The organism is Dendronalium sp. ChiSLP03b, assembly GCF_034531165.2.
Lineage (GTDB): Bacteria > Cyanobacteriota > Cyanobacteriia > Cyanobacteriales > Nostocaceae > Dendronalium > Dendronalium minutum.
In genome coordinates, this window is the sequence record NZ_JAVRBR020000151.1 from 54,297 (window position 1) to 110,529 (window position 56,233).

A 56,233-nucleotide genomic window follows, 5' to 3' on the forward strand; every position below is an offset into this window, starting at 1 on the left:
GGTACTTATACCGTCAGGAGCTTGGTTAAATTGGTGGCAGAATGTCTCGACCTGAATCTCAGCGTCCAAGCAAGATATTTTAGCGAACATCAGCATTGGGTAATCAGTTTTCGCTGGCCCAATGGGGATGGATGGACAGGATACGATCGCGAAATAGACTTACAACATCTCGAACGCGCTAGCAGATGCAAACTGCTTGACGAAATGGCCTCTGAAATCAGCGATCGCATCAAAAAACTTACCACCCCTGAAGAAAATCAAAGCTGGTTTATCGACATCCGCAGGGAGCGGATTCACGTCAGAGTTTATCAACGAACAAAAAGGATCTGGCTTAGGGCAAACACAGTCACGCACAACATGGAATTTGGTGGCAGAGAAAGCCTGGAAATTGAAGTGCAGACGCGATCGCAATATGTGGAGATGAGAGGCAGCAGTATAGAGATTGATGGAATGCTGCTGCAAGCCGAATTATTAGAAATGCTGACAATAGGCGACGATTGTCGTATCCGTTTTTCTGTCAAACCCCTTCAATGCCAGAGGATAGTACGCTCTCCAAACGAAGTTGATATCCGCTTTTACACTAGTCCAAGAACCGCGAGACTAGCATCTATAGAGCGAATTCGACAGATGCTTGAGACTGGACAGATAGAAATACCTAGAAGCGGATATTTTGATCGACTGATGGATTATCCCGAACGCCCAGAAAGGGCAAGAATAGAGATGCCGCGCTTGTGCCAAGAATTGCCAGCAGAGGGACACGTAATAATTGGCATGGATTTTGCAAGGACTGAAATTCACGCTGACGACGGACACGACTTACTAGAAGCCGCGTTCGGCCCTAACACCATAGGCGACACCACCTGCAAATATAATGCTCAATCAAGGTATTTGCGTTGCACTACTAACCCGTCCGGCCCGTGCGAGGAATGTACGCATTATGAAAAAATTTGACTTGTTTTCAGTACTAGCAGCGATCGCCATTACCGAAAACACCATCTTCATGATTGCTCAAGGTGGCTGGTGGATCGCTCTTGGGCTGATGTTTGGCGGTTTCTGGTTGTGGCTAGCAATTGAAGACTACAACAAGCACAAAAGGGCCAAGGCGCTGGATGCTATGAGTCGCCAGCAAGATGATTTGTCTGGGCTAGAGATTCTTGGGGTCAATTTAACAGCAGAGCAGCTTGCCGAAGCAATGAACAGAGTACACCCCCAAGCAATTGGCGATGTAACGTGCAAATTCAATGCGCGATCGCCATTCCTCCGATGTGCTATAAATCCGAGTGGAAACTGCCAAGGATGCAAGGATTGTCAGCAAATTTAATTTATGAACTATCAGCAATATCTAGAACTCAAAGGCGAACCGCCTATCAAGCTTGCCGATGGGAGATTTGGTTTACTCATTCGAGGCGATGAGCAAGAAGCCGGAATTCAAGTCCCTGGAGAGGAGCAAATTAGATGGATACCGCTAGCATCTATTGAGATTGTTGGCGATGGTGCGTTGATTGAAATGTCAAACACAAATGAGAGAATTTAACACATATCATCACAAAGAAGCATTCTGCCTGATGAAATATGCCGCCGAAGACGGCAGTGAAGTTGAGTGGATTTGGAACTCACGCGACGGCGTGACACCATTTTGCGTGAGCAACCGCGCTGGCGATAAAATGCTTCAGCATGTTAACTGGCATCTAGATCGCCGCATCTTGGACTATCAGCCAATGCCATGCGAACGTATATTTGTTGGTTTATCTCTAGAGAAAGCGAAGCAGAGGGCGCAGCGTCGGATAGAACATTTTTGGGACAGAGACGATTGCGCTCATATACGCGAAATGTATGGCACTAAGGAAAATGCAGTTGAAGGGTTAATCGATAGCTATAGAGTTGGTGAAGCTCCCGATTTGGTTGAGTTTGGAAGCTTAACGCCTACCGACGATAATTCAGTTTAGCTTCCTTGCAAATCGAAAACAGGCGCACAGCTTCATCCTCAGCAACCTTGACACCATAATTCGCTACTACCTCTAATCCTTGGTTGATGTCACCTTTGTAGGCGGCCCAGTCATCAACATTTCCGATTCGTGCTACATAAAGACTGTTGTCACGATATAAATAGAGCCTTGCTTTGGGCTGAAGGTCGGCGAAGGTTGCTCTTGAAGCTTCGATATAGTTCATAAACCGAGGTAGTTGCTGCTGGAATCTGTGGGGTTAGCGTGGAGGTAGCGATCAGTTGTGGCAATAGAACTATGTCCTAGGCTATCGCGCACTAGTGCTAGGGGAGCGCCTTTGGCTATGGCGTGTGTAGCGTGTGAATGTCGCAGAAAATGGCAACTCACCTTCGGATTTACGCCTGATGCCGCAGCTGCATTTTTAATTATCCGGTGCGCTACGGTTCTGTCAATAAAATCACCTTTGCTATTTTTAAAGACTGGCTCATCATCGCCACTGTTACCCCTCAACTCCTCTACCTCAATCCACACCATTGGAGGTACTAAAACCGTCCGCAATTTAGATCCCTTGCCCAGCACAGTTACCTGCATCTCTCCACTGTCTTGCTCATAAAAATCGCACCATTTAAGGCGACACGCTTCGCTCACCCGCATCCCAGTAGCATACATGAGCTTGAATAAAGCGCGATCGCGCCCTGGTTTTGTCCCTTTTTCAATTAGCCTCAGTACTTCGGCTTGCTTGAGTATCCGTCCAGCCAGAGAGCTATTAGCCTTGGGAATACGCAACGCCGCCGCCACATTGAAGCAAACATAATTTAGCTTGGCGGCAAAAGTAAACAGCGATTTGATGATGTTTAGCTTGGTGCGGATTGAGGAGTCTTTGATGCCACCGGCTTCTAGGTGCGTGGCATAGGACTGTAAATCTTCCAAGGCAACACCAGCTAGGGGTTTGCCCACAAAATTCAAAAAATAATCTGCATTGTGGCGATAAGCTCCTGTAGTCGTGTCAGTTCTACCGTGCAGCCACATATTAATCAGCGTTTGGTCGCTGGAGACACGGTGAGACAGCGCTGCGGGAGGGTTTCCCTCCGCAGGTGACTGCGAACCCGAAGGGGATAATTCAGACAAGATTTCGCTTCTAGCTACACCTTGGAATTCCCTTTAGATGAGGGTTTTGGGATTAGGCCACATTACCAGAATTATGTGGCCAACCTCAGATCCATAACCTAAGCTGCAAAAGAATCTTCTGAACCAGCAACTTTTTCCTTAAACAACTTGCCAGCGGAAAATCCAGGCACTCTGGTAGCTGGAATCTCCATCTTTTCACTAGTTTTCGGGTTACGTCCTTCACGGGCTGCCCTGTCGCGCCGCTCAAAACTCCCAAACCCCACCAGAGTGATTTTCTCTCCGTTGGATACCGTCTCAATAATCGCTTCCAATGTAGCTGTTAAAACTGCATCTGCTTGTTTTTTGGTAACACCAGCCTTGTCGGCGATCGCATCTACCAATTCACCCTTGTTCATAAAAGCACCATCAAACACTACTAAATAGGAAATCTAGCACCGACACCTCTTTGCAGGAAAGGGGGGAAAGGAAGAAATATCAAGGGTTTTATGAAAATCGACAATGCAGAAGCTCTCGCAATCTTGTTAGGCAATGAGCCAGAAGCAATCAATGTATTGAGCTGGACTATACCTTATGTATCAGTGGAAGATGGGCGCTCAAAGCTCACCTTGAGATGTTCGGGGCTTCGTGCCATGAGCAATCTGTTAAAGCTCTCCGACCTTTTGTCTAACAAATTGGGCAGGTTTTTGGGCTTTGAAATATGCTTAGAATGTATCGAGAAAGCGATAGGAGAAGTCCATATGGTTGCCGTTGCAGAAGAAAGAGCGATCGCTCCAAATAACAGCACTCTAGAAACAAAATTCCTAAGTCTAGAAACACTCTCCCGTGCCACAAATAAGTCACTGCCAGAAGTGAAAGCATTACTCGGCAAAGCCAGAGAGGTAATTCACCCAACCGAGGACGGGCGAGAAATGATTACCGAGTCTGCTTTTGATGCTGTAGTTTTGCAGTGGGCTAAATCTTTCAAGGAAGAACCGCCAGCACAAACACCAAGCAACGTCCAAGCGGACGCGACTGAAGAAGCGAAAGCCAAGCGCAAAGCTTCCCCCAAAGTTTTAACTTCTGAGCTAACCGCCGACGACATCATCACGGTTAAATCAGGTGCAAACGCTGGCACTCCTAGCTTGACTAGCAAGAGTATCCAGCAAGTTCTTGAAAACTTTTTCAACAAGGTCAAACTTGAAGACACTACCAAAGTTGATGCTGTCTCAGCATTTATCGAAGGTACAAGCGAATTTGGTCAGGCGCTACGCAAGAAAATTTTGGGAGCTTATAAGAAATTTTCCAAAGGTGGCAATCCGACTGAAATTCAAGAAAGGCTGATTGATGGCGCTAAAACCTATCTGGAAAGCATGGCAGCAACAGCAGCCCAAGAGTAATATATAGATGCAACGGCAAAGCAGCGCATTGACGAGCGCATGGCAGCCACAAAACAGGAAACTGAGGCGTGGACTTGGGGACGAAGAACAATAAGCCCTTGCAGGTTTGACTCCTGCCTTTGCCCTTGAAAGGAATGACAGCAGATTTGAGGATTGCTAGACTCTTTTGGTGAGACGAAGCTGGGGTTTTACAATGCTCAAATTTACTGCCGAACTACAAAATGGTGGGAACCTGTACGGATTTGGACTAACAGAAACTAACCTTAATAGATTGCAGTTCAACGATGAACCCATATTTTTCGATTTCGGATATGCAGGTTATCCCAAATTATTCGGATTAATCTTATATTTTGGTGAGTTTGAAACACCAGAGCAAATTGCCGCAAATATTGATGCGGTAAAGCAACGGTGCATTCCTTTTATTAATCAAAAGTATGGGGTCACAGGGCAAACGTTGAGGGTGTTTCCTCTTGCCAAAAACGTCATGGATAAACTAAGAAATACTCCGCTTTGGGCTTTTGATACTCAAATTGAGATCGCTAATCCCAACGATAAACAATTAATTTTTGCTGGCAGAACTGAACAAGAGCTTGAAGAGTTTTTTGTGCAAAGCGGATTCGCAAAACCTCAGACAAAGCGAACATACAAGGGCTTTAGAAAGCGCGATCTGTGAAATACGAATATAATCTACTTTGGCGTGAAACTCCGTTCAGTTTAATACTGGCAAGCGTAGCGTCTCATGGGCGATGGTACGAAATCAAGAGTACATCTTTTAGGTGCTTGACTACCTAGCCCCTTCTGGCAAGGTGGCGTAAAGGTAAACGCGGCCAGGGGTTCGCAAGACGACCACTGGTATTATGTAGGTTCGATTCCTGCCTTTGCCATTGATATAATTATTGGTTGGCGGAAACTTGGAGTGGTTGAGGTTCGATTCCTCGCTAGCCCCTTTTGGGTTAGGCATGGCTGCGTTCAGAGTTCGATTCTCTGCTTCCGCCCACAAGGAACAGTCGGGGCAGATGGGCAAAACTAGACCCGCCCACGGTACACAAACACAGGATGCACTGTACTAGGGCCTGTATGGGTGACGCTGGAAAATCGCGGTGGTTGTTCAAGCAGTTCAACTCTGCTCTGTTCCCTTATCGGGAATCTTGGCTACGTACACCCCACAACAATTACGTAGCTTGCCTCCCACCAATTCCAACAACCTGCCATCAACTCTCTCTCGTGCGGCGGCTGCTTACTCTAGCAACCTGCTGCTATTGCTTGATTGCTGGAATGATCTGGAAGGACGAGAAAGAGCATACCTTCCCAAAGAAGCCAAGGAACCCTCCCAAGCGTGGAGCGATCGCATTCGCCGTACCACCTTTGACAATCGCTTTGAACCTGCAATCAAAGACTACGCAGGGCTTTTGAGCGTTTTTAGCCTCAATGACGACGTTGCTAAAAGCATCGTAAAAAATAAAGACAACATCGACCAGTGCGGCAATGATATCTGGACATTTTTCCACGAAGCTGACCAGTGGTGTCTGCGCGACGGGTGGTGTGGAATTATGGTGGAATTCCCCATTGAAGATCCAAGCATCACATCTCAAGGGGAAATGCTCGCAAGCGATCGCCGCCCATACCTCGTATTAATAGATCGCCGCGACATCCTCAACTGGCGAGCAACCAAAATCAATAGCAAACCAACTCTAAGCAGAGTCACCATCCGTGAAATTCGACTAGAACCGGATGGCGACTATGGGGAGAAGGAAGTAACTTACTACCGAGTATTGCTCCCAGGCGAGTATTTCGTTTTTCAGATTGTTGAGGGCAAGGGAAACGAGGCGCAACTGCTACTGGTGGAAAGCGGGACAACTAGCCTCAATGAAATTCCCCTTGTCTACTACTCCGTCACCGAATCTCAACTATTTTCTGCCAAAGCCCCGTTCCTGAATTTAGCCAAGCTCAACATTGAGCATTTCCAGAAGCGCAGCCAGTTAAATGAGGTACTTCGCAAGTGTAACTTGCCAGTACCTGTAAGAAAAGGCTTAATCAGAACGGTAGATGACCTCAAAAAAGTTCCCCCGCTAGTGATTGGCCCCAACTCGGTGCTAGATATACCTAGTGATGGGGATTTTTTCTTTGCCGAACCAACTGGGGTTGCCATAGCCGCCTCCAAGGAAGACATCAAAGACTTAGAAGCGGCGATGGACAGGATGACTTTGGACTTTTTGACCAGTGGCGATCGCCAAAAAACCGCCACTGAGGTAGTACTTGACTCCACCAAAACCAGTGCCAATCTCAAAGGCGTGGCCCGTCGCAAAGAGTCGGCGATGCAACAAGTCTTTAAATTTTGGGTTAGCTACACCGGGGAGAGTCAAGGCGGTGGTATTGCTCAGGACGAGGATTTACTTTCTCTTCCCCTGACCCCCAAACAAGTAGATAAGCTAGAATCCCTTACCGCACAAGGATTTATCAGCCAGCGCACGCTACTGTTGCTATTGCAGCGGGGTAAAACACTGCCCAGACAGCTCGACATCGATGCTGAGGTGGCAGCAACCGAACAAGTTCAAATTACAGATGAGGTATTAAGTCCATGATTCTAGAAAATCCCCAGCAGTCTTGTCAGGAATGGCAGCAAAGATTAAAGCTTCAGGATTGGGATATATCAGTCAAAGTAGTTCCGCACAGAGAATCAGAAGGTGCTTGGGGGAATGTGCGCTGGAATCTTCAGGAAAAATTTGCTGACATCAAGCTGCTAGACCCCAATGACCAATCAGACGGTATGCGTCCCTACTGCATGGAGGAGACGCTAGTACACGAGTTACTACACCTACACTTTGCGCTATTCGACGCAGACGCAAACACCCCAGAACAATTAGCTCAAGAACAAGCAATAAATGCTCTAGCCCGCGCACTGGTAAATCTCAAAAATGCCAACCTTCTGCCCCAAGGGGACACCCTTAACCCTAGCCCAGCTGCTTGAACTCTCTATCATCCGCCAGTCTGATATGGATGAGATGGTAAAGCGGTCAAAACCTCCTGCAAAATTTTTCATAAATGCCGTACCAATTCGATCCACAAAGCCATAGGTACAGAGACGCAGAAACTGGGCGATTCGTGAAGTATGCCCAAGTATTAGAGGTGGTTGACCAGGAAGTGAACCGCCTTGAGGTGCGATTGAAGGGGCACGCACGACTTTTGACTCAAGGCAAAATTCACATTGCCGAATTTCAAACCCGAATGGCGCAAAACTTGAAGGAATCCCACCTGCGGAACGCGTCAATAGGAGCAGGTGGTATCAAGCAATTGACACCCACAGACTACGGCAAAGTGGGGGCGGAACTCAAAAAACAATACAAATTTCTTAATGGTTTTGGGCAGGATTTAGCAGAAGGGAAGCTGACCAAAGAAGGGGCGATCCGCCGTGCTGGAAGTTATGCAAAATCTGCCAAGACTTCATTCTTTGAAGCTGAATTCACTTCACGGGGCAAAGTCGGGTTTTATGCAAAGCGATTGCTGGATGCTCAATCAAGACACTGCCAATCATGCATCAGCTATCAGCGCCTACAATGGACGCTGATTCAATTAGTTACCCCACCTGGGATTGACTGTGAGTGTGGAGGGCGTTGTCGGTGTCGGTTGGTGTTTCGCAAGCTTTGACAAGCTCAACTACTGCTTGATGACCTGCCACAGCATCATCCCAGGTTGAGTATCTTGTTTGCAGCATGTCTGTTTCTCCCCCAAATACCATTGTTTCAAAAAATAAGGGAGGCCCATCAAGCCAGTGTTGATGATTTAAGCCTAAAAACACCGTGGAAACCCTAATTTTAGAATCAAACAAGTAATCTTCAGCAACTCGTCTATGCTCAATATTTTCAAACCATTGTGACCATTCGTAAGCACTAACAGCAATAGGGTCGTGTCCGTCATCAAGAATATAGTAATTAATCATAAACTAATGCTTTTCGCTTTAGAACAACGCTACCAAATATTAACCGCTCTCAACGAAGCACTACTGCGAACTGACCAAATGAGGGGACAGTACGCCGATTGTTCGGGGGAGTTCTATCGCTTCGATGCCAGCCTCAACCCTACCGAATATCAAGCTAATCGCCCTACACCATTGTTATTTCAAAAAGATGATATTTGGCAGAGGTTAGATAATATCGAGGCTGAATCTGAGTTTTTAGTCACTCAAGTAGTGCAAATATTGACTAATTTGCAAACAATTGAAAGAGCAATTGTCAGCGAGCGTAGTTCTGTGAATTCGGCACTAATCAGGGCCGATGTGTTGGAGTGGGACACGCGATCGCGTACTACTGGGATGTTAACCGGAAGGGATGACTTGATTGAGAAATTGCGCTATCAATTAGGCTTGCCACCAAGCCCAGATCTAATGGGTGGAGGTGGAGGGATGCTGTTAAGGAGTTAAAAATTATTGTGGCAATAAATTTTCATAAATTCGCGCCTTCAAATGCGAAGAATGCCTTGATATTGGCCATCATCGAATTATTTAAGTGTTTTCGTGTTAATCCTAATCAGGCAATTGAAATCCTGGAACAAGTTAGAAATAGTCTGCCGGCTCCAAGCCAAGAAGATATAGACGATACTGCTAATGCCGCAGAAAAGGAAGTTATCTTAACAATATCGCTAAGTCCTATGAGCTTAATAGGAGTGCGAAGTCAAGCAACGACCACGGTCAAACCAGTAATTCAGGACTCAATTAAATTATGATGCTTCACTTTTCTACAGCCAGATACTTGAGCCTGATTTCGTGGAAACTTATATCAATCCTGGGCAAGGGATACCAGGTGATGGCAATCCTCCATCTGAATCTATTAGAAATTGGCTGAACAATTTTGAAAACCAGTTGAGCAATTACGAATCTGGAGAAATTAGCCTAGCAAAATTTTGCGAGAACTTAGACATTTCTTTAAGCGAAGGTAAGCAAATACTTCAGGCTGAAAATATAGTGATTAAATTGGAATTTTCAAGCGAAGTAGAGCTAGAAGAAGATATTAAAAACGCTTGATGCATGAAAATTTTTACAAAAGGAATTCTAATCAATAAAGTTTATTGCAATAAATTAACTCATGTCAGACTCTCAAGATACAGTCACTAACAACCGAGTAACACCAGAACAAATTGCTTCACTTTTAGACAGTGCAGAAACACAAGAACACGTATTCTGGGGCAAAGAGCTAGTAGTCAGTTTCAAATTACCTTCAGGCTTTACGATTTGCGGTCGTGGCGCATGTGTCGATCCCGCAAACTTCAATATTGAAATTGGCAGAAAAGTTGCTAGAGAAGACGCAGAAAACCAACTGTGGCAACTAGAAGGATACTTGCTACAAAACAGGCTGCACGAGCAAGGTGTGCTGTGACCTCGCCCTTCTCTGGCTTTGAAAACAGCGTTTTGACCTTTCAAGTTGCTGACGGCACTTACACCACCAACGCTGTCGGCAACCGTTCTCTTAACTACGAAGCTCTCACAATTAAAGCAGTCCTTAAGCCGACAACAGACACCGGCACAGTCAACCGCTACGCACAAGAAATTCAGCAATTCGCTGGGGCTGATGGTCATGCTGTGTTGCTAGAGGGGTACTTGGTTGAGCCGCAAACTTATCCCCAAGGCGTTGAGTTTTTGGCAGAAGCAGACATTGAAATAACTGTGGCCATCAGCAAGCCGGAAACCGGGAGATTGAAGCTGCTACCTGTAGTTCAATCCCCTTATGTGGTGGCGATGGGGATTGACTTGATTACGCCAATCCGAGGAATATTTCGGAGGAACTAATGAGCAAAATCAATATTAACAAGTCAAAACTCGACTCCATCATCAACAAAGCTTTTGACGTGGTAGTTGAAGCGCAAGGAGAGGCGTTTCAAAATGCGATCGCCTCTGACATCTGGGACTGGCCCAGAGAAACAGTGCGAAGCAACGGTGAGACGGTAGGAAGTCCACGCGATCGCGTTGATAGCGAAGAATTAATTGATTCTCTTGTAGTCAGCCGCACTGCCAACGCCGCAGAATATGAATGGGAAGCCCCTCACGCCACAGCCGTTCATGATGGCGCAACGCTGCAAGATGGCACTGAACTACCAGGAACGCCTTGGACAGAAGTCGGGCTTCAAGAGTGTGACGCAGCAGGGATTATGCAACGACAACTGAACAAACTGTTATGAATTCAGAAGATTTTATCAATGCAGGCTATAGAAGATATAAAGAAGTTGGTTCTCGCCTTGCTGACTTCATACTACAGAAACGAATTTATGACGTAATTGGCACAAAATACTTTCTTAATATCTATGCCTACACCCTAGAGGGCAAAGAGGTACTTGATTCTGAAGTTAGGTTTACCAAAAACCTCAAGCTTTTTACAATCAGTGTTTCGATGTTTCAATCAGTAGAAGAAATTGAGAGCATATTTGAAGAATTGTGGGAGCGGATGTGCTTTGATTACTGCGATCGCCAAAGTTAACTACAAACTCTAGTTCTTGAAAGATTTTTCATATACCTAACTTTCTCTTGATGGTCTAGCTGCTGAATAATTTCATATGAAATCGCGCTGTCCATTTTCTGTGCAGCTTTCAATAATCGCTGATTGTGGCAGACATCTTCTTTAAACCGCCTCACCTGCCAAAGCAATTGAATTAGATGGGGAACCTCTCCCTGTAAAACGTGAAATTCCTCAGTGAGATCGCTTAACTTTTCATCGCTTAACAATTGGCACATCAAACACTCTCAGCACTTTCACTGAAAGTCTAGCGTGCAAGCGAGCCTTTGCTATTGTGACTCAGATCACAGATAACAAGATTTTTTAACACCGCGTGACACCAAGCCTACCAGCTTGCACTCGATAGTGTTGCTCGATTAACGGAACCAGAGATATCGTATCAAGCACATAACCTTGCGTTGTCAAATCACCGACAGTTCCAGCTATTTCAATGCGGCGATCGCTGTTCCACAGGCTAGGAAAGTGAAACTCATATGTCACATCAAATTCATGCTTAGAGAGCGATTCCAGGCATGATATTCCAGTCCTCGTGCCAGGAAATAACTTGAGACACCTTTTTCATGTATTTTTGGGCATCTTGGGGATAGTAATTTTATAAATACTACCGTGATAGAAGCTCTAACTTTAAGAAACGATATTCTCGCAATCTTAACCAACAAGATCGGAACTTATACATTTCCTAATGGTGGCGGCAGTGAGATCGCGATCGCCTGTCTCCCAGATCCAGATAAAGGCTGGAATTACCCCGAACACGGTACAAAAGTTTCAGGATTAGAAGTAGTAATCAAGCAACCAATACCTGACGTGAGTGCAAATATTGGAGGCGATCGCACCTTCACAAACACATGGGAAATCCATCTCAAACAGTGGGATTCTAATAAAAGTTTGGTAGAGGTAATTGGTTTATTAGCTGGCGATTTACCAGATGATTACTTGATAGAAAGAGTCAGTACAATGCCGGCTTCTGAAAAACTTTTGACCGTTGAACAGTGCAAAATTTTCTTGAAAGATTGGCAGGTAATTAGTCAGTAGTCAGTTGTCAGTAGCAAAAAGTGCTGAGTGCTGAGTATAGTTTTCTCCTCTGCCCCTTCTCCCCCTGCCCTTTCAAAACAGGGGAACTCTGGAGCCGACTAATCTCCGGAGATTCAAACAAATGCCAAAATCTTTCCAGGTTGGCGGTGGCAATAAAGTCAAGGTGTATGTAGCCTTGCTGCCGCTTGGCGATCGCATCGAACCAGACGACGTTTCAATTACCGCAGGTAGTGGAATTACTTCAGCCGCGACCAGCGTCACAGTGACAGCGCTGTCCGGGCCAATTGCGGCCGGCACGCCACTAACTTTCGATAACGGCACCAGTAAGCTAACTGTGTATTTGGCAGCTGATGCCAAAACAGGCGATACCAGCTTGACAATTGAAGCGGCAAGCGCGGCATTAACAGGCAGTTCTACAGCTGAATATTTAGCGAAATTGAGGTTACTTGGCGGTACTCAATTAAGCGTGAATCTCGGCGCAGATAGAACCGAATCCTTGGTATTTGAAGACCCACTTGGCTACGCGGATGGGGTGATCACCAAGCAAAATTGGGAACTACCTTGGACGGCTAATTTGCTCTCTGATGACGACGCATTTCGTAGAGTTTACTACGCGGCATCTCAGGCGGTGTCAGGACGAGAAATTTTCGTTTGGCAAGAAGATCCCCCACCAAAAGGTAAAACTGTCGGTGATGGGTTGAAAGGTACTGCGGTGATCACCAACTTTTCCAAACAATTGCAATCGGATGCGATCTGTACGATTAGCTTCAGCTTTAACGGACAGGGTTCGCCTACTATTACCCGATTTTCGTAAGTTAAATATTTATATTTTTGAAAGCCCCCAGCGCTCCACTTCGAGAGCGCTTTTTGCTGGGAATTATGACCGCAGTTATCTTTAAACCGTCGCCGTGGAATCAACTCCCCCAGAAAAGCAATGCTCTTTTGATTGTCCCCATCGCCGGCGAGATGGAGTGACACTAACTTTTGGAAAACAAAGCATTCATCTCGATCCGTTTGAAATTTTATTATTCGCCCTCATCGCTGCCTTACCGGTTGGCATTAGTATTCGGGATGCTTGGGACGGCAAGCTCGAATTTAAAGAGTCAATCGAGCGCATCGCCGCGATTTCTGCTCTGGGGTGTTTGGTGCGGATGTCTCCCACAGAGCAAGTTTCTAATTTTTTATCAAACTTTCATATCGGCAAGAAGTAGCAGCGTGAAAAAGTGCAAATTATTTGGCTGGAGAGACTACGACGCTGGATTAAGCGATTTTTCCGGCCCAAGAAACGCCGTACCGCACCAACAATCCTCAAGCGTTGGTATGGGAAGCACTGCGCTGTATTGCGACTTGAGCGCAACACGCCAGGAGGACTCTCAACCTACAGAATCACTTCACTCTACGGAAGTTACGATTACCTCGTCACCCTTGATAATCTCCGAGAACTTCATACAGAATTGGTTGGGGAATTCGAGGGCACCCCTATCCGCATCCCAACGCTGGACTATTCACACAACACTGCGATTACGCACCGCTTTGCAGTCTTCCGCCTTGGGCGCGATGGTAGCAGCCAGCCTATTGGTATTTGGGACGTGGACTTGCAAGGGTTTACGGCAAACTACTCGCTTCGAGAAATTGCACCAAAACGCGCTCTTTGTGGCGTGGCACTGCGATCGCTCTCTATCATTCACTCCACAAAAACCCCATCACTAAGCTGGGCTAGCCAGATGGATCGCATGGATTGGCTGGGGCTACTAAGGGAGAAAATTAGAGCCGAACTGCAAAATCCCAATCACAACTTGAAGGCTTGCATAATTTTGCATGAGAGTTCCTGAAACGGCAGTTGCTCCACTTGGGGAAACCCCAAGACCGCACTGCCTCAAATTTTTCAGGAAGGGGCGATCGCTATTCCGATTCAACTAATTCATAAAGCAGCGATCGCACCTTTTCTTGCCAATCGGGGATAGCTTGAATTTTTTTTAAAACAGAAGGCTCGATTCTCAAACTCAGTTTTGCGTCTCTGGGTTCAGCCCTATCTGTAGTAAATTTACCTTGCTCGTCTCGCGTTTTTTGCATAACCCACCTTTAACTACCTCTATTATACGCCTAATCCATGTCCCCGTGGTATAGGTTTTTATGGCAATTAGTAGCTAAAAAATGCAAAATTATTTATGCAAAACCCTTGCCAAATCCACGTCCCCATGGATTATAATTAAAGCATAAGGGAAAAACAACACTACCCCTTACCAGGAGGTGAAGCAAATGACTCAACCTAAAGATGGCAACGGACAAGGGGAGTATAATCCCAGCAAAGAGTACGAGCATGTTACGGGCGATGTCTGGTATGAAATAGATACCGAGACAGGCGATCGCGTTGATGTGAAGTACACAGACGACATCCTCGACCAAATGGACGAGGACGACGAGGAAGATGACGAATCTTCTGACGAGTAACATCTAACAGCCTTCAGACTACCCCTCTGGGGGCTGTTAACTTCTAATAGTATTGTAGCTATGGTTAAGATTCACGCACCTATTCACCTACAAATTTACGAGCGCGAGGGAACGCGGTGGTTTTTTTACGGTGGCGAAGTTTTTTACAATCCTCGCGGCATTCCTGTCGATCTAAATTCAATCCTCAAAGAACACGGACTAACCAGGATAAATGTTATAGCCGCGCTATTTCGGATTAATGGTGGCAAGCCGGGGCTTTACCTAGCTGACGTTAGAGATAAAAAATACTACTACTGTGGTCAAGACTGGGAAGATGTCAAGGACAAACTGCGATCGCTTGGCATTGGGCGCGATGACCCGATGGAAAATGGTTGTTGAAAAATTTTTCATGAGGGTTTCATGCATGACATTTCCGTTAGTCACGAAAACCGACGAGCGTCCAATAACTTGGATAGCCCTAGCCGAAGATTTTCTGCTTCTTTATCAATGAACTCCTGAAACACTGGACAAACTTTCTCTACATCTCCTCGCGACACTTGGAAATAGACTCTAACTCCGCTTACCTGTGCAGGCGTTGGCTGGTCTTCAATCCAAACATCCGCTTCCATCTCAACGTAGGCGATCGCATTAACGTTAATCAGAATTCTTCTGCCTTCTTTATTGTTCGCTTCAATGAACATTGAGTTAAAAATAACTGTATGCATACAGTCTAATCGCGATCGCTTCTTCGGCGTGGGCGATCGCTCTTTACCTCTCTAAGGCAATAATTCTGGCAAAACCTTTTGCATGTAAGTTTCAATCTCTGATTCGGTCACCGCGCCATCATAAAAAATAGCGTCAAAATCCGTTATGAACAAAGATTTTGGTATTTCTATATTATCGCGATTTTTGTTAGTCTCAAACGTAATCTGCCCTCCAAAAGAATAAAACTGCGCGCGTGTTGTGTATGCTGGTTTTTTGTTGCGGTAAGCAAGAGAAATAATTTCTATACTTTTGAGAGTTTTTGAATAACAAGCAAGCGCCACGGCATGTTTGTCTAAGTACCCACCCTTTAAATTACTTTGCACAACGAATTCGCTATCATCTGTATTGCGACCGACTTTGTATTTAATGCACAAATCCCATCTACTATTAGTAATAGTTGTTTTTGCCGCTACCAAAGACGTTGTTGCAAGGATTAAGGCGCAAGCAATCGCTTGCCCAAGCCAAACATTTGTCTTGCGATCGCCCTTGTCTAGTTGTCTTTTATTGTTCGCTTGTACTTGCATGTTGAGTAGGAATTAAATGATAGGAGCGATCGCCGAATCGCTTTGTGAAAAATTTTTCAAGTAGTGGAGTGCGATCGCTTGAAGGTAGAAGGCAGCTATGCTGAGGGCAAAGGGTTAACTAGCGATCGCTCTCACCCTGCATTTCTGGTTTTCGCTCAGGGCTTTTCTTTTTCGCAACCTAGTTGCGAGATTATTAGGCGCGATCGCTTTTGCTTGTGAAAAATTATTCATGATTTAAAGTTTCTACCAAGGGTGTGGTTTGCGATCGCCATTCTGAAGCAAACAAGTCTTAGCAATATTTCTAAAGGCTTTCCAGCTTTGAGACCAATTCCTCAAAACTCCAACTGTCTACGCCATGCTGTTTAGACTTCTTCCTTGCATCTTCGTCTTGAGATACAAAAATAGCATTTTCGTACTTTGCTGTTTTAAAAGTGGCAATATCATCGATTGAGTTACTTTTACCGCGAGGGCTAGTCTTGTTTTCTATTCCTAGCGCTGGCTCATCTACTCCTAAATCATTACAACGGAAAGGGACTTTCAAGGAATGTCCATCATCATTAACTAGCCCGTATGGTACAACTTCCTCAGACAAACTTTTCCTTACTTCTCTTAAAGCTATTTTTTTAGTTTCTTCGGCTTCTTCGTTCTCATATCTTTGTATCAAGGTGTGAACGATTCTTAATAAACCCTTAGCTTTGCAATTCAAAGCCTTATTTCTTATGTCAGCCCTTTCAAGAAATTTATCAAATATATTAGAGTCAACCAAGATTGTGATCATTGTTTCACTATTCTAAAAGGCGTTGCGAAAGGTTTGGAATATTCTCATACCGCTTTCTCGTAGTTTGCGGTGGACTCTTTAACAGCTTGCTCCAAATCTTGAATGGAGCAATTATAAATTCGACACAAAAGAGCTACCTGATCGACTCTTAATTTTGGGATGGTTCTACCTTGTTCCCAATTTCGGATGCTTGAATGAGCAACGCCAATTTGAGCGGCAACTTCCTCAGCTCTTAATCCAGCTTTTTGACGCAACTGCTTCATCGCTGTTTCAGGGCTAGGAAGTCGCAATAGTATTCCAAGTTGATACTCCGGTCTAGTCCAGTTGAGAGGTGGGGCGAATTTTTCGATTAACGCTTCTTCAATAGTATCTAGTAGGGTAATGTCCGTAATTTCTATCCAGTACAAACGAACATTCACCATCTTTGAAAGTTGATAACGACGCTCATGGTTTACCCATCTTTGCCGAATGTTAATAGATTGACCAATATATAAAATCCCATCACTGTCTGTAGCTACAAAATAAATGCCAGATGTTTTTGGCAGTTGCGATCGCTCCTTAAAAGACACTGAAGGTAGAGTGAGGGGATTAATGGTAGAAGCATTGATCAACTTAGGCAGAAGCATCTTCAGCCTCCATTTCAGCCTTTACGAGTTCGTCAAAAGTGCAGTTGTATACACGCATTAACTTTTGAAGTCCTACAGGGGTCATTCTCGGTGCGGTTTTGAGCTGATCCCAATTCCTGACCGTAGAAACAGCTACGCCAAGTTCTACCGCTATCTCTTCTGCTCTTTTACCTGCCCTAAGCCTCAAGTCTTTCATATTCATACCAATAGGTTACACCAAGATAATAACATAATTAATTGGTACTAATTAGTTGACTTGGTACTAATTAATTAGTAGTATAGGTACATAGAGAAAGCGCTACCGACTGGACATCTGAAGCGCCTCTCTATCCACGTTATTAACGGAGATTTCCATCATGCCACAAGCGACCATTGACACTCAAGCGTTCGTTGAAAACGTTGCCGCAGGCATCGCTCCAACAAATCTCGCCCCAGATTTTGAAATCGACTCTATAGAAGACGGCGATTTCGGCACGCTCTACAGGCTGTGGAAAAGCTATCACTTTCTTGGAAGCTTCTACCAGAACCTAGACGGCAAGTGGATTGCCCAACCTGCTAACAGCGATTGCAAGCTTGAATGTGACACGGAATATCAAGCGCAATTAGTCATTCTTGCCATGCTCGGTTTAGTCGTGCCGAGTGCAGCCTAAAACGTAAATTTCCATCACCAAACGGGGCGCTATAAAAAAGCGCCTTTCCTTGTTCTGTAAGGAGGCGAGAATGAGTAATTTAACAGTATTTCAATTCGAGTCGCATGAAGTTCGGTTTGTTGGCACGGCGATTGATCCTTGGTGGGTGGCAGCGGATGTTTGTGCAGTGTTGCAGCATAGCGATACTAGCAAAGCTGTAAGTAGGCTTGATGAAGATGAAAAGGGTACGAAGAATGTTCGTACCCTTGGCGGAGAACAGCAGATGCTCTGCATTAATGAGTCTGGGCTTTATTCTCTTGTCCTCACTAGTCGCAAAGCACAAGCCAAACGCTTTAAAAAATGGGTGACATCAGAAGTTCTTCCCAACATTCGCAAAACTGGCAAGTACGAGCTACCGCAAGCTGACCGATCGCCAGTACCAACTGTTCAAGAAATCTCTGAATTATTTGACTTGGTGCTGGGGCAAGCGGGATTAGATCCGCGACTAATTGCAGGGGTGAAATTAAATGCGATCGCATCTTACAATCCCGCACTACTTCCAGCAACAGAAATAGCAAAATCGGCGTTGTCGATTCCTGTGGAAGAGGGGCTAGTGCGACCAACTGCGCTGGGTGAAAAACTCGCTCTTTTAACAGGCGAAAAGTGGAGCGCCATCAAAGTCAATAAGTTGTTGACAGACCAGGGCTTTCAAATCCCCAACCCCGACAGCAAAAACCCTGCTTACTTGCCTACTGAAAAAGGCTCTGAGTACAGCCAGCTAGTACTAGACACTGCCAAAGGGAGGGATAAAACTGTGCAGTCCTTGCAATGGCACTTGTCAGTTTTAGAAATTTTAGAAGTAGGGGAGGCAAAACAATGAGCGTGATTGATTCCGAACAGCAAATCTCAATCCGCACTGCCTTGCGAGATTCCCGCAGGGAAGGGCTGATTAAGTTTGTTGGTGAATTTATTGCGTTGCTGCAAGAGGAAGGCTTTTCCCTCCAAGACTTGCTAGAAGCGATCGCTGGCTGGATGTATCGCCAACAGTTACCACCTGCTGAGGTAATCAGCCACCTAGAGAACGCAGCATCACAACTGAGTCGCGCTTCTAGAAATTAAACCAGCTTTAAACTATTAGCCCTCCTGAAAAAATTTTCAGGAGGGTTTTTGATTTATTTCGGTGCGATCGCTGCTGATATTGGTTTATATGCCCAGCCCCAGCACGTCTCCAGATTCATCTATCTGTCCACGCGATCGCTGCTAGGATTTTGCCAGGGGAATAAATTTATGGTGATAATAATATCATAAATTTATGGTATTCACTATGCCTACTTTAACCCCTGAAGCGTACCAAAAAATTCAACAGCGTGAGGGGAGATTGGAGCCGCAAGAGTTCTGTGAGAAATGGATTCCTAAACTTTATGGGGTTTACCCTGGTGAGTACCTTTACCGGAAAGCCTGTATTTTAGAGTTTGTAAGGCTGTTGCCACAAGTTGTCGAATTCCAGACCATAGAAAAAACCTGGAAATGGGGTACATCTAATGACACTTACCCTAAATATTTACCATCCGTTCTTTTGCTAGCCGACCAGATGTACAAAGTCAGGGAAGCACTGGGGGTTTTACCAAAGTACACTGTGGAGCCAGACAGAAATTAACCATAATATCATGTATTTCTTGTTGACCCCGCCTTGTGGTGGGGTTTTTAATTAGATGCAGTAATGAAATTTTGAAGAAATTCTGAGTGAATGCCCAAAAATTACGCACAAGTTCACCCTTCGGGTTCGGTAGTGACGCTCCTAACGTCGCTAACGCTACGCTATCGCAATCGACGGAAACCGCCAAGACTGCGACTACCTCATTAGATGATGTTGCCCCGAAAATCGTCTTTTTCCCCAGACTGCAATTAGCCTCACTGTGCGGTATTAGCGGCTCAACTCTTGACCGTTACCGCAATGACCTTATCGAAGCTCAAGTACCTAAATTTGAGTGGCAGTTTTACGGCGGTGGTTATGACCGGACATCAGCAGAGTGTGTGTGGCAATATACCCAGCTAATAAAGATGATGCGAGTAGCGATCGCAAAACAAATGATTTCATCTCACATGGAAGATTTTTGGAGAAATTATGCCCAGAAGAACAGGTAAAACTGGCGGCGAACAAGCCGCAGAACGAGGAACGCAAAGCCTGCAAGCGCAACTACAGCAAAAAGCCGACGAAGCAGGACTACTTGTAGCTGATAACTTTCAAGCCCAAATGCTTGTCACTGCTCTGACTTTCATACAACAAGGAAAACACGGGCCAAAGACATCCGCGATTCTTGAAGCGATGGGGACGGGCAGTACAGCCCCTTTAGAAGACTGGGGCAACCAGATACTCACCTGGAATCAGCCCGCTCTACTATCCTCAGCATCAGACTCCAGTGGTTGATATTGGTAGCAATCATCATGCAGCATCCAGAAGTTGACCACAGCCAAGCTGTCATCGGGTGGCAACCAGTTTATTCCACAAATGCCCAACCCAAAACACAGCAAGGCGAAACCTCATTTTTACTGTGGGGGATATGCATAGCGGTGACGGTGCTTGCCCTTGGTGCTAGTGGCGGCTTGCTGTGGAATAAAGCCCAAAAGTCCCAAGCCCAAGTAGACGCTGAGATTCAGCAGGCGTTAGTAAACCAAAGAGCGAGGATAACAGAATGCATAGCGCAGACGGAGCCAGCCAGTCAAAAAAGAACTGGACGCAGCAGCAGTCAGTAACCTTTGGGGATAACTACTATTCTCCTGTTAAACCCTTTGGCAGGAGACTTACAGTAGCAGGGGAAGGCATAACAGATAAAGAGCGCGACCAAGAACTAGCCAAGCTACAAAATATCGGTAACGCTTGGCAAGTAGTTGGTAAGCGGTTTGAGGTGCAAAAACAAATGCACAACGCTCACCAAAAGCAATTTGAAGCTATGGGAGCAGGCGTACTCTCAGCAACAGCACTCACCAATGCCTCTACTACTTGGAATAAATATCAAGTGGCAGTTGCCGATAATCGCGTTTCTCGCGCTGAGAAAAATACCGCGATCAAAGGCGTTTCCATTGAAGTCGAGCGCCTCAATGTCGAACTGGAGAAGAAGCGCGCCGGCCTTGAGAAAGCCAAGATGGACTTAGAACAGGCATTGACTGGCAATGCCCAGCAGCGACTCTCTATTGAGGCAGACAGAGAACTAGCAATGATTACTGGCACTTCTGTCACTGTGACTTTGCCTTCATTCATGCAGGGACTTTCGGGACTATTACAGCCAGTGGAAGATATTAAGTTTGATGATTAAGTACTGGACTGCCTTTTACACCTGTTCTTTCAGCAGTGCGATCGCGTGCGGTAGATTGTGCTTGATACTCAATTTACATTGGTTTGCAATCCTGGCTATGTCAGGTTTAGGAATATTTTTTTGGTGTTGGTGGAACGCCAATTTTGGCAGTTTACCCCCAATTTCTGATGGTGAAACAATCACCAAATTTGCAGTCATACCGACCGTTGTAGTGGGATGGATAATCGGCAGAATGTACGCGATTGGTTAGTAATCAGCGCCTCAGTTGCGTCTATTGGTGCGGGATTAGCTGCACCAATTTTTTTAATTCCTGGGGCGATTATTGCTGCTAGTATCTCCGGCTGGCTGCTGCGACAACTGAGGGGGCTACCCAGAAAATCAGATTTAGCCGCACAGGTACATCGCGAGCAATGGCGACAAGGGCTAGAAGCTCAATTCTCAGAGAAGTCTGGCGAACTTATTGCTACAGTTGAGCAACGCGATGCCGTGGTGCAGCAAAAAGCCCTAGAACTGCAAGCTAAGGAAAAAGGGCTAATTGAGTGGGAACAACAGCTAGTTATCGCAGAAGGCAAGCTAACTGCTGCATTGCAGCAGCAAGAGCAATATTATATTCAGCTCTTGGATGAGGTGGAAAAGGGCGCACTAGCTGAAATTCAAATGCGCGAGAACTCCATCCTCATGCTGCAACAAAAAATTATGGGGCTTGCCAACCGTCCCGACCCCAAACAAGGTTTTGCTGCTTGGGTGGCTCAAGTTTTGCTACAGGGATTAGAACAAAATGAAGTATTTTGCATTCTCAAAGGGTTTTACAAGCCTCCCGGATTGCGAGAAGTTTCGGTATGGGTAGAACTAAAACCAGGTACGCCCGCTAAAAAGCTGGAGAACATCTCTAAAGAAGTGGGAACCTGGGTCAAGTTTGGCGAACCTACTATCCTTTGGGATGCAGATGAATGCGTGTATGAATTTCAGTTCGCACCGCAAATCGATAGCTATGAAACTTCTTATGAAGTGCTGATTGATAATGAATCGGAATTGCCTGCAATTGCAGAACCAGATGACCCCAACTGGTTTATTAACACTGTCACAGACAGTAAGTCAGTTCACTTCATGATTCACGGGCCCAGTGGCGGTGGGAAGTCGGTACTGGTTGATAATCTGATGTGTGTGGGCGGGGACGAACTACAAGCTAAGACTGGCAAGAAAGTCCGCATCTTCATTATTGACCCCAAGTTCCCCGATTCTGAGTGGACTTATCGCGGTAAGCGTCTCAAGCCCCAGTATCGCCGTTGGGAACAATCGGTTGAAGGGGTGTTAGCGATGCAATCTGAGGTGAATGAGAGGCTTGATGTTGCAGCCGAGGCAGCTGAAGCAATTCCTTTGCACTTGTATGAAGACCCGGATTACATTTTGCCGTTGCCTGAGCGCGACATTGACTTTTGGGTCGTAGATGAAGCAGCAGCGCTACATACCCTTTACAAAGAGCAATGCTCAATGGCTTATCGGGGTGTACTGTGGGTAGGACGTTCAAGCTTAGTAAGGTGCATTCTAATTGGACAAAACCCCAATCCCAGCAACTACGGGTTACAAATTCCAGACCTCAACAACTGCACCCGTTTCTACTTGGGTATCACGGCACTAGAGGCGCTCGACCGATTCATCAAACCGCCACGGGAAATCAAAGCCAAACTCAAAGGACAAATATATGCGCGATTGCGAATGGTGAAAGCGAAAAAGCTGCAAGGTATCGCCGAACCACCAGAGCAATACTTTGCCCTTGTGGTTAAGGCGAACGAGCCACCCTTTGTCGCTCAACTTCCTCCACCTAAAGCCTATGCCTATGGCAATGGCGAGGCATCTCTAGGTGAGGAACAGGAAGATATTACCGACCTTGTAGAACGCGCCAGAGTCGAAGAATTAGAGCAAAATCTACGCGACCTTTTAGAATATGCCCGTAGCAAGGAAACCTGGGTTACAGGTAGTGAGTTCCGCCAAAACCGGAATCGTTACAAGCCCACGCAAACGGAAACAATCAACTCGTGGATTGAAGAACTCGAAGCGAGGGGATTTGGGGAGTGCGATCGCTCTAACCGAACGCTCAAGTACAGATATCCAGCATCGCCAGAGGAGAGGATATGAGAGTCCCGTTGCACCTAAACCTAACAGGGTTGCCACTGTCACCACTAAAGACTACTCCATCCGCTACGCCGACAACTGGGCAGAAATATCTAGAGAATGCAAGCGCCTCAACCATTACAAATGCTGCTACCCAAGCTGTCGTCGTAAGGCAGCCGAAACTCACCACGCACTGTATCTCGATAAATCTGGTGCGATCGCAGGTAGAGAAATCGCCGGAGTTCATATCTTTCCGTTGTGCGGCCAGCACCATGATGAAGCACATTGCAAAACCAACTGGGTGCGTTGCCCGAAGGGTTTGCCGCAGGCATCGCATTGCGATCCAGTTTTGAGTAACAGGAATACGACTAGGTTTTATTTGAAACTACGCCAAGGATGGCAAAATGCTAAGACTCAATCAAAAGCGGCTTGAACTTATAGCTTTATTACTGCAACAAGCCGGCGACTGCCACGATGATTTGTTAAAACAGATGCAAAGTACTTGGGGATTAACATTTGAAAAACTGAATCCTCACGAACTTTCACTGCTTTTAAGTCATTGTCTTGACTTGGTTTATGAGACAATACCTCATGCTGAATGCGACGAATCAGTAATAAATCTTGGCAGGAAAATGATTCAAATGTCTGTTCCTGAAAGTCTTGAATTGGCAGAGCTTTTGATTAACTGTCTCAAAGAGAGATATCAAGGGTGAGGCTGCTGCTCGGCAACAACGTGCATAGCGATCGCTTCAAGTTAAGTTTTGAAATTTTGAGTAAAGGAGTTAGCCAGTGCCTTATATCCTGAAATCTCATGATGAGGAAGACTCAAGCATTCCTGTCTTTTTCAGCAACAAAGAAGGTTGGTGGCAACTTGATTTAGAGCCAGAATGCTTCTACGCTTCCAAAGATGAAGCTTACGTAGACCGCATGTTTTTAAAGATGCAAGAAAGAGCGTGCAACTACAAACCCGTTTGCCCAATAACGATTTGCGAGTTGCACGAGAGCGATCGCCTCCACCTCCTGAAAAATTTTTCATCATGTAAATTAGGGCAGATTTAGGGCAGTATTTAATTTATCTCTCCAAAACTCTTACCCTTACTGAATTGTATCAATTTGTATTTACGTCCATAGAACGTGGCTTTTTGCCGTCTAGTAATGCACTAACGGTCATATCTCCCATTACATTAATTGCAGTGCGGCAGCGGTCTAGAAACCAGTCTACAGTCACCAACAAAGCTATATATTCTGTGGGCAAGCCAACGGAAGTAAACACCAAAGTCATTGTCACTAATCCGGCATTGGGAATACCTGCTGCGCCCACAGATGCAAAAATTGATGTCAACACAACAACTAACTGCTGTCCCAAATTTAGGTGTTGCCCAATCACTTGGGAAATATACAACGCAGACATCGCCTCATAAAGGGCAGTACCGTCATTATTAAAATTTGCACCAACCAACGCCCCCAAAGACGCTGAAGATTCTCTTAAGCCAACTTTTGTTTGCAAAACCTCAAAAGTGATGGGCATTGTCACTGTTGAGGAAGAAGTGGAAAAAGCAGTTAAAAAGGCATCTGCACCACCAGCTAGAAACTTGAGTGGGTTCACCCAAGAACCGATTTTGACTCTGGCAAGATAGTAGCAAGCTTGTAATGCCAGGGCCACCAGTACTGCTACGATGAATGCTGCCAAAGATTGGAAGGGGGCAAAGCCTTTTTCTGCAACGGTTTTAGCTACAATTCCAAAGACAGCGAAGGGCACTAAGGCAATCACCCAGTTGAGAATCCGGATTACAGACTCAAACAACATCCCGACGATATCCTCAACCGGCTGATATCCTGTTTTGCCTTGCGCGATTTGTTCTGATTTTAATCCCCGCAGGACTATACCAAAGCAAAGAGCAATAACAATCAGTTGAATGACATTATTATCAACTAAGGGCTTCAGGATAGCTTCTGGTACAGCATCTTTAAGCAATCCCCAAGGGTCAACTCCTCCACCTGTGATTTTTGCTTCTGGCTTGGCTAAAGTTCCCCATGTCCCCGGACGTAGAACGTTTGCTACTAAAAGTCCAATTAGTATAGCTGCTGTGGTGTTAGTTAACAGTAGCACCGCTAGTCGCCTTCCGGCTGTACCAGGAATATTCGTAGTCATGAAGGTATGCAGCACTGCTACTAGAATCAGTGGTGTAGCTAGGGCACGCAAAGCCTTCAGTACCAACTCAGCCGGAATTGCTAAATTGTTAATTAGAGCAGCGTTGCTTGGATTGGGATTGCCTGCACCAAGTGCAATTCCTAAACTGATTGCCAGTGCCAAGGCGATGACTATTTGTAACGTGAGAGGGATGCGCTGCCACCAAGGGCTAGCTTTGGTTTCAGGCGAATTATGGCTCTCTGTTTGACTCATTGCTGGATACTGGGTAACTGAACTGATGTAACTATTCAAACATCACTTTCGGAAGTGAAATTTTCGCAAACGAGTTAATCTAAGATCCCGTTGCTTAACAAAATCCTGCTCAAAGGGGTATTCGCCAGGGATGCTCCTAAAGATATAGTTGGCTTGTGCTTGGAGACGCATATGTCCTTTGTGCCATTACATATTCATAGTGACTACAGTTTGCTCGATGGGGCAAGTCAGTTACCAGAGTTAGTGGATCAAGCGATCGCACTGGGAATAAAAGCGATCGCTCTTACAGATCATGGTGTCATGTATGGTGCTGTCGAACTGATCAAAATCTGTCGCAGTAAAAATATTAAGCCAATTATTGGCAACGAAATGTATATAATTAACGGCGATATTGAAAAACAAGAACGCCGTCCCAAATATCATCAAGTTGTTTTAGCTAAAAATACTAAAGGTTATAAAAATTTAGTTAAGTTAACCACTATTTCTCACCTCAAAGGTGTACAAGGCAAAGGTATTTTTTCTCGTCCTTGCATCAATAAAGATTTACTTAAGCAATATCAAGAAGGCTTGATTGTCACCAGTGCTTGTTTGGGTGGAGAAATTCCCCAAGCAATTCTCAGTGGCAGACCAGACGCAGCTCGGAAAGTTGCTAAGTGGTATAAAGATGTATTTGGTGAAGATTATTATCTGGAAATTCAAGACCACGGTTCCCAAGAAGACAGAATTGTTAACGTTGAAATTATTAAAATTGCCAAAGAACTGGATATTAAATTTGTTGCTACCAATGATTCCCATTTTATTTCTTGTTTTGACGTTGAAGCCCACGATGCTTTGCTATGTATTCAAACTGGTAAACTAATTATTGAAGATAATCGAATGCGTTATAGCGGCACTGAATATCTTAAATCTACTGAAGAGATGCAGCTGCTATTTCGCGATCATTTGCCAGATGATGTCATTGCTGAAGCTATTGCTACTACCGAAGAAGTTGCTGATAAAGTCGAGCCTTACCATATCATGGGTGAGCCTCAGATTCCCACCCCTCCCATTCCTTCGGGTCACACTCCTGACACTTATGCAGAAGAAGTTGCTTGGCAAGGATTGTTAGAAAGATTAAATCGTAAATCCCGTAACGAAGTCGATCAAATTTACAAGGAAAGATTGGAATACGAACTTAAAATGCTTCAGCAGATGGGATTTTCCACATACTTTTTAGTTGTGTGGGACTACATCAAATTTGCCAGAGATAACAGTATTCCCGTTGGCCCCGGTCGAGGTTCAGCCGCTGGCTCATTGGTTGCCTATGCTATGCGAATTACCAATATCGATCCAGTGCATCATGGGTTACTATTTGAGCGATTCTTGAACCCCGAACGGAAATCTATGCCTGATATCGATACGGATTTCTGTATTGAAAAACGGGATAAAGTTATTGAGTATGTAACAGATAAATACGGTAAAGATAGAGTTGCCCAAATCATTACCTTTAACCGTCTGACTTCCAAAGCTGTTTTAAAAGATGTTGCCAGAGTATTGAATATTCCCTACGGGGAAGCTGACAAAATGGCGAAATTAATTCCTGTGGTGCGGGGTAAACCTACTAAACTTAAGGTGATGATTTCTGACGCAACTCCAGAACCAGAGTTTAAAGAAAAATATGATAATAACCCGCATGTTCGCCATTGGGTTGATATGGCAATGCGAATTGAAGGTACTAACAAGACTTTTGGTGTTCATGCAGCGGGTGTAGTGATTTCTGCCGAACCACTAGATGAAATTGTACCGTTACAGAGAAATAATGATGGCTCGGTGATTACCCAGTATTTTATGGAAGACCTGGAATCAATGGGCTTGTTAAAGATGGATTTTCTAGGTTTGCGGAACTTGACACTAATTCAAAAGACAATTGATTTAGTTGAACAAACTAAAGGTTATCGTATCGATCCAGATGAAATTACAGGTCAGGAAAGAAAAGCTCAGAAGATATTAGCCAAAGGCGAACATAGCACTTTGCCAAAAGATGTACAAAAATCTTATGAACTTTTAGAAGCTGGTGAGTTAGAAGGAATATTTCAATTAGAGTCTTCTGGAATGAAACAGATAGTACGAGATTTGAAACCTTCTAATATAGAAGATATTTCTTCAATTTTGGCACTTTATCGACCGGGCCCATTGGATGCAAAACTAATTCCTAAGTTTATTGACCGTAAGCATGGAAAGGAAGAAATAAAATATGAAACTCCTATTCTAGAACCAATATTGAATGAAACCTATGGAATTATGGTCTATCAAGAGCAAATTATGAAAATTGCTCAAGACATGGCTGGCTATTCTCTGGGACAAGCTGACTTGCTACGTCGCGCTATGGGGAAAAAGAAAGTTTCTGAAATGCAAAAGCAGCGAGAAAAATTTGTGGATGGCGCAGCGAAAAATGGGGTAAAAAAACAAATAGCTGAAGAACTCTTCGAGCAAATGTTGAAGTTTGCTGAATACTGCTTAAGTTATGACACAGAAGTATTGACGGTAGAATATGGCTTGATTCCCATTGGCGAGATTGTAAAAAAAGGCATTGAATGCACTGTGTACAGTGTTGATTGCAATGGCAATGTTTATACGCAACCAATTGCACAATGGCATAATCGTGGGCACCAAGAAATTTTTGAGTATTCTTTAGAAGATGGTTCGATAATTCGGGCAACAAAAGACCATAAATTTATGACTACTGATGGACAAATGCTGCCAATTGATGAAATATTTGAGCGGGGATTGGATTTGATGCAAGTGAAGGGATTACCAGAGTAAGCACTCCTACTTGCAAGCGAGGAGGGGCTTTTTTAATGAAGTTCTAATACTCGTGGCTGAAGCTTAAAGACTCATTTTTTAGTCTCAATTCCAATTATAACCCGCTAAACTGTTGGAGAAATAGTTTCAACTCAGTAGTTCTAGTGTTCAGGAAGTATATGCAAATAGCTAAGGTAATTGAGACCTACAATCAAGGAGCAGTGGATTATGAGTCGATTATGCTGCGTTACTGGAATATCGATCGCGAACCGCTTATTGCTTCTTTGCAGCTTCAGCCAGGACAAACTGTACTTGATGCGGCCGCAGGAACAGGTCTTAATTTTTCAGCCTACCCTGAAGGGGTGAGTGTCGTAGGTATCGATCTTTCAGAGAAAATGCTGGATGAAGCCCGTAAAAAGCATGTATCCGCAGACATCACTCTCAAAGTAACAGATCTGCAAAACCTGGATTTTCCTGATAATAGTTTTGATGCAGCAGCGTCGGGCTTTACCCTTTGTGTTGTTGCCGACCCAGTCCGCGCTCTTGAGGAGATTTTACGCGTTACTAAACCTGATGCTTTGATCGCCATTCTCGATTACTGCAAATCGCAAAACCCGGAGGTTCAAAAATGGCAGGAGTTAATATCTGATGCAGCTTTAGAATTAGGCTTCCCAACCGGTAAGATTAAGTGGAATGCATTGATGGATTACGACGAATTAATCTACAACAGTAAACTTCCGATTGAGGTGCTTCTGGACGAGCGTATAGAAAGCCCAAACCCATTCTCATGTGGTTGTCAATTATTGTTGAAAAACTTGAAAAGTTAAAAGTAACGCGATCGCATTCATGTAAGTTTTTGCAATCGAAGTACTGGATCGTCGTTATGATAATGCATTCCAACAGATCGAGACAGAACGGCAATATGAAGAGCAAGCGATCGCAAACAGTGAAAGTTAGGAATAGTCCAGACAATACTTAAGAGACTCACAACGCTTGCATAAGCAAGGTATGAGTTTAACACCCCGCAAGCACAGGTTTTAATGCTTACTTCAAACTACTGTTGAGCTTCTACCGGACGCTCATCAGGAACAAACTCTCCAGGAGTTGTTTCAATCGCTGGTTTGTTAACTTCAACACCAGGTATGGGCAGGTCAAAATTTGGACCTCTATGAATAATACGGCTACCAAAATAGATGTATGCAATCAGCAACAAGATGTAAGTAACCGTAAAACCTGTAAGGGATGCAAGAACATGACTAGCAGGAACATTGGAGGCGGAATCTATAGTGCGAATTTGTCGATAGAGTGTCCACGGCTGTCGCCCAACGCAACGCACAATCCAACCCGTATCAATTGCAATGAATCCTAGAGGAGCCGCAAACATCCAAGCACGCATCAGCCAACGCTGCTGAGTAATTTTCTCTGGCGAAAACTTGCTAAGTAGCCAGTAGATAACACTAACAAACATTAATCCGGCTAAGAAAAAACCAATACCAACCATGATGCGGAAAGAGTAGTATATGACACCAACCAGACGAGGACGATCTTCCGGTTTCCACTCTTTCAAACCCAGTACTGGCTCAGATAACTTTTCTTTGAATTCTAAAATGTATCCCAGTGCATTAGGAATATCAATTTCCCAGTCGTTTTTCTGTGCGTTATTGTTCGGTAACGCCAGCAGGCTCCAATCAGCAGACTCTCCAGCCGGAATTGTGTTCCACTGTGCCTCCATTGCTGCCAGTTTTTCAGGTTGATAGCGGTAGACTTGTTCAGCATTTAAATGCCCTACATAAATTTGTAAGGGAGCAACTAGGATTGCTGCTGCTAAAGCAATCTTAAAAGATTTAGAAAAGAACTCAGGATGGCGATTCCTGAGAATATACCAAGCACTAATTCCACCTACGACAAACAGAGATGTTTCTAGCGTTGCCAGGAACATATGCATAACGCTGTTCGCCATAAACGGGTTGAGGATCGCCTGAAAGTAATCGTGAACCACAAACTTACCATTGACCATCTCACCGCCAGCTGGTGTTTGCATCCAGGAACTCGCCGTCAAAATCCAAACTGTGGATAGGTTGGCACCAATCGCTACTAGAATCGTGGAAAGATAGTGAATGGTAGGATTGACACGCTCCCAGCCAAATAACATAATGCCAAGAAACGCCGCTTCTAGCATAAATGCCCAAGAAGCCTCAAACCCAATGACACTGCCAAAAAAGTTACCAACCGCCTCTGAAAAAGGTGCCCAGTTAGTACCAAACTGAAATTCCATTGGAATACCAGTTGCTACACCGACCCCAAAATTGAGGGCATACAGTTTAGCCCAAAAGCGAGCATTATAGTAATAGTCAGGATTACGGGTTTTCAACCACAATCCTTCGATGATGACTAAATAAATCCCCACGCCGGTTGTCAAGGTGGGCCAAAGCATATGGATACAAGCAGTCAGTGCAAACTGCATTCGTGACAGTACAACGGTATTTGAGAGAAATTCCATAATAAATTCTCTTGTCAAGTGGTGACGAGCAATCTTTCTCAAGATTAGTAAGCTGAACCGATCGCATCTTCATCTATCGTTAGGCTTATTGCTAAAAATTTCATTGAAATGTCTCAAACGTTGTTGCTGAGTTGCTAGCGAACTGGAAGGCAGATAATGAACTCTGCTCCCTCGCCAAGTTTTGAGGCACAAGAGATTGAACCACCATGTTTTTCGGTGATAATTTGGTAACTAATTGACAAGCCCATACCCGTTCCTTTGCCCACGGGTTTTGTGGTGAAGAAGGGATCGAATAAGCGTTGCCGAACAGACTCAAGCATACCCAGACCATTGTCTGTAATGCGGATTTCCACTTGATGAGCATTCACTTGTTCAGTGTGAATAGTAATGCTTGGGCTGGTCATTTTTCCTGGATTACTCACTAATGACTCCTCCAAAGCATCGATCGCATTACTCAACACATTCATAAACACCTGATTCAGTTCCCCTGCATAACATTCCACTAGGGGTAGGTTGCCATAATGTCTAATCGCCTCAATGCCAGGATGGTCTGATTTCGCTTTCAGGCGATGTTGCAGAATCATTAGGGTACTTTCAATACCGTCATGAATATTAACCGCTTTTCTCTCAGCTTCGTCCATGCGCGAAAAGGTTCTCAGGGAAGCAACAATTTTGCGAATCCGGTCTGCCCCAACCTGCATAGAAGACAGTAGCTTAGGCAGGTCTTCCAGCAGGAATTCCAGGTCAATAGCCTCCGCTTCTTCTTGAATTTCAGGATGAGGAGATGGATAATGTTTCTGATAAAGTTCCAGCAATCCCAACACATCTTGGGTGTAGTCGTTGGCATGGGTCAGGTTGCCAGAGATAAAATTGACCGGATTGTTGATTTCGTGGGCAACGCCAGCTACCAGTTGCCCTAAGCTGGACATTTTTTCAGTCTGCACAAGTTGAGACTGTGTTTGTTGTAGTTTGTGCAGGGATTGTTGAAGTTCTTCAGCTTTTTCTCGCTCTCGCGTTTGAGATGCTTGCAAAGCTGCGTTTTTAGCTTCTAGTTGTTGCAAGTAGGTTTGTAGGTTGGTGTAGAGACGGGCATTATCGATCGCAATCGAAATTTGCGCGATCAACAGACTCAGCACATTTACCCGTTCTGGGGTAAAAGCACCAGGAATGAGATGATTTTCCAGGTAAAGAAGACCAGTAAACTTGCCAGAGTGAATCAGCGGCAGACACAAAATCGATTTAGATTGGTGAGTAGTGACATAAGCATCTGCTGCAAAGCGCGAGTCTTTCACCGCATCATCTAAAACAAGATTTTCTCTGGTTCTTTCGACATAGTTGAATAAGGCAACTGGCAGTAAAAGTGAATTTGTCTCTTCCTGCGAGTTAACAACAACGTTAAGGTCTTTTCCTTCAACCATTCCCGCTGCTTCTAACATCCATTGATGCTCGTGCTTGGCAATAAAGTAACCTTGGACAGCGCCAGCATTTTCGATGGCAATTTTCATCATTTTTTCGAGCAGGCGAGTTAGCATTATTTCTTCTGACAGCACCTGTGAGGCTTTCATCACTGTCATCAAGTCGAGAAGGTGCGAGCCTCCAGTGGTTGTGGAGCTTGTTTGAGTCAGTTCTTTGTAATTTGTTTCAAGCTTTTGTGTGTTTGACGATCGCGTAATTAATTGCGGGTATTTCGATTCTAAATCTTTGACTTTAGCAACAGCCCCCCAACGCATATAGGCATAGTAAGCATCTGTCATGTAGGTTTTCGCAATGCTTCGTTTACCCCATGACAGATAGAATTTGGCTGCAAGTTCGTAAGCTAATGCTTCTTCGTTGATGTATTCGTTTTCTTTAGCAAGTGCGATCGCCTTATCATACATCTCAATTGCTTCTAATTTTTCGTCTAAAATCCGATGTCGTTCTGCCTCTACTAAATAGAATTTATGCAGATAATTCATTGGGGCATGATGCGCCCATTTTTGCATTTTTTCTTGATTAGCTCCTACTCTGTCAAGAATACCCTGTTGCTCTGATTGTGTAATATCGGCATATATCGCCAACCGCACTAGAGAATCGTAGAAATGGAAAAGCACAGAATCTATATGTCCTGTAGCTGTAGCCAGATAATTTTCTAATTGAGCGATATTTTCCAACGCTTGGGAGTAATCATCAAACCGATAACAAAGCTGAAGTTTGTGCGAGTATAAGAATTCAAGTGCTAATAGGTCGTTGCTTGAGTGGTGAAGTTGCAGCATTTTTTGTTCGTCATAAGCTTCACCCTTCAGCACACAGGGATTTTCAGCCTTGCCCAACAGGTTTAAGACGGCTTGCCAATGGATTTCGTGATAATTAAGAGCTGTTTTTTGCTTGATTTTATTAATAGCATCCCAATAGGTTGCCATTTCTCTTTCGACATAGGTTAGTTGCTTACCAGCCACATAGGACTGATAACAGTATTGAAATAGGCTACAGCTAGCATATTCTAAATCTCCGACTTCTAGTCCGCTAAAGTAAACCGAACGATAGGATTCTAAAATATTGTTGACATGTTCTTTCCAATGTAGGATTAGAAGATTTGCTATCTGGTTGGTTCTGATTTCTTTAGCATTCAATTTTAATCTAAGGCTCAAAGCTAATTGACCAAACTGATAGCCTTGCTCAATATCACCGACTACCCCGCATAGAAGAAAACCATAAAAGGCATAACCTATGGGAGATCCAGAAGCATTGCCATATTGGACAGATAAATTGACCTGTTTACACACCACTAAGGGAACTAGTTCTGTAGCCACAAAGTAGGTAATAGCAAATAGGCTTGACAGCAGCCTCAAAGCTGCCAGTTTATCCGGATCGGTCATTAAAGGTAAGTCGAGTAAGTCCGAAACTTTCTTTCCACTCAAAATTGATGCAGTTTCCTCTAATCCCCGTCCAATATCTGACGGGTTTGGCTGGTTGGGAAATTCTACCCCCAACAGCTTTAATACTTGCAGTCCCGTATTCAGCGCTTCCTTTAGTTTGTTCTGAGATGCATAAGCTTGAATCTGGACTTCATATACCTTCATTTTGTCCAGTAGCGTTTTAGCGCGATTTTGCACTACCTCAACAAACTTTTGCATTTCGTCAAAATTACCGCTTAAAAATGCTACCTCTGCCGCTTCTTCATGAAGCGCTAATGTCAGTTGATAGTGACTTTCCCAGCTATCAGATACTAACAATCCTAAACCTACTTGCAAATATTTGATAGCAGAATCGTGTGCTGTTGCTGCTTTTGCTCTTTGACCTGCTATCAAATTAAGTTCTGCTAGTTCATATTTTTCTATTTTATTTGTTAGTAAATCGGTACCATAATTGAGTTGGTTAACTAGAGCAAAGACATTTTCTCTGCGTGCTTCTTGCGTAGTATTTTGTAACAGTAATTGGCCAATTTTTAAGTGAGTTTCTTTTTTATCGTCGTCGGTAATTAAAGAATAAGCTGCTTGCTGTACTCTGTCATGTAAAAACTTGTAGTCAACCTTGATATCAGTTAAGGTAATACCACTTGATTCTTCTTGGCTAAATACCAAGGGAATTTTGTAATCTTGATTTAACGGCAGAATCAAACCAGCTTGCAGCGCCGACCACAATTGCGCCGCAGTTGTTAGAGGTGATGCTTCGTTAACAATCGCCAATACATCTAAGTTAAAAGTATTACCAATACAAGCCGCTAGTTTGAGAACTTCCTGCGTCTCTATTGATAGTTTGCGAATGTTTCTCGCAGTCAGTTCAACAACATTTAGGTCAGTAATACCAATTGCTTGAATATCTTGAATATCCCACTGCCAGACTCCTGAATGGAACTCGTAGGTTAACAAGTCTTCCTGATGCAAGGTTAAGAGCAGTTGCGTTAAGAAGAAGGGGTTCCCGCCAGTTTTGTGGAATAGTAATTCTGCAAGTTCCTCACTGCATTCTGCGTCATTCAAAGTATCGCCAATTAACACTTCTACATCCGTTAACTGCAAGGGTGACAGAACGATGTTATTTACCACTGTATCTGCTGTTTGAATTTTGTCCAAACTCATCATGAGTGGATGGGTGGGCGACACTTCGTTATCGCGGTATGCTCCGATTAATAATAGATATTGGCGATCGCTATCCGTCATCAATAGCTCAATTAAGTTCAGCGATGCCGAATCTGCCCACTGTAAGTCATCCAAGAAAACTACGAGAGGATGCTCTTGGGTTGTGAATACTCCAATGAATTGCCCAAAAACACGATTGAAACGATTTTGAGATTCTGTCGCACCCAGTTGTGTCACAGGTGGCTGAGTACCAATAATTAGTTCGACTTCTGGAATCACATCAATAATAACTTGCCCATTCTCCCCCAACGCAGTTAATAGTTTCTCTTTCCATGCTTGGATTTGGGCTTCGTTTTCAGTGAGTAATTGCTGAATTAATGATTGGAACGCCTGAATCAACGATGCATAGGGAATATTACGCTTGAACTGATCGAACTTACCTGCAATAAAATAACCCCTTGCACCCACAATCGGTTTATGAACTTCATTGACAACACTTGTCTTACCAATCCCCGAATAACCGGAAACGAGCATGAGTTCGCTGCTACCACCTGCCACACGCTCAAATGCAGCCATCAAAGTTGTAACTTCTACTTCGCGTCCGTAGAGCTTTTGCGGAATCAAAAAATGCCCAGATTTATCTCTTCTTCCTGGTACAAAATGTTCAATTTTGCCAGTCGTTTGCAGTTGAAACAAACATTCCTCTAAATCCGCTTTCAATCCCCAGGCGCTTTGATACCGTTGTTCTGCTGTTTTCGCTAATAGCTTTAAAATAATCGCACTAATCGCCTCTGGCACATCTTCCATCAAGCGACACACAGTTTCTTTGCAAGGTGCGGCGGGTATTTTAGCAATGTGACAGTGTACCAACTCCATCGGATCGGTAGCGTGAAACGGCAAAGTCCCCGTCAGCATTTCATACAAAGTGACACCCAACGAGTAGAAGTCACTGCGGTAATCGATTGCCCGGTTCATTCTGCCCGTTTGCTCAGGTGACATATAGGCAAGCGTACCTTCGAGTAAATTAGGATTGCTCAAGGTTGGATTTTCTTTATCAAGCCGTGAGGAGATACTGAAGTCAATCAGTTTAACTTCCCCAGAGCCGAGGTCAATTAAAATATTGTGCGGCTTAATATCTTTATGAATGATCTGTTGGGCGTGCAGCTCTCCTAATGTGTGTGCCAGATTAATCGCCACTTTGAGAAAAGTAATCAAGGTGGTTGTTTGAGTTGCAATTACTTCTTTAAGCAAGGAACCTGGAATGTCTTCCAAAATCAAAGCCAGACCGTGCTGATAATTTTTTAATTCATAAGGTTTAACAATGCCAGGAATTTGCAGAGGCTCAATGATTTGATATTCGTGGCGCAGTCGAGCAATGTCTTCCAGGGGTGGATGTTCGTCGAGGAGAGTTTTGACAATGACGGAGGCGTTATCGGTTTCTCGCCGTCCACGATAAATGATAGTTTTAGCTCCAGAGTGAAGGGTTTCGAGGAGTTTATAACCAGATAGAGTCGCTGTCATTATTTTCCCTTGCAATATAAGCATTCTTAATATGCCCATGCAAGTTTATATTTGTATCATTTAAAACAAAACTATGCATATTTTTACGAGACGTTACGAATAAGGGTAAAACTGACGAGGCTTTCATGAAGTGCAAACTAATCATGAAAAATCAACAAAGCTATGAGCGATCGCTTAGTCAGATTTTCGGAACTCACAATTTTGCTTTCTGTGCCGAATGACACTCTGACCACAATAAGTGCGATCGCCCAAATCATCGATGCTGATGCAGGTTACTGGAGCGATACAGCCGCCATATCGAAACAAGCCGAACTTGCGTTATGCTTTTCCCCTACACCCATCCAAGCGCAAGGGTTTCCTTTACAAGCCTGCCATTCACTACAGAGCCTATGGATTGAGAAAACGATTAGCAAATTTTAGAACTTCACCTAGATCTGTGTTGCCATCGCGATCGCTGTCCAGAAAAGTACTCAAGATAGAATTACCTCCTGGAGTGCCTGGTTTTGTAGCACCCATATTTAGCAAAACTAACACTGCCGAACTTAATGTTGGCAAAGCAGCCTGAATCACATTCGGACTGATGCCGCTTCTTTGAGAAACTGTTTGAACGATTTGCTGCTGCAACTGAGGTGATAGCAGAGATTGCAACCCAGATGCACCCATTGTGCCAGAACCAGCAAATCGATCAATAAGATTCTGTAGCTGACTACCACCTGGGGTTGACTGCTGCCTAAGGACAGGACTAAGCACACTGCCTAAAGCTGACATCACATTTTGCATTTGCGATGGCTGGATGCCTCGGCTGGTTGCCACTTGCTGAATCGAGTTTGTGATTGACTCTAGCTGAGTAAGACTTCCCTGCTGATTGGGATTGTTAATTGCACTCAGAACATCAAAGAAAATTCCCATTATTCATGTCCTCACTTAAGATTTATAGGGTAGTCAAAATAATTCGTAATTAAGTTTGTAATTACGAATTACCCTTCGGGTTCGGCAGTCCCCCATCGACGGGAACCGCCCTTCGGGTTCGTCACTTTGCCAGACGCTCGAGGACTCGCTAACGCTGCGCTAACGACGCAAAGCGCCAAGACGGCAAGTGACTCACCAAGACGGGGGCTGCCTCACGAACTACGAATTACGAATTATTCGATGGTACGCGAACGCTCAAGGAACGAATAATACTCAGCCAGCGATTGTCATCTGTGTAGTAACCTACTTCTGTGATGTAGTCGCGATCGCCCGCTGGAATTGCAATATGCTTATCTTGGTCATGCTCATCGCACAGATACTCTTGGATGCTGTGCGGCGGCTGATTGTCAATGTCGAGATTCGTCACATCGTGAACTCGCAGCACAAACCTACGTCCGCCTTGCCGTTGCACAGCTGCTTTGTAAGCATCTGGTATTTCCCAATAAACATAAGCATCCCTAGAGTTGCGAGGTACTAGAATAATTCGGCAGTCGTGCTTTATGGCTGGCTGACTCGCAGTTGTGCGATCGCCAACGGGTTCAGGCTGCCCTCTATCCCATAATGAACGGGCGGCCGTTCCCATTCCAGCTACTGCGGCTGCACCTCCTGCAATTGTGCTGCTGATTTGATTTGCTACATTGTTTGTTGTTGTAGATATATTGTCAACTCGCTGTGAGATGTGAGTTTCCGCACCAAATGCAGGTATGGTTGTACCGTCCGATGGTGTGGATGGAACTTCTACAGGAGCTGAACGAGCAAGTTTTAGCCAACGACCATCATCGGTGACGTAGCCTAATTCGGCGACATAGTTGCGATCGCTTTGATCGATGGGAATGTGCAAATCGGTAATTGACTCATCAATGTCAAACTGCCGATAACTGTCAGCAAGTCGTCGTTCTACGTCAATACCTGTAGTGTCGTAAACACGAAGCGCTAGCTTACGTCCACCCTGCCGTCGCAGCTGTGCTTTCCGTGCTTCTGGAACTTCCCAGTAAGCATAGACATCCCTAGAGTTACGAGGTACCAATATCACACGACTTTCATCTATTGTTACAGGGCGATCGCTCGCTAAAGGATGAGCTGCAATACCAGCTGCTGTTACTCCAGCAGCTGCGGCAGTTGGAATACTACCAACAGGTTCACAGGCAGGAACGCGCACGGGAGCCGAACGAGCAATTGGCTGCCAGCGATCGCCATTGCTAATGTAACCAAGCTCGACTATGTAATCACGATTGTCTACTGGGATCGGAATGTGCATGTCTTGCGCCCGTTCATCAACATCAAACTCTCTAATGCTGGGCGGCATTTGACCATCCATATCAATATCGGTGACATCGTAAAGACGCAATTTCCAATTACGTCCTAGCCGTTGCAAGTCTGCTCTCACCTCATTTGGAATTTCCCAGTAAGCATAAGCATTTCTGCAATCTCGGGGTGTAAGAACGATCCGACTTTCTGGGGTGCGGACAGGAGCAGAGGCAGGTGCGGCAACGGGAGTAGAACCTGAGGTTTCAGCGCGTCGCAGCAACCACCACAGCAATCCACCCAATACTAGTAACGGCAGTAATAACCACCAAGGGAATCCGCCCCTAGATTCAGTTGTTGTTCTAGTAGGAGTGGTTGCAGGTGAAGTTGTAGCTCTGGGTGAGGATGGGGTAGCAGGAGTGGCAATTGCATTTGCAACCCTCGCTTCTTCAATGATGGCTTGATTCTTGGGATCGGTGACGTAGCCTAAAAATGCCTTTGCCGCAGGACTGGGATTAGCTTTCTGGTAAGCATATCCCAAAGGTTGGGAGAATGGATAACGGGGATCGGTGGGAGGAACGTTGTGTAGGAGGATAATTTGCACATTGGGGTTGTTGATTGCTCGATCCGCGATCGCATATCCAATACCATCTGCTCCTAGTCTTGCGATCGTCGCTTCAGTATTGTCTTCTGATTTGACAACATTTGCACCCGTTTTAAATGGACTTTTCTGAAAAACAGGATAATTTTGAAATGATTGCCGCAAGTCACTATTTTCTGGACGGTCAATCAAGCGAATTGCTTGGGGAGAACCTCCAACTTGTGACCAATTGGTAATTTCACCCCGAAAGATTTTGGCAAACTGTTCAGAAGTCAGGCTTTTTTTATACGGATTGTCCTTGCCGACAATTACGGCAATCTTATTACGGGTAATGGGAGTACTGACAAGCCCTTGCGCTTTTTCAGCCTCCGTTAGCGATCGACCAATCGCAGCCAAATCAATTTTTCCATCCAACAATGTTTTTAAAGATGCATCCGTTCCGTCGTATGCCATCTTGACATCTGTCCCAGGAAACTTTGCTTTGAACTGCTCAGCTAGTGCCTGATTAATCTTTTCCATGCTAGTTGTGCCATCAATCCGCACATCTGTACCACTGGGGACAGATTGCGGTACAGGAAAAGAAGTACTGTTACCCGATGACTGGGCGATCGCAGGACGAACAATAAAAGAGACTGCTACAGGGGTAGAAGCAGCAGTCAAGGTAAATAAAATTGCTACTGATGCCAGTGATTGTTGTTGACGAAACATTTTACAAATATGCTTCCTCATAGTAAAAGACCCCCACATACAACAGATGGAGGGAGGCAGATAAAGTACCAGTAATAACCGAATAATTAACTTACGAGCCAAGGTAAAACCACCTTAATTTTCGCTATTCACTTGCTGATTAATTCCTCCTTTAGGTAGAAATTATTGGAGACAGAAAGTGAGTCAGCCCCGTCTTGGTGGTGATGCAGTTCGGTGAGTCCAGTACTGCAAAGAGAAGTGGTGAGTAGGGAGTGGGCAAAAGACTAATTTCATACTTGGTGCTGTACGAAGTTCATAGCCACCGCCTTGTGACATTGCTTGAGAAGAGTGTTCGGCAATTCTGCTTCAAAGTATGGACAAATTCCTATTTTATGGTACAATTGTACTATAAAATAGATATTCGGTAAGTATGTGATGCCAACTTTGCAAGGCAACGCCTAAAGTTTGGAGTAGTTGAACGTTCATATTACCAACTTGATAACTGCAAATAATACCGCATAAGATTTATCTTGCATATTTCAATTTTCTCAATTAATTTACATCAAAATTAAGGCCTAGTTATTGTGAGTTTACTCTTCAATTCATATTTGTAGGAATTCTTCATTGAAGATAGTTCTACTTTAGCAAACTTGGCTTTCAACTAGTCCTGACCATTATATAGAAGGTGACAAAATGGCAAGTAATCAAATTTCTCTGCTAGAACTTATCAAAATTTTTGCAGAATATCGCAACTACATAATCGTTAACGTCAAGCATTTACAAGAAAATTATCAAAGAACAAGTATTAAACGAATTCAAGGTGTAAGAGATGAAAATGGGGAAATAATCCAGCCTTGGTTGCGGACAGAATATATGGATAAAGCTGAATATGTTGGCATGGGAGAGTTTAAGTTCAATCGCAACAACGCCACCATCAATATGCTTGTCAGACGTAAAGTCAAACTTGTAAAGCTTGAAGATAAAACCCCAATTCTTGAGATTGCAGGTCTATTGGTAAATGACCTAAATACCTTTAATAACTACACGATTGTGAGTGATGGTAAAATAAATGTAAATTCCTTACAAGTCAAGATTAGTAGTAAAAAGCTTTTTGAATTGCTCAAAACAAAAGGTGTATTGGATGCAGATAAATTTGACTTTCGTTCTGAATACACTATTCGGTTAGATAATTTACCGCTAATACCTATCAATCAATGTTACAGCACCATCGATGGCTTATTCTATCAGTTAGCAGAAATAAAAGCCCTATCTAGTATTATTTCTGCTCATTTAAAAGGGCAATCAGATGTGTTTGTGCGATCGCAGATAGATGAGTTACAAACTCACTATCTCTCCAAAAATATTTACACAAACTTCCCCACAACCAACGAATACATCAATATTCAAGAGGCTTTAGCTAACGGTACTATTGACTCACGAGTAAGCTATAAAATTGATATTGGCAGTCAAGCAATCCTCAATCTCAGTAAGTTACCTTCTGCCAACAAATTCCTCGATAGGATGTATCGAGTTTACGATCGAGAAACTGGAAAAATTTTCACTAAACCTCGTTTTGAGATGGCATTCAATGAAAATATTGCTTTTAGGCACAAGCTACTGTCATCTCGCATCAATATAACGAAAGTAGATGAGTTGATGAAACCAATTTTTGACGACTTTCTTGGACTTGATGAGAATGGTATTGTTGCTAGTATACTGACAAAAGTTGGTGCTGATAGTTTAATCCAAGTGTTGCAAGATAAACACTCTGGTAAGTATATTGACAAAGAGGAAATGGTTGCAGCATTGATAGCGACCAGTACCAAGCTAGAAGAATATGTAGAAACAATCTATCGAGAAAGAATTTCTCCCTTGGTATTTTATATTGGTGCAACTGGAAAATTACCAGATGAGATTGCAGTACCAGGCATTACAGCTAAGGAACTTGCTGCTCGATATCCCAATTTACAGTTTTCTAAAGATGAGCAAGAAGGCACATTTTTTGAAGTTGGCGATAGCATTATTAGCGTGTACGCTCAGACTGAGTATTACAGCAAACCTCTTGCTATTGGTGTAGAAGAGTAACATACTCCTACACAAATGCTAAGGATGACTGTCTAGTTGAAAAAGTGGGAATTTCATATCCCCTTAAATCCCATATTAGTTTCTACCTGTTGTTCTGCTGGAATGGAATTAACCTTGCCAAACGCAACTCTGCTATTCGTCTGACGCAAAATGCCAACTTGACTCAAGAAGATGCCAACTAAAATAACGCTGCCACCGACGTATTGAGCTAGAGTAGGAGCTTCGCCTAAAATTAAATAAGCTGCCATAATGCCTGCGATTGGTGTAAATGAGGCAACTAAGGAAGCCACAGATACAGTGGCAGTTTTCAAGCCTTTAATCCAAAATGACTGGCCTACCACCACAATCAATCCACCATAAAGGAACATCCACTGCCACAGGAATGGTGAGAGTACATCAGCAAAATGGTCGCTGCCATAAAGTATCAAAGCAATGCAGAAAAAGATTACTGTTCCTAGTGCAGTACGAAAGATACTGTAAATTCCTAAAGGGATCTGGGAGAGGTGTTTTTTGCCAATAATTGTGGAAACAGCTACAGCCACAGATCCTGCTGCTACCAGAAGTTCCCCTAAGCCCAAGTGCAAGCCTCCCATATTCATCATGGCTGACTCTGGAGGCTGAAGGAGAATAGTTAAGGTAACGCCAACAAAAGCAGCAACTGCCCCCATAAATTCCCAAACGCCTACCCTTTCTTTCAACAACCAGACTGATAAAGCCAGAGTTAGAGGCGGTTCCAAGCGTCCTACCAAAATGACATTATTCACCCCTGTAAGTGCCAGTGCCTGGAAAATTAAGCCAGGGGCCAGCGCTCCTGATAAGATTGCTACTGCTGTTAGATTGACCCAATCCTTCCTTGATAGTTGTTTCAAAGTAGCTTTATTCCACTGTCGCCAATAGATTAAAATCAGAACTATTAAGGCGCATATGTTTCCTACGAACAAAACATTACACAAAGAAATTGGGTTGCGATCGCCTATGAAGTGTTGGGCACCAATTTCTGTAAGCTTGCGAGTGATTGCGCTAGAAGCGCCAAAAATTAGCATTGCTAGCCAGAGATATGTTTGTCCGGAAATTTTAGGGATTAGGCGATGTGGTCTTCTGGGTTTAGTCACAATAGCACCACTACAATGAAGGCATTGCTCATTATACTAAGTTGCCTTTATTGAGTTTAGTTATAATGAGGTATTGCTGAGAAAATACTTAAATTATCATGTGAGTTTGAGCTACCATTATTCCCTGAAAAAATGCTGAGAATTAACTGAATTTAATTAAGGGATAAATTCATGAAAATTATGACTGAGTTTCAATAAACTCTCACTCCCAACTGAGATAGTTTGGGTGTCTAGGATAACTCAAGCATCAGGAGTCAAAATGAAACTCGCACCCTTAATCGCAACTGTTACTTTGACCGGTTTTTTAACGGTTTGGGACGCACCATTGAAAGTAATTAATCCTTCATTGGTTCAGGCATCAGCTCAAGAATTATCTGTACAACAGAAAATAGAATTACTGACTAAAAGTAAGGGTCAGATTGGTAGTGGCGATCAGTTGCGCCGTTTCTTTTTCGGGGATTTAGAGCCAATCGGTATCCAAGCAGGTGGAGCAGGTCATGTGGTTAATCTTTATAACAAAGCCAACAATGTCACTTTTTCTTACTGTTCAACTTATGATGTGATTGTTGCTATTAAAAAAGGTAAAGTGACTAAGTTTGAACCCAATGAAGTGAAATAACTTCAAGAAAGAATTAAGTAATAGTCTTCCCAGGTTTGATAATTTTGAGCCTGGGAAAAGTAATAGTCAATTTTATAACCAAGAACGTATCGCACGCAACAGATAAATTCTGTAACGTTTGCATATCGGTTTTCTTATTTTTAACAAGGTTTTATATTGATTCCTTGCCAATTTTAGATTTTTCTGTCAAAACTTTAGGCGTAAAATATTCTTGAGCATGAGAGAAATAATTGCTAGATTCATTTTTATCAGCTACACCATTTACTACTAAACCTAAAACTTTATAACTAGATTGCTCTAACATCTGTTGAGCAGCATTGGCACTGCTAGAATCAATAACTTCAGGTCGAGCTACTAATAAAATCCCATCCGTCATTTGGCTGACAGTCAGAGCATCGGCTGCAAGAAGGAGTGGGGGAGCATCAATAATTACAAAGTCATAGCGAGATGAAAAATCCTCAATTAGTAATGTCATGCGTTTTGAATCAAGCAGGGCTAATGGATTAGGTGGTCTAACTCCCGCAGTTATCACATCTAGATTCGGCATTACATTACATGCAGCATTATTGAACTTAGCCTGACCAACAAGTACTTCACTCAAACCAACTGCATTATTTATTTGCCACAAATAATGTTGGGTAGGCATTCGCATATCTGCATCAACAAGTAAAACTTTACGCCCTAGTTGAGCGATCGCAGCTGCCAAATTAGCTGAGACTGTAGACTTACCTTCTTTAGGAACCGCACTAGTTACTACAATAGTTTTTAGTATTTTGTCTGAACTCAAAAATTTCAGATTAGCTTGAATCATCCGGTACATTTCACTAATTAGAGACTGAGGCATGTCTCTCACATGAACTACTGAAGATATTGACTCTTTATCAAGATGAGTGGAGCTAATTTTATGAGTAAACAAAGGAATAATTCCCAGTAATGTATATCCAAATACCTCTTTTATGTCCTTGAGTGTTTTGAGAGAACTATCTCTCATTTCTAGAAACAGAACAGTGCTTGTAGACAAAAATAAACCTAACATTACACCAAGCCCTAAAATGATAGGTTTTTGCCCCAACAATGGCTTTTCCGGAACCAAAGCCTTAGCAACGATCCGGGCATTGGCTGTATTCTTATTTTCTGCAACTTGTAATTCTTGAACCTTTTTCAATAAAGTTTGATAAGTAGATTGCGCGACTTCAAGCTTACGTTCTAACTCTCTTTGATTTTGTACTAACTTCGGTATAACTTTTACCCGTTGTTGGTAAGCAGTTCGGGAATTATACAAAGAGGAGAGTTTTTGGCTCAAGCTTAGCCGCTGCACATCTGATTGCAAAAAGTCTTTAATCAGGTTTTGTCGAAGTTCTCCAATTTGCAATAATCCTTGTGGGACTTTTGTTTGAGTGCCAATGGTTTGTTCAATTTGCTTTTGGAGGAGGGTTTGTAAATTAGCTTTCTTTGCTTCTAGATCGACAATTATGGGATTATCATCTAAAAAACGACTGCGTTGAATTGCTAACTGTCGGTCTGTATCTTGAATTTGGGCAAGAACTCCCTGCACCGCAGGCGACTGGCTAAGGCTACTGACAGCACTTGCCATTTGCAAATTTAGACCTACTTTCTGCCGAAGTTCATTAGTCTGGGTATTTGCCTCCTGCAATTCAGCCTTCAGAGTATTAATCTGGCTGTCTAAATTCCCAATAATTTCAACTGCTGACTTTGCTTCTTCTGATAGGTCTACAATATTATATTTCTCTTTAAATCTACGTAGTGCTACTTCTGCAGCACTAACATCTGCTTGAATTTTTGGTAGCTGTATGGCCATTAATTCACGAGTTGCTACCGCTTCAGAACGACTTGTAATGATATCATTATTTAAATAAAGATTCATTACTTTGTTGACTACTGCTGCTGCTTCTTTAGGATTGCGGCTTTTATGAGTAATTTGTAATACGTCTGTGCCACCGATAATTTTTAGACTCAAGGCTTTTTCTAATTCTTCAACTTTTAAAGATTCACCTTTGTTGTTTTTGAGTTCTAGTTCGTTAATTATCCTCTGCAAGAAAGCAGGAGAAGAAATAACTTCTATTTGACTACTGATAGGATTTTGAGTTGATACTAGTGGTCTCAAATCTCCTGTTTCTGCTCCTTCAGAGTTACTAGGCAAGAGATTAGAACCTACTAGGTTAAAGGAGGGGCTTCTAAATAATAGTTTTCCTTCTGCTTCATAGGATGGCTTTAGTAAGGTTGTAGCTAAGGCACTGAGAGTAACTGTAGCTGCAAAGATACTGGCAGCAGGTAGCCACCGTCGTTTCAAGCTCAACCAATATCTGCTAAAATCTAAATCGATTGATTCTCTAGATTCCATAGATTCTTCTAACATCAATATTTAAAAGTACAAGTTTGAAGTTAAAAATAAATATTGAATTAAATATCAAGTCTTTAAATTTCTATATTTTAAAAATCTTTACATTACTATACCATAGCTAGGCTTTAAAAGCCTAAAATTATTTATAAACTTGGGATTAACCCGTGCTGAAATTTTAAATATTATTTGCGGTTGGGAGCGTTATCAAAAGCACGAGCGATCGCATTCCATGCCAACTTGCGCTGCATTTGAGCATCAAGGGGTAGAGGACGAACTGGAGCGCGATCGGATCTCGGTTGAGATTCGCTGACGTAAGTATAGCGATCGCTCAGTCCCCACGTGATTACAGCAATAACTGCTTGTTCGTCGAGGGCGGTTGAAAGATAATCTTCGTAGACCCCAGCGATCGTGCGATCGCGCACTTTTAAGTCTGTAGGCAGCCTTTTATCAGCTACATCCATTTCTGTAATCATAATCTTTAATCCCATACTGGCTACATCCTGAAGAAATTTTCGTAGCTTGCTTGGGTTAAATTTATTCTCACCAGGTGACAAGTGAGCTTGAATACCAAGGGCATGAATCGGTGTACCCTTATCCCGTAAATCCTCTAGTAATTTTAGTACCGCCGTTCTTTTTGCTTCCTGTTCAGGGGTGTCATAATCCAAACCAAAATCGTTGTAAACTAATAGTGCATCAGGGTCAGCCGCAGCAGTGAGATGAAAAGCTAAGTCAATATAATTTTTTCCTAACATCTTTAACCAAGGAGTAATTCTCAAACCGTCATATCTGCCATCTTCCGGTTTAATCGCTTCATTTACTACATCCCAAGAATGAATTTTTCCAGCGTAGCGTTTTACAACTGTTTGAATGTGGTTCTCTAATAGTCGTGCTGCGTTGTGGCTATTCACTGTTTTCCTAAACCATGTGGGTAAGGAGTCATGCCAGACTAAAGTGTGACCGCGCAACAACTGGTTGTGAGTTGCTGCAAAGTTAGCCATCCAGTCTGGTGCGCTAAAATCAAAACGATCTGCACTGGGACGAAGTGTTGTATTGCCGGCAGCCCACTTAAATTCCCATTCAGGCACGAGTACACTACAGTTGTGGACTATGGCAGCAGCATATGAAGCATTTGATAAGAGATCTATCTGCCGAGTCGCTGCCCCATAAATTAGTCCTTTCTTCGCAGCACGTTCTTTTAAGGAAAATCCCTCAGTAATTATAAAATTCCTGTTGGGATTATCAAGCGCTTGTATCTGCTGATTTTGATAAGCAGCTTTACTCATTGCTACAGCACTCATAGTTGCTAAACTACCTAAGCTGAATAAAAAACTGCGTCTGCCAATTAATCTACGCCTTTGATTCATAAAGACTGTATTTTTTTGTGCGTGTCAATACTAAGTTATAGACATCGATCAAAGAATTCAGATAATTTTTAATATCGTATGGCATCACACGTTCTCTTGCAGTTTTTCCCATTATCAACCTTAATTCATCATTAGTAATTAGAGATAGGATTGCTGCTGATAACTGTTGAATATCACCAGGTTTAACCAGCAAACCATTCTCATTAGAAACTATTAGCTCAGGAATTCCTCCAACTGGTGTACTAATTACAGGCAATCCCCAACTCATTGCTTCAAGTATTGCCATCGGCAAACCTTCATTGTAAGAGGGCAATAAAAATACATCCGCTTTAGCTAACAGTTTGTCTCGTTCTTCTGAGTTTACCCAACCTGCAAAAGTAATATGTTCTGTAAGATTTAGATTCTCAACTAATTTGCGCCCTTGTTCTATATCTCCATCTCCGGCGATAATTAGCTTTGCGCGGTTTTTTTGCTCAGCAGGTAGGTTAGCAAACGCCTCAATTAAATCAAATGTTCCCTTGCGTTGACCAACACGCCCGCAAAAGAGTAGAGTCACTCGATCGGCATTCATCCGTTGAGGAATTTCTACAGGTAATTCGGCAGGATTAGGTAAGACAAAAACTTGTTGTGGGTTTAAACCTAGATTTAAAACGTAGTACTCTTTCCAAGTTTTTGATAAAACAATCAAACCATTGCAACGACGAAATATACTGCTCAACAATTGCTTTGCCCATTCAGGAAGTCGAGAGTAAGTAAGATGAAATTCGGCTCCATGAGCGTGTAACAATACTGGCTTGCGAAACAGAAAAGCAATCAAGGCAAGAATGGATTTTCTTAAAATGTTAGCACGCTCTGAAATCTGAAGATATATAATATCTGTTTGCTCAAATATCAATTTCCACAAAAACTTTCCTAAAGCTTGACAAAATATTATCAATCTATGTGCTATTGAACCTTCATCATGGCTGGTAATATGCTGAATTTCGATATTAGTAGGAGCGTGTTTAATTATGAGTTTTTCAAAGGTTGCAATTCCACCATTCTGCTCTAAACTAGAGCCAATCATAAGAATTTTGAGTATCGTCATTTTTACTACGCCCATAAATAAAATTTATATCTTCAATATTTGAATACCTTTTCAAGCCCTGTGTTGAGGAAACTGATTCGGTTAAGACTTCATCTTTAAATCTTCCTATAGTTTCCTCCTCAGAAAGGGATTGCTAATACTATCTGATGACTATTTCTAATGGATACTTAGAGTTTGATATCTACACCATCCTAAGGTGGGGATAAAATTGTCCACCTAGCTATCCACTCGATAGTAGCGTGCAGATAGTTTAGGTGTTAGGTCAGATTTAAATTTATATATTTATTCAAGTCAGTACTTAGTACTTAGTTGACAGACTGTTGGAGATTATGGATTATGGCTAAATAAAATTTCTGTCTAATCTTGTATAAATTCAACCTTATTAAAAAGTTTTTTACTTTTTTGTATTGGTCTTAAAGATTCTATTTGCAATGATAAAGTAATTGCTATATAAAGCACCCAAGTAATTCGATTTGATTCTAGTAAAGTAGATTCAGTCAGGTTACTCAATACTATATAAGTCAAATACAATAATGGCCAAAACGCTTCTGCTGTATTACTAATACGTACTAACGTCATTGCTTTGATATAAGCACGTAAAAATCCCAACATAAATATCAATAATCCGACTAGTCCCAAATCGAGGCAAATAGCTAAAAAACCATTGTGAGGATGTGTTGCTGGCCATCCTGCTGCACGCCAAATATAAGCAGATTCTCCATTTAAGCCTTGCCAAAATCCACCAAAGCCATAGCCTAGCCAAGGTTGTTTCTGGATCATCTCTATTACTAATGGCCACAAATCTGTTCTACCAGTCAATGTTGCATCTTTACCTATGGCACTAAATAAAGCTTCAGCATTACTACTCAAGAAGAAATATAAACCTTCACCTATAGTTGCTATACCAACTAACGACGGTATCATAATTAGATATGACCATCGAAAAGTTTGAAAAAGGTAAAATGCAAATATCATTATTATCAAGGTAACTAGAGCCGAGCTTGAAGCCGAACGCAATAACAAAAACAACGACAAAGCAAAGCTACCCCATATAAATAAACGTTTATTTTTAACATTATGACCAAGAAGCAAAAAAATGATACTACTAATTACCATCCTTGCACCAAGTGCATTTTTATGATGGAATACTCCCCGCCACTTCCCTTGATGAATACCACCCATAACTCCATATTTGGGCAAGACCACAGCAAATATAAAGCTCAGTACTATTTGTATACTAAATGCCAAAGCTAGCAACTGTAATTGCTGTTTTAAAGTGTAGCGTGTGGCTAAATAAATTCCAAATAAGCTCGAACCAAATACAGTAAAGCTATCCTTAATAGTTGTCGCTGGCGCAAAAGACCAAAGAATAGATAAGGTAGGTAGTAAGACTATGAGACTAATTATAAAGCGGTCTTGACTCAAGACATAAACTGTTTTCCGCCACCGCAAAACTAGTAGAAAAAAAGTAACTATATAAAGAAATAAATTAATAATCCGAATTAAAGAACTATCAAAATCCACAAACTCGCTTTCTTGCGCTCCTCCTGAGAGAACAAGATATAAAATAGCTCCTGAATATACTAGTAACCCTGTGATTGTGAAGGCTAGTTCCGCAACGATCGCCAGCTTTCTCATAAATTGACTAAATTATATTTTTGCTTTTTATTGATTACATTATGATAGATTTCTACTGTTTGAGCAGCAATATTCGACCAATTTAAATCTTGCTGACAGCGGGCTAATGCCGCAGTTTGCATCCGCTGTTGTAAATTGCGATCGCTCAATAAATGAATAATAGCATCAGCTAAGGCGCGAACATTACGCGGTGGGACTAGCAATCCATCTTTTTCATGTTTAATCATCTCAGACAAACCGCCGATATCAGAAGCTATGACTGGCGTTCCCATCCCATAGGCGATCGCCGCTACACCACTTTGCGATGCTTCAATATAGGGTAAGACTAATGCTGTACTGCGTTGAAACAAATCGACTATTTCTTTGTCCTGGATATAGCGATTCAAAATTTCGTAACGTTTCTCATTGCAGCCATTAGGGAAATACTGCTGTAAATTTTCTCCACGTCCGGCAATAATTAGCTTCACCTCTGGAATATGTTCTGCAACTAATGGCATTGCTTCCAGCAGGTATTTTAAGCCTTTATAAGGCCAAATCCGCCCTAAAAATAGCAATGTATAAGGTTCGCGCGCGACATCATTACTAACTCCCAATTTTTGATATAAGCTTCCCAGTTCTCCGTGAGGAAGGACACTGACTCGTTGTTCTGATATAGATAATTGTTGAAGCAACGCATTCTTAAGTAAGTCAGCATGAACTATTAACTGCTGAGAACGATGAAATACGATCTGGCGAGTATATTCTGAACCAAACACGTTTTGACGATCCCCTGGATGGCGAAAAACGTCATGTATTGTTGTTACTAAAGGAGGCATTTTATTGAGCAACAGCGTCAAGTCAAACCAGGGATCGTTCGTTTCTTGGATATGCAAAACCTCAGGTGAACTTGCTCGAATAATATGCATCATTTTATGCATAGCATTTAGGTTACGTGGATCGCGGATGCGTGGTTTTTCAAAATTACGTATATGTATGCGTGAATCGAGAACATCTTTACACTGGACGGACACTTTTTCAGGATGAATTAGGGTTAGTTCAACATAATTAGCTAAAGCATTTGCTAATTGAACGGTGTATTCATAAAAACAAAAATGTAACAACGATACTTTCATCATAATTATAATTTTTTGCCTAAAACTTGATTTCAATTTTTAGTCATTTATTTTTTTGAGTTTATCGCTGTTTAATTGAATGCAATTTATGGGATATTTTTTCCCAAACAACGCTAAAACCCCCAACAGCATAAACCCCTAAAATACTAGTGATTAAGGTGTAAGCCAAGGTAGCGCTCAGCATAGTAACTAAAATATTTTGACTAAAATTGTGTAGTCCCACAAAGATAGTTACCATTAAAAAGCTAACTAAAATTGGACGACGTGTAGTATGCCATAAATTTAGATAAAAAAGCCGTTTATATACATTATAAATATATATAGTACAACTTATAATTTGTGTAATAAGCACTGAAAATGCAGCACCATTTAATTGATATTTAGGAACCAATAATATACTGAGCAAAGCACCTAATACAGTTGTTGTCAATACTTCTATTAGGTTAACTCGCTCAAACCCATTTGCCACTAATACATAGCTTAATGGACGGCTAAAGGCTGATGTCAGCAGACCAATTGCAATTATATTAAGTGCTAAAGCTGCTTGGGCAAAGTTACCATCTTTATATAGAAGGATAAGTAAATCTTGCCCAATAAAAAATATACCGATAATGAATGGTAAGACAACAATCAGCAAAATTTCAGCTGCTCTTTCTGCTAATTTTTGTTGCTGTTCGCGACCTAAACTAACAGCCTTTGACATACTAGGAAATAAACCTATTATCAGACTATAAGAAATAATTTGAAAAGGTTGCATCAATTGTCCAACCGCGCCATAAAGCCCTACCACTATCTCACCTCCTAATAAAGATAAGATGAGAACCTGCATTCTATCCTTCAATACAGATATGCCCTCAATTACTATAAATGTACCTACATCCTTTGTGGACTTCCACATAAAGTTCCAATCAAATTGAAATTTATATTTTACAAATCGCGATATTAAACCCCATTCAATTAATAAAATTAGAGTTTCTGAAATAACCATGAGCGCACATACAAAGTTAATGTCATATTTTAGATTCATTCCCCAGATCATTAACAGTAAGCGCAGAATGTAAACTGGCACCGTACTAATGGCTATTAAGTGCATCTTCTCTTGTGCCTGAAAAATAGCCTCGGTAATATTAGAAAGTGAGAAGGGGATAATTGTTAAACCCATCACGTAGCATACAGTCGAGGTATCGGGACTGTAGGGTAAGGCAAACACTAAAACCGCTAAGACTGCATAGCCAATGATGCCGAATAATAACTGCAATAAACTTCCACTAACCAAATAAAGTGGTGTTTCGTGAGGATTGCGTGCTAGCTCTCTGGTAAATAGTGTCTTGAATCCCTGCGAAGCTATAGACATGAACACAAAATAATAGCTGAAGGCAAGCATATACTGCCCCAGTTCGTATGGCCCTAAAATCCGAGCGATAGATGCAACTAAAACAAAAGTCGTAATACTTTGTGTTAGACGATTAACTAATAATGCAAAAGAATTTCCTACTAGTTTGCTTCCTAGTTTGCTTCGCTTTGACATTAGTAATAGACCTTTTTATCTATGATATATCTTCGAGAAAGCCTGAAATTAACTCAGATGAACTTACCTTGAAAAGAATGAAAACCAAGCTTTACAAAATTTACTTTATTAAAAAGGAGTAGGAAATATTAGCTTTGTTAATGCCCATTCTTAAAACCGGAAGAAGGCTAAACTAATATAATTCATAACTGCTCTAAACAAAACTTTAATTTTTCAGCCAACTCTTTAACAGAAGCTTCTCTTAACACACTATAATGATCGCCAGCAATACTATGAATTTTTAAGCCTCCACTCACCAAATCACCCCAGCCCAAGTCAAGCTGCTCGCCAAACTTCACAGGCTGCAACTTGGAACGAAAAAGAGTAACTGTACCAGGATACACTTGAGGTTGATAATTTTTCTTAGCTTGCCAATTGGTTTCTAAAACCCTAAAATCATAGCTGGTGTCAGACAACTCATTAATCAGTACATCCTTGTAATTTCCACCCTTAATACGCCACTGCACCCAGTTTTTGACATACTTCAGCCTCTGTTGAGGTTTCAGTTGCTTAAGGTTACTCAAATGAACCCTTAGAAATTTAGTAATTGATGAGCGAGTTGGTTGCAAAGTTGGAGAACTAACATCAAACAAGCCTAGCAAAGCTACCTTCTGACCTTGAGCATGGAGTTGCTGAGCCATCTCGAATGCGACAACTCCACCAAACGAATAACCTGCCAGAAAGTAAGGGCCATTTTGCTGAATTGTGCGAATCTCTTGAATGTAGTGGTTCGCCATGTCTTCTATACACGTTAAAGGCTGTTGTTTTTCAGTTAGTCCTTGTGCTTGCAGTCCATAGACTGGTTGCTCCCGACCCAAATAATTTGCTAAGTGATAATAATCTAAAACATTACCACCAACTGGATGGATGCAAAATAAAGGTGGTTTCGAGCCGTTTGGTTGAATTGGCACAAGTGAGGAAGTCCAATTTTCTGGTTGTTCTTCTTGGCGTAGAACATCAGCCAGTTGCTCAACCGTCAGCGTCTCCAAGAGGATAGCTAAAGGAAGCTTTCTATTCCAAATTCTTTCAATATCAGCAATTAAGCGCGCAGCTATCAGCGAATTACCTCCTAATTCAAAGAAGTTGTCTGTTACGCCAATAGGTTGAACGCCTAAAACCTTTTCCCAAATTTTTGTAAGTTGAAGTTCTAACTCATTCCGGGGAGCTACATACGTATCTTTTGACTCTTGTCTAACTGCATTAGGTGCTGGTAAAGCGGCGCGGTCTATTTTACCGTTGGGTGTTAAAGGTAGAGCCTCTAGCATCACAAAGGTAACAGGTATCATGTAATCTGGTAGCTTATCTCTAAGATAGTTTCGTAGTTCTTTATTTGTAAGTGTTTGTTCTGGTTTGAGAACGATATACCCTACTAAGCTTGGCTCGCCAGAAATATTTATTGTTCGCGTGACAACTACAACTTCCCGCACTCCTGGGTGTGTCAAGATGGTACTTTCAATCTCACCTAATTCAATGCGGATACCACGAATCTTGACTTGAAAATCAGCACGGCCAACGCACTCAAGGTTGCCGTCTGGTAGATAACGGGCTAAATCACCGGTTTTGTAAAGACGCGTTCCAGGCTTTTTACTAAAGGGGTAAGGAATAAATTTTTCCTGGGTTAGTTTGGGAAGGTTAAGATAACCACTAGCTAAACCAGCACCTGCAATGTGTATTTCGCCAACGTCTCCTACCGAAACTGGTTGGAGATTTTCGTCAAGAAGATAGAGTTCTACATAAGGATAGGGACGACCTATGGGTAAATATACTAATTCTCGATCGAATTGTTCGGGAACAGGGTAAGCACAAACTCCGATGGTTTCTGTTTGACCGTAAATGTTGACAATACGTGCTTTAGCCTTGACTGTGCTGCGGACTTTTTTGAAAAGTTCGTTTGGTAGTAATCCTCCAGAAAATAAGAGCAGTCTGAGTTTAGATTCCAATAGTTGCTCTCTATTTACATCATCAAGTTCTTCTAGAGCCTGGAGTAGATAACGCCAAACTGATTGAACAGTGTCAAATACTGTGACTTGTTGCTGTTTAATCAACTCAAATAGGCTGAGGGGATTTTTGATTTGTTCTTGTGTTGCCATGACAATTTTTGCACCTTGAGTTAAAGGGAGCATCAACTGTCTGAGCGAGGAAGAAAATGAGAAAGAAGCTGTGTGTAGATAGATATCTTCTGAATTAATTTGCAAAATCTGGTTGAGAGATTGCACATAGTTACTAATACTGATATGAGGCATTTCTACCCCTTTTGGTTTGCCAGTAGAACCAGAAGTATAAATTACATAGGCAAGATTTTCTGGTGTGACCTCACTAGCTGGGTTTGCTTTACTTTCTCTGGCAATATTATTCCATTCAGTATCTAGGCAAACCAGCCGCGACTCTAACTGGGGAAGCTCCTTAAGTAGATGCTTTTGAGTTAGCAGTATTGTTACTTGGGTTTCTTCTACTATGAAAGCAATCCGCTCTTTTGGATAAGCAGGATCTAAAGGTACATAAGCTCCACCAGCTTTGAGAATAGCTAAAAGCCCCACCACAATTTCTAAGGAGCGCTCCATATAGATGCCTACAAGACTTTCTGCTCCCACACCCATTGCTTGCAAGTAGTGTGCTAGTTGATTGGCGCGGTGATTCAGTTCTCGATAGGTTAACTGTTTGTCTGCAAAAATCACTGCAACAGCATCTGGCTTCTGCTCTACTTGAGTTTCAAACCACTTATGAAAGCAAAAGCCTTGCTCAGCATCAAGAGTTTGTTCTAACTGTGTTGCCTCAGCAATATACGCTTCTACGTTATGTCCAGGTATAATTACTGCGGCATCTGGATTGTCCATGGCTTTCAACTAATTATCTAAAGCTTATAATTTATATGGATAAGTCTGAGTACAGTATCCTTATTAAATAGCGATGAGTAATACTATCTAATGGCTACTTAGAGTTTTATACATACAGCATCCTAACGTTAAGAATAAATTATCCACATGACTATCCACTTAGCGGTAGTATGTTGAGCGTTTAAAGCCCATACTAAAGTCATAAGTTTTGTGTTGGTTAACTTTTACGTTTCGGCAACCAAAATCAGCTTCATTCATTTAAGTTGCTAATATTTACTGTGCGATCGCACTCGTGCTGACATTTTATTAAGTCCCCACGAGTTAGTTGATACTTTATCATTGGTAACAAATTACAAGCTGGTGTTGTCTGGTATAGTTTCTGTACTCAGCTAATGCACTCGTATACATATTGTATTTTTTTGTCAAGACCTTCTTTAGTCTTTGGTTTTTTGTCAGTACAAATGACCAGTGATAAATGACGACTCTCACAACTAACAGCTTACTATCATGCAAATATCATACCATAAGATATC

66 protein-coding genes and 1 tRNA gene (1 of these 67 running past the window's edge) are annotated in these 56,233 nt (G+C 42.7%); 41 read left to right on the forward strand and 26 right to left on the reverse strand.

Going from position 1 to position 56,233, the window contains the following annotated elements; translation table 11 throughout:
- The 4 genes in view from RMY31_RS35365 to RMY31_RS35380 are tightly spaced (at most 3 nt apart) and all read left to right on the forward strand, a layout consistent with a single transcriptional unit that may run on beyond the window.
- On the forward strand, positions 1–951 hold the 3' portion of the coding sequence (locus RMY31_RS35365) for a DUF6464 family protein (RefSeq protein ID WP_409879486.1). Its footprint begins 72 nt before the window's first position; 951 of the gene's 1,023 nt are visible here — the last part of the coding sequence; the start codon falls outside the window, past its left edge; the stop codon is at positions 949–951.
- Entirely contained in the window at positions 938–1,321 is a 384-nt protein-coding gene (locus RMY31_RS35370) for a DUF6464 family protein (protein WP_409879489.1), read from the forward strand. The genes RMY31_RS35365 and RMY31_RS35370 overlap by 14 nt, the downstream gene beginning before the upstream one ends.
- A 3-nt stretch (positions 1,322–1,324) precedes the next feature.
- Positions 1,325–1,534, forward strand: coding sequence for a hypothetical protein (locus RMY31_RS35375; protein ID WP_409879492.1), 210 nt, complete (start codon positions 1,325–1,327; stop codon positions 1,532–1,534).
- A complete protein-coding gene (locus RMY31_RS35380) occupies positions 1,521–1,946 on the forward strand; it encodes a hypothetical protein (RefSeq protein WP_409879495.1) in 426 nt (141 codons plus the stop codon). The genes RMY31_RS35375 and RMY31_RS35380 overlap by 14 nt, the downstream gene beginning before the upstream one ends.
- Here the strand turns inward: RMY31_RS35380 and RMY31_RS35385 are convergent.
- From RMY31_RS35385 to RMY31_RS35395, 3 genes are all read right to left on the reverse strand, one after another.
- Positions 1,924–2,169, reverse strand: coding sequence for a hypothetical protein (locus RMY31_RS35385; protein ID WP_409879498.1), 246 nt, complete (start codon positions 2,167–2,169; stop codon positions 1,924–1,926). The two genes, RMY31_RS35380 and RMY31_RS35385, sit on opposite strands and share 23 nt — an antisense overlap.
- On the reverse strand, positions 2,166–3,071 hold the full coding sequence (locus RMY31_RS35390; protein WP_409879501.1) for a tyrosine-type recombinase/integrase: 906 nt from the start codon (positions 3,069–3,071) through the stop codon (positions 2,166–2,168). The genes RMY31_RS35385 and RMY31_RS35390 overlap by 4 nt, the downstream gene beginning before the upstream one ends.
- A 98-nt stretch (positions 3,072–3,169) precedes the next feature.
- Positions 3,170–3,466, reverse strand: a complete 297-nt coding sequence (locus tag RMY31_RS35395; RefSeq protein WP_409879504.1) for an HU family DNA-binding protein — start codon at positions 3,464–3,466, stop codon at positions 3,170–3,172.
- 90 nt (positions 3,467–3,556) lie between these two features.
- Between RMY31_RS35395 and RMY31_RS35400 the strand changes: the two genes are divergently transcribed.
- The 6 genes from RMY31_RS35400 (at position 3,557) to RMY31_RS35425 (ending at position 8,092) form a co-directional block, all read left to right on the forward strand.
- Positions 3,557–4,447, forward strand: coding sequence for a hypothetical protein (locus RMY31_RS35400; protein ID WP_409879507.1), 891 nt, complete (start codon positions 3,557–3,559; stop codon positions 4,445–4,447).
- A gap of 193 nt (positions 4,448–4,640) precedes the next feature.
- The gene (locus RMY31_RS35405) at positions 4,641–5,120 is read left to right on the forward strand and encodes a hypothetical protein (protein WP_409879510.1); all 480 of its coding nucleotides are present in this window, start codon (positions 4,641–4,643) and stop codon (positions 5,118–5,120) included.
- Between the two features lie 127 nt (positions 5,121–5,247).
- Positions 5,248–5,331, forward strand: a tRNA-OTHER gene (locus RMY31_RS35410).
- A 216-nt stretch (positions 5,332–5,547) separates the two neighbouring features.
- Positions 5,548–7,029 carry a DUF4055 domain-containing protein gene (locus tag RMY31_RS35415; RefSeq protein ID WP_409879513.1) on the forward strand — a complete coding sequence of 494 codons (1,482 nt, stop codon included), beginning with the start codon at positions 5,548–5,550 and terminating at the stop codon, positions 7,027–7,029.
- Positions 7,026–7,415, forward strand: coding sequence for a hypothetical protein (locus RMY31_RS35420; RefSeq protein ID WP_409879516.1), 390 nt, complete (start codon positions 7,026–7,028; stop codon positions 7,413–7,415). The genes RMY31_RS35415 and RMY31_RS35420 overlap by 4 nt, the downstream gene beginning before the upstream one ends.
- Positions 7,416–7,489: 74 nt before the next feature.
- Entirely contained in the window at positions 7,490–8,092 is a 603-nt protein-coding gene (locus RMY31_RS35425; protein WP_409879519.1) for a hypothetical protein, read from the forward strand.
- Here RMY31_RS35425 and RMY31_RS35430 read toward each other — a convergent pair.
- On the reverse strand, positions 8,022–8,384 hold the full coding sequence (locus tag RMY31_RS35430) for a hypothetical protein (RefSeq protein WP_409879522.1): 363 nt from the start codon (positions 8,382–8,384) through the stop codon (positions 8,022–8,024). The genes RMY31_RS35425 and RMY31_RS35430 overlap by 71 nt on opposite strands.
- Positions 8,385–8,390: 6 nt before the next feature.
- On the opposite strand from RMY31_RS35430, the gene RMY31_RS35435 reads away from it, so the two are divergent.
- From RMY31_RS35435 to RMY31_RS35465, 7 genes are all read left to right on the forward strand, one after another.
- Positions 8,391–8,864 carry a hypothetical protein gene (locus RMY31_RS35435; RefSeq protein WP_409879525.1) on the forward strand — a complete coding sequence of 158 codons (474 nt, stop codon included), beginning with the start codon at positions 8,391–8,393 and terminating at the stop codon, positions 8,862–8,864.
- Between the two features lie 8 nt (positions 8,865–8,872).
- Positions 8,873–9,166 carry a hypothetical protein gene (locus tag RMY31_RS35440; protein ID WP_409879528.1) on the forward strand — a complete coding sequence of 98 codons (294 nt, stop codon included), beginning with the start codon at positions 8,873–8,875 and terminating at the stop codon, positions 9,164–9,166.
- Positions 9,167–9,206: 40 nt separating this feature from the next.
- Entirely contained in the window at positions 9,207–9,464 is a 258-nt protein-coding gene (locus RMY31_RS35445) for a hypothetical protein (RefSeq protein WP_409879531.1), read from the forward strand.
- 61 nt (positions 9,465–9,525) lie between these two features.
- Positions 9,526–9,816 (forward strand): Gp49 family protein, encoded by a 291-nt coding sequence (locus RMY31_RS35450; RefSeq protein WP_409879533.1) that lies wholly within the window; start codon positions 9,526–9,528, stop codon positions 9,814–9,816.
- Positions 9,813–10,226, forward strand: coding sequence for a hypothetical protein (locus RMY31_RS35455; protein ID WP_409879536.1), 414 nt, complete (start codon positions 9,813–9,815; stop codon positions 10,224–10,226). Before RMY31_RS35450 ends, RMY31_RS35455 begins: the two co-directional genes overlap by 4 nt.
- Positions 10,226–10,615, forward strand: a complete 390-nt coding sequence (locus RMY31_RS35460; RefSeq protein ID WP_409879539.1) for a hypothetical protein — start codon at positions 10,226–10,228, stop codon at positions 10,613–10,615. Before RMY31_RS35455 ends, RMY31_RS35460 begins: the two co-directional genes overlap by 1 nt.
- Positions 10,612–10,911 carry a hypothetical protein gene (locus tag RMY31_RS35465; protein WP_409879542.1) on the forward strand — a complete coding sequence of 100 codons (300 nt, stop codon included), beginning with the start codon at positions 10,612–10,614 and terminating at the stop codon, positions 10,909–10,911. Before RMY31_RS35460 ends, RMY31_RS35465 begins: the two co-directional genes overlap by 4 nt.
- Here the strand turns inward: RMY31_RS35465 and RMY31_RS35470 are convergent.
- Positions 10,908–11,165 carry a hypothetical protein gene (locus RMY31_RS35470; protein ID WP_409879545.1) on the reverse strand — a complete coding sequence of 86 codons (258 nt, stop codon included), beginning with the start codon at positions 11,163–11,165 and terminating at the stop codon, positions 10,908–10,910. The two genes, RMY31_RS35465 and RMY31_RS35470, sit on opposite strands and share 4 nt — an antisense overlap.
- Before the next feature lie 85 nt (positions 11,166–11,250).
- Positions 11,251–11,427, reverse strand: coding sequence for a hypothetical protein (locus RMY31_RS35475; protein ID WP_409879548.1), 177 nt, complete (start codon positions 11,425–11,427; stop codon positions 11,251–11,253).
- Positions 11,428–11,553: 126 nt separating this feature from the next.
- Between RMY31_RS35475 and RMY31_RS35480 the strand changes: the two genes are divergently transcribed.
- The 4 genes from RMY31_RS35480 (at position 11,554) to RMY31_RS35495 (ending at position 13,811) form a co-directional block, all read left to right on the forward strand.
- Positions 11,554–11,979, forward strand: a complete 426-nt coding sequence (locus RMY31_RS35480) for a hypothetical protein (protein WP_409879551.1) — start codon at positions 11,554–11,556, stop codon at positions 11,977–11,979.
- Between the two features lie 121 nt (positions 11,980–12,100).
- The gene (locus RMY31_RS35485; protein ID WP_409879554.1) at positions 12,101–12,793 is read left to right on the forward strand and encodes a hypothetical protein; all 693 of its coding nucleotides are present in this window, start codon (positions 12,101–12,103) and stop codon (positions 12,791–12,793) included.
- Positions 12,794–12,887: 94 nt separating this feature from the next.
- Positions 12,888–13,190 carry a hypothetical protein gene (locus tag RMY31_RS35490; RefSeq protein WP_409879557.1) on the forward strand — a complete coding sequence of 101 codons (303 nt, stop codon included), beginning with the start codon at positions 12,888–12,890 and terminating at the stop codon, positions 13,188–13,190.
- Positions 13,191–13,202: 12 nt separating this feature from the next.
- A complete protein-coding gene (locus tag RMY31_RS35495; RefSeq protein WP_409879560.1) occupies positions 13,203–13,811 on the forward strand; it encodes a hypothetical protein in 609 nt (202 codons plus the stop codon).
- A 70-nt stretch (positions 13,812–13,881) separates the two neighbouring features.
- Here RMY31_RS35495 and RMY31_RS35500 read toward each other — a convergent pair whose 3' ends face one another.
- The gene (locus RMY31_RS35500; RefSeq protein WP_409879563.1) at positions 13,882–14,052 is read right to left on the reverse strand and encodes a hypothetical protein; all 171 of its coding nucleotides are present in this window, start codon (positions 14,050–14,052) and stop codon (positions 13,882–13,884) included.
- 186 nt (positions 14,053–14,238) lie between these two features.
- Here RMY31_RS35500 and RMY31_RS35505 point away from each other — a divergent pair, with 186 nt between their 5' ends.
- Positions 14,239–14,430, forward strand: coding sequence for a hypothetical protein (locus RMY31_RS35505; RefSeq protein ID WP_409879566.1), 192 nt, complete (start codon positions 14,239–14,241; stop codon positions 14,428–14,430).
- Positions 14,431–14,490: 60 nt separating this feature from the next.
- Entirely contained in the window at positions 14,491–14,808 is a 318-nt protein-coding gene (locus tag RMY31_RS35510; RefSeq protein WP_409879569.1) for a hypothetical protein, read from the forward strand.
- Between the two features lie 41 nt (positions 14,809–14,849).
- On the opposite strand, the gene RMY31_RS35515 is transcribed toward RMY31_RS35510, so the two are convergent.
- The 5 genes from RMY31_RS35515 to RMY31_RS35535 form a co-directional block, all read right to left on the reverse strand.
- A complete protein-coding gene (locus tag RMY31_RS35515) occupies positions 14,850–15,134 on the reverse strand; it encodes a hypothetical protein (protein ID WP_409879571.1) in 285 nt (94 codons plus the stop codon).
- Between the two features lie 51 nt (positions 15,135–15,185).
- Entirely contained in the window at positions 15,186–15,698 is a 513-nt protein-coding gene (locus RMY31_RS35520) for a hypothetical protein (RefSeq protein WP_409879574.1), read from the reverse strand.
- Positions 15,699–15,999: 301 nt separating this feature from the next.
- The gene (locus RMY31_RS35525; protein ID WP_409879577.1) at positions 16,000–16,464 is read right to left on the reverse strand and encodes a hypothetical protein; all 465 of its coding nucleotides are present in this window, start codon (positions 16,462–16,464) and stop codon (positions 16,000–16,002) included.
- 56 nt (positions 16,465–16,520) lie between these two features.
- Positions 16,521–17,102, reverse strand: coding sequence for a helix-turn-helix domain-containing protein (locus tag RMY31_RS35530; protein WP_409879580.1), 582 nt, complete (start codon positions 17,100–17,102; stop codon positions 16,521–16,523).
- The gene (locus RMY31_RS35535) at positions 17,089–17,304 is read right to left on the reverse strand and encodes a helix-turn-helix domain-containing protein (RefSeq protein ID WP_409879583.1); all 216 of its coding nucleotides are present in this window, start codon (positions 17,302–17,304) and stop codon (positions 17,089–17,091) included. Before RMY31_RS35535 ends, RMY31_RS35530 begins: the two co-directional genes overlap by 14 nt.
- A gap of 154 nt (positions 17,305–17,458) precedes the next feature.
- Here RMY31_RS35535 and RMY31_RS35540 point away from each other — a divergent pair, with 154 nt between their 5' ends.
- The 9 genes from RMY31_RS35540 to RMY31_RS35580 all read left to right on the forward strand — a co-directional run bounded on the left by RMY31_RS35540 (position 17,459) and on the right by RMY31_RS35580 (position 21,045).
- Positions 17,459–17,752, forward strand: a complete 294-nt coding sequence (locus RMY31_RS35540; protein ID WP_409879586.1) for a hypothetical protein — start codon at positions 17,459–17,461, stop codon at positions 17,750–17,752.
- Between the two features lie 70 nt (positions 17,753–17,822).
- The gene (locus RMY31_RS35545) at positions 17,823–18,611 is read left to right on the forward strand and encodes a Bro-N domain-containing protein (RefSeq protein WP_409879589.1); all 789 of its coding nucleotides are present in this window, start codon (positions 17,823–17,825) and stop codon (positions 18,609–18,611) included.
- Positions 18,608–18,850 (forward strand): hypothetical protein, encoded by a 243-nt coding sequence (locus tag RMY31_RS35550; RefSeq protein WP_409879591.1) that lies wholly within the window; start codon positions 18,608–18,610, stop codon positions 18,848–18,850. The genes RMY31_RS35545 and RMY31_RS35550 overlap by 4 nt, the downstream gene beginning before the upstream one ends.
- Before the next feature lie 48 nt (positions 18,851–18,898).
- Positions 18,899–19,039, forward strand: coding sequence for a hypothetical protein (locus RMY31_RS35555; protein WP_409879593.1), 141 nt, complete (start codon positions 18,899–18,901; stop codon positions 19,037–19,039).
- Positions 19,040–19,055: 16 nt separating this feature from the next.
- Positions 19,056–19,388, forward strand: a complete 333-nt coding sequence (locus tag RMY31_RS35560; protein ID WP_409879595.1) for a hypothetical protein — start codon at positions 19,056–19,058, stop codon at positions 19,386–19,388.
- Positions 19,389–19,474: 86 nt separating this feature from the next.
- On the forward strand, positions 19,475–19,876 hold the full coding sequence (locus tag RMY31_RS35565) for a hypothetical protein (RefSeq protein WP_409879597.1): 402 nt from the start codon (positions 19,475–19,477) through the stop codon (positions 19,874–19,876).
- On the forward strand, positions 19,857–20,159 hold the full coding sequence (locus RMY31_RS35570) for a hypothetical protein (RefSeq protein ID WP_409879599.1): 303 nt from the start codon (positions 19,857–19,859) through the stop codon (positions 20,157–20,159). Before RMY31_RS35565 ends, RMY31_RS35570 begins: the two co-directional genes overlap by 20 nt.
- Before the next feature lie 17 nt (positions 20,160–20,176).
- Positions 20,177–20,485, forward strand: coding sequence for a hypothetical protein (locus RMY31_RS35575; RefSeq protein WP_409879601.1), 309 nt, complete (start codon positions 20,177–20,179; stop codon positions 20,483–20,485).
- Positions 20,425–21,045, forward strand: coding sequence for a hypothetical protein (locus RMY31_RS35580; RefSeq protein ID WP_409879603.1), 621 nt, complete (start codon positions 20,425–20,427; stop codon positions 21,043–21,045). The genes RMY31_RS35575 and RMY31_RS35580 overlap by 61 nt, the downstream gene beginning before the upstream one ends.
- A 15-nt stretch (positions 21,046–21,060) precedes the next feature.
- Here the strand turns inward: RMY31_RS35580 and RMY31_RS35585 are convergent, their stop codons facing one another.
- Positions 21,061–21,243 carry a hypothetical protein gene (locus tag RMY31_RS35585; RefSeq protein WP_409879605.1) on the reverse strand — a complete coding sequence of 61 codons (183 nt, stop codon included), beginning with the start codon at positions 21,241–21,243 and terminating at the stop codon, positions 21,061–21,063.
- Between the two features lie 18 nt (positions 21,244–21,261).
- Here RMY31_RS35585 and RMY31_RS35590 point away from each other — a divergent pair, with 18 nt between their 5' ends.
- From RMY31_RS35590 to RMY31_RS35605, 4 genes are all read left to right on the forward strand, one after another.
- Positions 21,262–23,181, forward strand: a complete 1,920-nt coding sequence (locus tag RMY31_RS35590) for a hypothetical protein (protein WP_409879607.1) — start codon at positions 21,262–21,264, stop codon at positions 23,179–23,181.
- A complete protein-coding gene (locus RMY31_RS35595) occupies positions 23,087–23,590 on the forward strand; it encodes a hypothetical protein (protein ID WP_409879609.1) in 504 nt (167 codons plus the stop codon). Before RMY31_RS35590 ends, RMY31_RS35595 begins: the two co-directional genes overlap by 95 nt.
- Positions 23,562–23,870 carry a hypothetical protein gene (locus RMY31_RS35600; RefSeq protein WP_409879611.1) on the forward strand — a complete coding sequence of 103 codons (309 nt, stop codon included), beginning with the start codon at positions 23,562–23,564 and terminating at the stop codon, positions 23,868–23,870. The genes RMY31_RS35595 and RMY31_RS35600 overlap by 29 nt, the downstream gene beginning before the upstream one ends.
- A gap of 76 nt (positions 23,871–23,946) precedes the next feature.
- Positions 23,947–24,216 carry a hypothetical protein gene (locus RMY31_RS35605; protein WP_409879613.1) on the forward strand — a complete coding sequence of 90 codons (270 nt, stop codon included), beginning with the start codon at positions 23,947–23,949 and terminating at the stop codon, positions 24,214–24,216.
- Positions 24,217–24,265: 49 nt separating this feature from the next.
- Here RMY31_RS35605 and RMY31_RS35610 read toward each other — a convergent pair whose 3' ends face one another.
- The gene (locus RMY31_RS35610) at positions 24,266–25,561 is read right to left on the reverse strand and encodes a dicarboxylate/amino acid:cation symporter (protein ID WP_322660328.1); all 1,296 of its coding nucleotides are present in this window, start codon (positions 25,559–25,561) and stop codon (positions 24,266–24,268) included.
- 171 nt (positions 25,562–25,732) lie between these two features.
- Between RMY31_RS35610 and RMY31_RS35615 the strand changes: the two genes are divergently transcribed.
- A complete protein-coding gene (locus RMY31_RS35615; RefSeq protein ID WP_322660329.1) occupies positions 25,733–28,363 on the forward strand; it encodes a DNA polymerase III subunit alpha in 2,631 nt (876 codons plus the stop codon).
- Positions 28,364–28,521: 158 nt separating this feature from the next.
- Positions 28,522–29,169, forward strand: a complete 648-nt coding sequence (locus tag RMY31_RS35620; protein ID WP_322660331.1) for a class I SAM-dependent methyltransferase — start codon at positions 28,522–28,524, stop codon at positions 29,167–29,169.
- Between the two features lie 227 nt (positions 29,170–29,396).
- On the opposite strand, the gene RMY31_RS35625 is transcribed toward RMY31_RS35620, so the two are convergent.
- Both RMY31_RS35625 and RMY31_RS35630 read right to left on the reverse strand, forming a co-directional pair.
- Entirely contained in the window at positions 29,397–30,842 is a 1,446-nt protein-coding gene (locus RMY31_RS35625) for a cytochrome ubiquinol oxidase subunit I (protein WP_322660333.1), read from the reverse strand.
- 134 nt (positions 30,843–30,976) lie between these two features.
- The gene (locus RMY31_RS35630) at positions 30,977–36,418 is read right to left on the reverse strand and encodes an AAA family ATPase (RefSeq protein ID WP_322660335.1); all 5,442 of its coding nucleotides are present in this window, start codon (positions 36,416–36,418) and stop codon (positions 30,977–30,979) included.
- Between the two features lie 162 nt (positions 36,419–36,580).
- Here RMY31_RS35630 and RMY31_RS35635 point away from each other — a divergent pair, with 162 nt between their 5' ends.
- Positions 36,581–36,838, forward strand: coding sequence for a hypothetical protein (locus tag RMY31_RS35635; RefSeq protein ID WP_322660337.1), 258 nt, complete (start codon positions 36,581–36,583; stop codon positions 36,836–36,838).
- Here RMY31_RS35635 and RMY31_RS35640 read toward each other — a convergent pair.
- Complete coding sequence (locus RMY31_RS35640) at positions 36,806–37,327, reverse strand: DUF937 domain-containing protein (RefSeq protein ID WP_322660339.1); 522 nt, start codon at positions 37,325–37,327, stop codon at positions 36,806–36,808. The two genes, RMY31_RS35635 and RMY31_RS35640, sit on opposite strands and share 33 nt — an antisense overlap.
- A gap of 226 nt (positions 37,328–37,553) precedes the next feature.
- Positions 37,554–39,941, reverse strand: coding sequence for a DUF4912 domain-containing protein (locus RMY31_RS35645; RefSeq protein WP_322660341.1), 2,388 nt, complete (start codon positions 39,939–39,941; stop codon positions 37,554–37,556).
- A 672-nt stretch (positions 39,942–40,613) separates the two neighbouring features.
- On the opposite strand from RMY31_RS35645, the gene RMY31_RS35650 reads away from it, so the two are divergent.
- Positions 40,614–42,005, forward strand: a complete 1,392-nt coding sequence (locus tag RMY31_RS35650; RefSeq protein WP_322660343.1) for a hypothetical protein — start codon at positions 40,614–40,616, stop codon at positions 42,003–42,005.
- Between the two features lie 53 nt (positions 42,006–42,058).
- Here the strand turns inward: RMY31_RS35650 and RMY31_RS35655 are convergent, their stop codons facing one another.
- Positions 42,059–43,117: a DMT family transporter gene (locus RMY31_RS35655; protein WP_322660345.1), complete on the reverse strand. Its 1,059-nt coding sequence runs from the start codon at positions 43,115–43,117 to the stop codon at positions 42,059–42,061.
- Between the two features lie 259 nt (positions 43,118–43,376).
- Between RMY31_RS35655 and RMY31_RS35660 the strand changes: the two genes are divergently transcribed.
- On the forward strand, positions 43,377–43,736 hold the full coding sequence (locus RMY31_RS35660) for a hypothetical protein (protein ID WP_322660425.1): 360 nt from the start codon (positions 43,377–43,379) through the stop codon (positions 43,734–43,736).
- 151 nt (positions 43,737–43,887) lie between these two features.
- Here RMY31_RS35660 and RMY31_RS35665 read toward each other — a convergent pair whose 3' ends face one another.
- The 7 genes from RMY31_RS35665 to RMY31_RS35695 all read right to left on the reverse strand — a co-directional run bounded on the left by RMY31_RS35665 (position 43,888) and on the right by RMY31_RS35695 (position 55,700).
- Positions 43,888–46,113 (reverse strand): GumC family protein, encoded by a 2,226-nt coding sequence (locus tag RMY31_RS35665; RefSeq protein ID WP_409879619.1) that lies wholly within the window; start codon positions 46,111–46,113, stop codon positions 43,888–43,890.
- Positions 46,114–46,280: 167 nt separating this feature from the next.
- The gene (locus RMY31_RS35670) at positions 46,281–47,462 is read right to left on the reverse strand and encodes an endo-1,4-beta-xylanase (RefSeq protein ID WP_322660349.1); all 1,182 of its coding nucleotides are present in this window, start codon (positions 47,460–47,462) and stop codon (positions 46,281–46,283) included.
- Complete coding sequence (locus RMY31_RS35675) at positions 47,446–48,528, reverse strand: glycosyltransferase family 4 protein (RefSeq protein ID WP_409879621.1); 1,083 nt, start codon at positions 48,526–48,528, stop codon at positions 47,446–47,448. Before RMY31_RS35675 ends, RMY31_RS35670 begins: the two co-directional genes overlap by 17 nt.
- Positions 48,529–48,906: 378 nt before the next feature.
- Positions 48,907–50,187 (reverse strand): O-antigen ligase family protein, encoded by a 1,281-nt coding sequence (locus RMY31_RS35680; protein WP_322660353.1) that lies wholly within the window; start codon positions 50,185–50,187, stop codon positions 48,907–48,909.
- Positions 50,184–51,302, reverse strand: coding sequence for a glycosyltransferase family 4 protein (locus tag RMY31_RS35685; protein WP_322660355.1), 1,119 nt, complete (start codon positions 51,300–51,302; stop codon positions 50,184–50,186). The genes RMY31_RS35680 and RMY31_RS35685 overlap by 4 nt, the downstream gene beginning before the upstream one ends.
- 58 nt (positions 51,303–51,360) lie before the next feature.
- Positions 51,361–52,827, reverse strand: a complete 1,467-nt coding sequence (locus tag RMY31_RS35690; protein WP_322660357.1) for a flippase — start codon at positions 52,825–52,827, stop codon at positions 51,361–51,363.
- Between the two features lie 182 nt (positions 52,828–53,009).
- Positions 53,010–55,700 carry an amino acid adenylation domain-containing protein gene (locus tag RMY31_RS35695; RefSeq protein WP_322660359.1) on the reverse strand — a complete coding sequence of 897 codons (2,691 nt, stop codon included), beginning with the start codon at positions 55,698–55,700 and terminating at the stop codon, positions 53,010–53,012.
- Positions 55,701–56,233: the final 533 nt, after the last annotated feature.

Bases quoted from the DNA above. Each gene is read 5' to 3' on its own strand.
- RMY31_RS35385 (WP_409879498.1), bottom strand. From the start codon at position 2,169: ATGAACTATATCGAAGCTTCAAGAGCAACCTTCGCCGACCTTCAGCCC.
- RMY31_RS35585 (WP_409879605.1), bottom strand. From the start codon at position 21,243: ATGACTGCAAATTTGGTGATTGTTTCACCATCAGAAATTGGGGGTAAA.
- RMY31_RS35435 (WP_409879525.1), top strand. From the start codon at position 8,391: ATGCTTTTCGCTTTAGAACAACGCTACCAAATATTAACCGCTCTCAAC.
- RMY31_RS35620 (WP_322660331.1), top strand. From the start codon at position 28,522: ATGCAAATAGCTAAGGTAATTGAGACCTACAATCAAGGAGCAGTGGAT.
- RMY31_RS35695 (WP_322660359.1), bottom strand. From the start codon at position 55,700: ATGGACAATCCAGATGCCGCAGTAATTATACCTGGACATAACGTAGAA.
- RMY31_RS35405 (WP_409879510.1), top strand. From the start codon at position 4,641: ATGCTCAAATTTACTGCCGAACTACAAAATGGTGGGAACCTGTACGGA.
- RMY31_RS35500 (WP_409879563.1), bottom strand. From the start codon at position 14,052: ATGCAAAAAACGCGAGACGAGCAAGGTAAATTTACTACAGATAGGGCT.
- RMY31_RS35370 (WP_409879489.1), top strand. From the start codon at position 938: ATGAAAAAATTTGACTTGTTTTCAGTACTAGCAGCGATCGCCATTACC.
- RMY31_RS35590 (WP_409879607.1), top strand. From the start codon at position 21,262: ATGGATAATCGGCAGAATGTACGCGATTGGTTAGTAATCAGCGCCTCA.
- RMY31_RS35610 (WP_322660328.1), bottom strand. From the start codon at position 25,561: ATGAGTCAAACAGAGAGCCATAATTCGCCTGAAACCAAAGCTAGCCCT.
- RMY31_RS35665 (WP_409879619.1), bottom strand. From the start codon at position 46,113: ATGTTAGAAGAATCTATGGAATCTAGAGAATCAATCGATTTAGATTTT.
- RMY31_RS35670 (WP_322660349.1), bottom strand. From the start codon at position 47,462: ATGAATCAAAGGCGTAGATTAATTGGCAGACGCAGTTTTTTATTCAGC.
- RMY31_RS35375 (WP_409879492.1), top strand. From the start codon at position 1,325: ATGAACTATCAGCAATATCTAGAACTCAAAGGCGAACCGCCTATCAAG.
- RMY31_RS35420 (WP_409879516.1), top strand. From the start codon at position 7,026: ATGATTCTAGAAAATCCCCAGCAGTCTTGTCAGGAATGGCAGCAAAGA.
- RMY31_RS35660 (WP_322660425.1), top strand. From the start codon at position 43,377: ATGAAACTCGCACCCTTAATCGCAACTGTTACTTTGACCGGTTTTTTA.
- RMY31_RS35645 (WP_322660341.1), bottom strand. From the start codon at position 39,941: ATGTTTCGTCAACAACAATCACTGGCATCAGTAGCAATTTTATTTACC.
- RMY31_RS35540 (WP_409879586.1), top strand. From the start codon at position 17,459: ATGCCACAAGCGACCATTGACACTCAAGCGTTCGTTGAAAACGTTGCC.
- RMY31_RS35635 (WP_322660337.1), top strand. From the start codon at position 36,581: ATGAGCGATCGCTTAGTCAGATTTTCGGAACTCACAATTTTGCTTTCT.
- RMY31_RS35535 (WP_409879583.1), bottom strand. From the start codon at position 17,304: ATGAATATGAAAGACTTGAGGCTTAGGGCAGGTAAAAGAGCAGAAGAG.
- RMY31_RS35400 (WP_409879507.1), top strand. From the start codon at position 3,557: ATGAAAATCGACAATGCAGAAGCTCTCGCAATCTTGTTAGGCAATGAG.
- RMY31_RS35485 (WP_409879554.1), top strand. From the start codon at position 12,101: ATGCCAAAATCTTTCCAGGTTGGCGGTGGCAATAAAGTCAAGGTGTAT.
- RMY31_RS35515 (WP_409879571.1), bottom strand. From the start codon at position 15,134: ATGCATACAGTTATTTTTAACTCAATGTTCATTGAAGCGAACAATAAA.
- RMY31_RS35425 (WP_409879519.1), top strand. From the start codon at position 7,490: ATGCCGTACCAATTCGATCCACAAAGCCATAGGTACAGAGACGCAGAA.
- RMY31_RS35510 (WP_409879569.1), top strand. From the start codon at position 14,491: ATGGTTAAGATTCACGCACCTATTCACCTACAAATTTACGAGCGCGAG.
- RMY31_RS35625 (WP_322660333.1), bottom strand. From the start codon at position 30,842: ATGGAATTTCTCTCAAATACCGTTGTACTGTCACGAATGCAGTTTGCA.
- RMY31_RS35685 (WP_322660355.1), bottom strand. From the start codon at position 51,302: ATGATGAAAGTATCGTTGTTACATTTTTGTTTTTATGAATACACCGTT.
- RMY31_RS35690 (WP_322660357.1), bottom strand. From the start codon at position 52,827: ATGTCAAAGCGAAGCAAACTAGGAAGCAAACTAGTAGGAAATTCTTTT.
- RMY31_RS35380 (WP_409879495.1), top strand. From the start codon at position 1,521: ATGAGAGAATTTAACACATATCATCACAAAGAAGCATTCTGCCTGATG.
- RMY31_RS35640 (WP_322660339.1), bottom strand. From the start codon at position 37,327: ATGGGAATTTTCTTTGATGTTCTGAGTGCAATTAACAATCCCAATCAG.
- RMY31_RS35530 (WP_409879580.1), bottom strand. From the start codon at position 17,102: ATGCTTCTGCCTAAGTTGATCAATGCTTCTACCATTAATCCCCTCACT.
- RMY31_RS35560 (WP_409879595.1), top strand. From the start codon at position 19,056: ATGCCTACTTTAACCCCTGAAGCGTACCAAAAAATTCAACAGCGTGAG.
- RMY31_RS35470 (WP_409879545.1), bottom strand. From the start codon at position 11,165: ATGTGCCAATTGTTAAGCGATGAAAAGTTAAGCGATCTCACTGAGGAA.
- RMY31_RS35450 (WP_409879533.1), top strand. From the start codon at position 9,526: ATGTCAGACTCTCAAGATACAGTCACTAACAACCGAGTAACACCAGAA.
- RMY31_RS35650 (WP_322660343.1), top strand. From the start codon at position 40,614: ATGGCAAGTAATCAAATTTCTCTGCTAGAACTTATCAAAATTTTTGCA.
- RMY31_RS35460 (WP_409879539.1), top strand. From the start codon at position 10,226: ATGAGCAAAATCAATATTAACAAGTCAAAACTCGACTCCATCATCAAC.
- RMY31_RS35675 (WP_409879621.1), bottom strand. From the start codon at position 48,528: ATGATTGGCTCTAGTTTAGAGCAGAATGGTGGAATTGCAACCTTTGAA.
- RMY31_RS35395 (WP_409879504.1), bottom strand. From the start codon at position 3,466: ATGAACAAGGGTGAATTGGTAGATGCGATCGCCGACAAGGCTGGTGTT.
- RMY31_RS35615 (WP_322660329.1), top strand. From the start codon at position 25,733: ATGTCCTTTGTGCCATTACATATTCATAGTGACTACAGTTTGCTCGAT.
- RMY31_RS35520 (WP_409879574.1), bottom strand. From the start codon at position 15,698: ATGCAAGTACAAGCGAACAATAAAAGACAACTAGACAAGGGCGATCGC.
- RMY31_RS35465 (WP_409879542.1), top strand. From the start codon at position 10,612: ATGAATTCAGAAGATTTTATCAATGCAGGCTATAGAAGATATAAAGAA.
- RMY31_RS35575 (WP_409879601.1), top strand. From the start codon at position 20,177: ATGCAGCATCCAGAAGTTGACCACAGCCAAGCTGTCATCGGGTGGCAA.
- RMY31_RS35600 (WP_409879611.1), top strand. From the start codon at position 23,562: ATGCTAAGACTCAATCAAAAGCGGCTTGAACTTATAGCTTTATTACTG.
- RMY31_RS35680 (WP_322660353.1), bottom strand. From the start codon at position 50,187: ATGAGAAAGCTGGCGATCGTTGCGGAACTAGCCTTCACAATCACAGGG.
- RMY31_RS35505 (WP_409879566.1), top strand. From the start codon at position 14,239: ATGACTCAACCTAAAGATGGCAACGGACAAGGGGAGTATAATCCCAGC.
- RMY31_RS35550 (WP_409879591.1), top strand. From the start codon at position 18,608: ATGAGCGTGATTGATTCCGAACAGCAAATCTCAATCCGCACTGCCTTG.
- RMY31_RS35630 (WP_322660335.1), bottom strand. From the start codon at position 36,418: ATGACAGCGACTCTATCTGGTTATAAACTCCTCGAAACCCTTCACTCT.
- RMY31_RS35580 (WP_409879603.1), top strand. From the start codon at position 20,425: ATGCATAGCGCAGACGGAGCCAGCCAGTCAAAAAAGAACTGGACGCAG.
- RMY31_RS35545 (WP_409879589.1), top strand. From the start codon at position 17,823: ATGAGTAATTTAACAGTATTTCAATTCGAGTCGCATGAAGTTCGGTTT.
- RMY31_RS35570 (WP_409879599.1), top strand. From the start codon at position 19,857: ATGCCCAGAAGAACAGGTAAAACTGGCGGCGAACAAGCCGCAGAACGA.
- RMY31_RS35430 (WP_409879522.1), bottom strand. From the start codon at position 8,384: ATGATTAATTACTATATTCTTGATGACGGACACGACCCTATTGCTGTT.